We start from the raw sequence: 57,671 nt of genomic DNA, 5'->3' as shown, positions 1-57,671 counted from the left end.
GCGCCGACTTCAGAGCCAGTAATACGGATTGCATCGTTGGCGCGGTCACCGGCATCTGCGTCTGTTTCGGTCGATGCCCGTACATAAGTGCCGATGCCGCCGAACCACAATAGATCGACTTTTGAAACCAAAATGGCTCGCATCAATTCATTCGGGGTCATTTCGTCTTTTTCAAGACCTAGCGCTTCAACGGCCTCGGGAGACAATTTGATCGACTTAGATGAGCGCGGATAAATCGCACCACCTTCAGACAGTAGTGATTGATCATAGTCCTGCCAGCTCGAACGCCCCATATCAAAGATACGTTTGCGTTCTTCCCACGTGGTTGCAGGGTCTGGGTTCGGGTCGATAAAGATATCGCGGTGATCAAACGCGGCCACAAGTTTTGTTGCTTTTGACAAAAGCATGCCGTTGCCGAACACATCGCCTGACATATCACCAACACCGACGGCGGTGAATGGTTCGTTTTGAATGTCTTTATCCAGTTCGCGGAAGTGGCGTTTTACCGCCTCCCAGCCACCGCGCGCGGTGATGCCCATCTTTTTGTGGTCGTAACCAACAGAGCCACCAGAGGCAAATGCATCAGAGAGCCAGAAATTGCGTTCATCTGATATCGCATTCGCAGTATCAGAGAACGTGGCAGTACCTTTGTCGGCGGCAACAACCAAATAGGGGTCATCGCCATCTTGGCGGACGACGTTTTTCGGTGGAATGACCGCATCGCCGTCCAGATTGTCCGTTATGTCGAGCAAAGAGCCAATAAAGATTTTGTAGCTTTCTGTGCCTTCAGCAATGAACTCTTCGCGCGTGGCGCTGGATTTGATTTGCTTTGGCACAAAGCCGCCTTTGGCGCCTACTGGAACGATCACCGCGTTCTTCACCATTTGGGCTTTCACAAGTCCCAAGACCTCGGTGCGGAAATCTTCTGGTCGATCCGACCAACGCAAGCCACCACGAGCGATCATGCCGCCGCGCAAATGTACGCCTTCAACCCGTGGGCTATAGACATGGATTTCGCGGAAAGGACGTGGCTCAGGTAGTCCGTCCACTTTGGACGCATCATATTTGATGGCTAGGGCTGGGCGACGTTTATCGTCAACACGTTGGAAGAAGTTGGTGCGAAGACTTGAATCAACCAGGTTCACATAGCGCCGCACAATTGTGTCGTCATCAAGTGAGGTGATGGCTTCCAATGTGGCCGACACAGTTTCGCGTGCTTTTGCTTCAACGCTGGTGCGATCACCAACAAAATCAGGGGCGTGGCGGACATGGAACAGGTCAACAATTGCCAAGGCAACATCTGGATGTTTGGACAGCGTGTCCCACATATAGCGTTGCGAGTAGGTGATGCCCGTCTGCTTTAGGTAGCGACCGAGCGCGCGGATGATAGACACATCATCCCATTCAAGTGCTGCCCTTACGGTTAGTCTGTTGAAGCCATCATTTTCGACGTCTTTGTACCACACCGCTTTAATCGCGCGTTCTATGACGTTGTCGATTTGCGTCAGGTCTTGTTTGATGCCTGGCGCTTTGATCGTCATATCGTGCATGACGCGATCATCAGTGTTCTTTGGGGTCACCGTGTAGGTGCGCTCATTGACCACTTTAAAGCCAAAGTTTTCAAGCATTGGCACGCGAGCGCTCAATGGAATAGCTGTTGTGCGGTGGTATAGCTTGAGCGAATAAGCCCCTTCGCGGCGTGCATGTTTGCTTAGGCGTACCGCAATTTGCCGATCGTCCATTAAGAGCTGGAATTGTTCAATGTCTCTTAGCGCTTCAGCGTGGTCGTATTTTTCCTGATAAGCGTTGGTGAACGCGTTCGCATAGTCGATGACATCCCGTGGATCTTCGGCGGCTGCCAAAAGACGGTCCCCATAGGAGTATGTCATCTCTGTGATGTACGCTTCTAGCTCGTCGCGGCTTGGGCGTGGGGTGACACCACCATTGCGGCCAAGGATGAAATGCACGGACACCAATTCCCCTTCCGGGAAATTGGGGTAATAAGTGGACACGCGCGCATCATATTCTTGCGCCAAGTATTCGCCGACCTGTTCGCGCAACTGCGAATTGTAGCGATCCCGCGACATGAACATCAAAATCGAAACAAAGTTGTCGAACGGGTCTATCCGGGGCAAAACGCGCACGCGTGGTCGATCAGCGAGCGCTGAAATCGTTGTGGCAAATTCGAAAAGCAACTCCTCATCAATTTGGAAGAGCTCTTCGCGTGGATAATTGTCCAACGCGTTCATCAAAGCTTTGCCAGAGTGCGAGTTCGGATTATGTCCTGACCGGCGCATAACTTCCATCACCTTGCGGCGCAGAAGTGGCACTTCGGTGTGCGGTGTAGCCAGCGACATAGATGTGAAAAGGCCAATGATCCGCAATTCACCGGCAATGGAGCCGTCTTCATTGAATTGCTTGATGCCGATATAGTCCATGTGCGCGCGACGGTGCACCACTGACTTGATATTGGCCTTGGTCACCATAAGCGGTGCAGATTTGGTCAAGAAGTCCGCATGTTGTGCGGTCATTTCCACATAGTCTTCGCCATGACGCAAGAAGAATAGGTTTGGATCGGAAAGGATGCCCAGACCGCTATCTGGAATTGGCTCGAGATGTGGTTCACCATCAACTTCAGAGAATTGATATTCACGCATTCCAAGGAAGGTGAAATTGTGATCGGCCAACCAGCCAAGGAAGTGCATGCTTTCTGACAGTACGGCTTCATCAACTTGGGGCGGATTATTGCGATAATTGCGCACCACATCGCCAAGTTTTTCCAACATCGGGCGCCATCCCACAACAGCGCGACGTACCTGAACAAGCACATTGTTCATTTCAGTTTCTATGGCTTTAACCGCATCTGGGGAAAGGCCGGGGTCAAAATGGACGTGCAGAAGGCTTTCTGTTTCGGCGCCATCTTCAAGTTTTTCAAGCACTTCAATTTTTTCGCCATCGATTTTGATTGGCAAAATCGGGTGGGCAAAAAGGCGAATATCCGCTCCACAAGCGCGGATCGCACCCAAACCCGAATCAACGATAAACGGCATGTCTTCGTTGTAGACGTCGATGATGTGGGTGTTGTTTTTATCGCCCAGTGGCGTGATGGTTATTGAGTGTTCTTTGGACTGCCGCTTGCCCAAATTCTCATATGTCTTACGTGCAATATCTAGAAATTCATCAATATTATAATGACTTAAGTCTGTTTCGTCGATGGAATTTGTAAGATGAACAAGGAAATTTGCGAAACTCTTTTCGCTGGAGCCGAGCTTATGTGCTGCGGCAACCAAATGCGCTTTATTGGAGGTTTGAACCTGCGCCATCGTTGTGACCCCTTTTGGTGATGACATGGGGTGAGCCTAATCCTTGATTGTAAATAAAAGAAGTAGGAAATGGTCTGCACAAAACTAGCCATTGGTCTTATCCACTTTTGTGTGCAGGTGTTGTGGCGAACCGATCTTTAGCCACCAGCCTTGACCGGGTTGGTTCAGGGTCTTAAAAACATGGATCGAAATCCCTTTGACATTAGCCGAACGAGAAAACCGAACGATGACGAGCGCACGCACACTTTACGACAAGATCTGGGACGATCATTTGGTGACCAACAATGAAGACGGCACGAGCCTTCTTTATATTGACCGTCACCTTGTGCACGAAGTGACGAGCCCACAGGCGTTTGAAGGGCTCCGTTTGGCTGGCCGCAAAGTACGTGCACCAAAACGTACTTTGGCGGTTGTGGACCACAATGTGCCAACGACAGATCGCTCAAATGGCATCGATGATCCAGACAGCAAATTGCAAGTCGAGACTTTGGCGAAGAACGCCAAAGATTTCGAAGTTGAGTATTTCGACGAGCTGGATAAGCGCCAAGGGGTTGTGCACATTGTTGGACCTGAGCAAGGCTTTACCTTGCCAGGCATGACCATTGTTTGCGGCGACAGCCACACTTCAACTCATGGCGCGTTTGGCGCATTGGCGCATGGCATTGGTACTTCTGAGGTAGAGCATGTGCTTGCCACTCAGACCTTGATCCAATCAAAAGCCAAGAATATGCGGGTGACGGTGAATGGCAAATTGCCAGAAGGCGTGACCGCAAAAGATATCGTTCTCGCGATTATTGGCGAGATTGGCACAGCTGGTGGTACCGGCCATGTGATCGAATATGCGGGCGAAGCAATTGAAGCTTTGTCGATGGAAGGCCGGATGACGGTTTGTAACATGTCGATTGAAGGCGGCGCGCGCGCTGGTTTGATCGCTCCGGACCAAAAGACATTTGACTATATCCAAGGCAAACCACGCGCGCCGAAAGGCGAGGCGTTCGATATGGCGAAAGCCTATTGGGAAACCTTGAAGACTGACGAAGGCGCGGTGTTTGACAAAGAGATCACTTTGGATGCAGCGAACCTTACCCCGATTGTCACATGGGGTTCCTCACCAGAGGATGTTGTTGCGGTTACTGGTGTTGTGCCAAACCCTGATGATATTGAAAACGAAAACACCCGTTCTTCGAAATGGCGTGCGCTTGATTATATGGGCCTAAAGCCAGGCACCAAGATTACGGATATCACTATTGATCGCGTGTTTATTGGTTCATGCACCAACGGCCGGATCGAAGACTTTCGTGCAGCAGCTGAAGTGCTGAAGGGCAAAAAGATCGCCTCAACCGTAAGCGCAATGATTGTACCCGGTTCAGGGATCGTGAAAGAGCAAGCCGAAGCTGAGGGATTGGATAAGATCTTTATCGAAGCTGGTTGCGAATGGCGCGAGCCTGGTTGTTCAATGTGCTTGGCGATGAATGCTGACAAATTGAAACCAGAAGAGCGGTGTGCTTCCACGTCGAACCGTAACTTTGAGGGCCGCCAAGGCTTTAAGGGCCGCACCCATTTGGTTAGCCCGGCGATGGCTGCGGCGGCAGCCGTTGCTGGCCACTTTGTGGATGTCCGCGATCTGTAGGAGATAGATATGATCAAGGCGAAACTGGTTCTTTCAACTCTTTTCGCCTTGGTTTGCTCCTCGGCTTATGCGGGATCCTGTGTCCCAGACGGTTTAAACCTCTCTGCAAAAGACTTTTCTCGATTGGCGACGATTGACCAATCGCGCATAAAAGGAATGGCCGAGGCCATGCTTGGCGAGGACCCGGCTGAACGTGATACTGTATCAAAACTTTATCACCAAGGCATAGGGGCACCAAAGGTTGTGCCTGCTGGTGACTACCGGTGCCGAACAATAAAGCTTGGCGGCATATCTGCGCTTGTGAGCTATCGGTATTTCGATTGCCGTATCACAAAGGTGGGCTCTCACCTAAAGCTCGAGAAGTTAACCGGTTCACAGCGCTTTACGGGCCACCTCACTATGCAAGAGAGCGGCGTCGCCTTTAAGGGCGCTGGCCATTATGGCTATGAAGAGCCGCGAAACTATGGCGACGATGAAAGCCGCAACAAAGTCGGGTGTTTGTTTGAGTCGCTGGGTCAGCCAGGCTCGCTTTTGCTTGAACTGCCTTCTCCTCAATTTGAATCAACCCATGATGTGATCGAACTGGTATTGCGCTAGTCTGCTTATTTTGTTGACCCAAATCATCACATGATCAACCGCACTGCTGTAACGCTTATTTGCAAAGTGGGAGGGAGTTATGTGGCGTAGCGCGACTGCCATCGGGGTTTATACAATTGTACTGGCGATGCTTGTTGGCCCGGCGTATTCGCCAAACAACTTCAATTGGATTGAACACACGACCTCGCAGCAGGCAGGGCAATTGGTTGCGGGTGCGTGGATAATGCGGTTGGGTTTTGTCGGGTTCGGGTTGGGCATTTTGTTTGATGCAACGTCGCGCTTGCGTGCGGGCGAGTGGCAAAATAGCCTGTTTTGGTTTTTTGGCCTATCGATGGTGCTTGTTGCCGTTTTCTCCCACCGTCCGATTGATGCTAGTTTGGCCTATGACATGAGTGATGATTGGTTGCACTCGCTTTTTGCTACCGCAATGGGTTTTGCTTTTGGTTTCGGTGTTGCATGGCGCATGTATCATATGCGCTCAAGACTTGCCCTCATTCTATCCGCTGTCGCAGCCGCTGCTTCAATTATATTTCCGCTTGCCATGTGGCAACTACCCAACTATGCGGGGCTGCTGCAAAGATTGATGTTTTTGATCAGTTTTATTTGGTTCATGATCTATCTTCCAATGCGCCAAATGGACGGTTGAGCGCTTAACGCACTTGACAATTCACACATTTGATTATGAACATATGCTTTAAATGGCGTCGCAATTGGGCGCGATTTGAAGGGGCTAGTGGATGGTGCAAATCGACCGAAGCTGGAGCCTATTTGGGATATGCATTTGCGTTGTGGCGGCGTTAATTGCACCATTTTTTACGCACCCAGACTATAATTGGGTGCGCCATACAACTGGTGAGCTTGCCGGACAACAAATGCCAAATGCATGGATCATGCGGGTTGGTTTTATCAACCTTGGCTTTGGCGTTTTTTTCGATGCGTTGCAAAAAGTTGCGAAACATCAACGCGAGTATATGCCATTTATCGTGTTTGGCATCTGCATGATCGGCGCGGGCACATTCAATCAACGATCGATAGATACCACTCAGTTTTTTGCAGAACCTTTGGCCCATTGGCACGGTTTTTTGTTTATCATCGCAGCAATTGGCTTAGCAGCCGGCATTGGCCGACATGCCTATGCGAGTGAAGATACCAAGGTAAAAGCCATCAGCTTCATTGCATTCTTGGTTGTTGTCAGCATGGGCCCAGTTATCTACTTTTTGCCCAGCATTGCCGGGGTTTTAGAGCGGTTCGGGCTAGGTGTAGCTCTTTTATGGATGGCCTGCTTTTTTCACAAACGGGCTGTCTAACCTTCTTAACTAGCGCAGTTTTGTTGCCAGTTTGTAGTCGGTCAATTCGTCGTTTGTTAGATAATAGAGTTTGTTGGGTGGGGTCTTTAAGGCGTGTATCCAGATTTTGGTATCTACGCCCATTTCTTCTAAATGGGTTGTGATTTGCGCCGTTGTTGTTTGCGCATCCGACATGGCCTGTGGTGGCGTAATGTCTGGCGTTGCCCCGTAAATCTGGTGCAACCCGATGGTTGCCTTCTTGCTGGCAGTTCTGGTCTTGCCACCGGCAAAGACCAATGGGCATGAGGATGCACAAAAACCGCCGCCATCCACGAGCGTTTCAAACCCCGATGATCGAATAAACTGTGAAATCGCTAGGGCGTCATTCACCGAACCGCCGGGCGAGTTGATTTGAACAGTTTTGATATATTCTTTGGTGCGTTCAAGTTCTTCGATTATTCGCGGGGCAGCACCGGGTTCGATATAGCCAGAAAGCAACATAATCCCATTTTGCGCCAATGTTGCGGTGACCGGCGCAGACAGAATTTCGGGTTGCACGGTGACCCGCTCGTCTGGAGAAAACTCAGGCGCGTTCGGATCAATTTCAGGTCGATCGATAGCCGGTAGAATAGGACGTTCAAGCGGCAAGTCTTGTACGGTGGATGTATTTAGGGCCTGAAAGTCCAAAAACAACAATGTACCAGTACCAATCAGTAAGCCAAAAAATATGGCGCGCATTAGATTGGCGTCATTTGGCCACCCAAATCTTAGTCGATTGCTTTGATCCACGCTGCTCATAGCTATGATGACTTGCTGTCTTGCCGTTTTGCGGCGTCGATTGGTGTGACATTCGGATCGTCACTTTTGGTGCCGGTTTCAGCGTTTGCAGACTTTTCATCATCGACATCTTCAATTGAGGCAGCTGCTGTTTGAGATTTGTGGCCCTCGTTCATTTCGTTGAACAATGACACCGCGCGCATCATTTCGGCGGCGGTGATTTTGTCTGCTGCATCTAGTGTGCGGGCTTCGCGGCGGCTGGCCGAGTAGACCACAGCAAGAATTAGCACCAGCACCATTGGCAGCAGATCGATTGAAATCGCGCCAGCCCAGCTGGGCAGGAAGTCACGTGCATAAAGCAACACCGCTTCTGCTGAAGAGAGCGGCACAAAGCGGCGTGGTTGAACTTGAGGTTCAGCAAGGATTTTGTCGGCAGCGGTTTTTAGCGCCACGGATTGGGCTTGCACCGCGCCCATTACAGATTGCATCACTTCGTCTTGTCGGTCAGCTAGGTCTTGCGTGCCGCCATCAGCCACTGGGGCGATAAAGCCAAGCGACAAGTCGTCCGCAGCGCGGCTAACAGATGAGGCGATAGATGTTTCTTGCAAAGAAGCGATAACTCCCGTGAGGGCGACAGCTTCGGCGGCGAATTTGTCGGCCCTTGGTTGCACCGCGCCTTCACCTGAAACGAGCGCGCGCATATTTGCCAAATGGGTTGAGCCTTTTTCGAACTGTTCAGCAACGGTCGAGCGAGAATTGTCGATGGTGCTGCCCAATTCATCCAATTGGGCGGACATTTGCGTGAGCAACTGCACAACAGAACCTGAACCCGATGTGCCGGTGAGCGCGCCAGATCGTCGCTCATCATCGGCTAGACGAGAAAAGCGAACGGAGGCGCGTTGGACGTCTGGAAGGAGTGACTGTGCAGACAGGGCGTTGCCATGAGCATCATCAAGGTCAGCTACATAGTCTTCCAATGTAACCGCTAGGTGTTGTTCAAGCGCTGCGGAACCAGCAAGCGCGGCAGCGTTGAGCCAAGAAGACATGGCGATGATCATGACGCTGCCCAAAGCCATCACGCCGATCAGCGCGCCTCGTCGGGCATTGTCACGCATCAGTGGTAAGAACTTCATCATATATGTCCAAAAGGCGTAAATACCGACGGAAACGGCGACGGAATATATGATGGCCGCTGCGAACACCATATCGGGCGACCCATCAAGCAAACTGCGCACCCCAAGATAGGTGTAGACACCACTCGCCAATGCCAGAACCGCCAAAGCAAAGCGGGTCATGGTTTCAAGGCTTTTGACCCCTTCGCGCAATCGCGCTGCGTTATTGTTGTCGAGCATGTGAAACTATCCCTAAAATCTGTGTCCTGCATATTAAGCGGTTTAATCGCGGCTGAAAAAGGGCAGGTCGAGGATTGTTCTAGCTTGCTGTTGTTTGATTGTCGTTTGCCAGTTGGAACAGCCATGTCACGAGCCACAGATAGATGATGGTTTCGGCGAGCCGTTGCACAGCGCCGACAATTGGGTTGTCGGGTGTTAGTGCTAAAAGCAGGATCAGCAAAACTGGCGTGAGAAATATTGTGATGCGCTTGAGCAAAGTAGAATTGCTTCTTTTGGTCTGCTGCCAGGACAAAATTGCTAACCCTAATATTGCGGTAAAGTAGGCCAGCAAGCCTGTAATAATATGGATTGTATGAGAGAGCGTTGGATCTTTTGGGCGACATTGAAAATCGCAAGGAGAGAGGGCGGCGATGCCAATCAGAATTGGATAGGCAAGCAGGAATGCAAAGCCGATCAAAGTCGCTGGGTTTTTAGGCAGCAGTTGCCATGCGATTGCCAAGCCTAAGAGCAATAGTATTTCGGTGCCAATGAACCCAAACAAGTTCATATAAGGTCCGATTGGCGAACCTGTAGCGCCGAGTTCACTCATGAATTGAGAGATGTGGCTGTAGTTGGGATAGTTGATGCCGCCCAGCAACACTGAACCTGCCAGCCAAAAATAGCTCGCAATAGCTAGTGCGATCATCAATCGTGATCTTGTCATGTTGCCCCCATATCTTTGCCAAACGGATATGGGGGATCGTTAAGATCATTCAACCGCCGCGCTTAGAAATTATGAATTGGCAAATACTGTTTAAGCAAGCGCCAAAGGTGTGGGCGGCAACGAGATTTTTGCAATTGCTTTTTCAAGTCGTTTGCGTTTCGCCTCTGTCGGCATTTCCTCAAGACGGGAAAAAAGAATGTGCGTGATTTCATCCGACTTAAAGCGCAGCGTCGAGTTTGCCAGCTTTTCTGCATACATTGGCAGTTGGTTTGGCTTGGCGTCTTTTAAGAACTGAGTGATGTGTGGGTGAAGTGCTTCTTGATATGAAGGGTCGTTTGCGACAGCCAACAGAATATCAAAAGTTGCGTCTTTTGCGATGACAGAACCACGCGCCGCTGCATCAAGTATGAGAGACATCTGCTCAGCGGTTGCATCGCGGTCTAAGTGACAGCATTTTGAAAGCAGCGTCAGCGTCCCCCACAAAACCCGGTTGTCTTTGGCCCGCAAAAGGTCAAAGACGAACTCTAACTTGTCTGCAAAGCTGTGTGGTTTTAATGAAGCCAGCTCATAGAGCACTTTGATCGCATCATGTTGCTGGGGCTTGTGACCATGTCTGACGATCCCGAACAATTCCAATATCTCGCTGCTTGTTTCGCTCTGCTTGGCAAGCTTATTGGCCAATTCAATATTGGGTTGTTCATCGCCTCGATTTAACGCTGATGCGAGTTGCTCAGCTAAGCTCATTGTGTCGTCACTCCAGATAAGTTCGGAATGCTAAAAATGCTCACAAACTTGCAGCCAATTCTAGCGACAATTTTGCCATATCGGTGAGCGAGGTTTGACGTTGGTCTGCATCAATTTCATCGCCGGTAATCAAACAATCAGAAATGGTACAAATCGCGAGCGCTTTGCATCCCTTTTGCGCCGCGATTGTATAAAGTGCAGCGGCTTCCATTTCGACGGCCAAGATGTCGTGATCAGTGAGCGGTTTATACGCAGCCAAGCCAAGCGGTTGATAGAAACTATCCGAAGAAACGATGCCGCCGGCGTGCCAAGTCATGTCTTTTTGATCGGCAAGGTCCGCAGCTTTGCGCAAAAGTGAAAAGTCAGCGGTCGGTGCGAAGGTGAATTTGCCGAACAGTTCATGATACATGGTACCTTCGTTCGACGCTGACATGGCGAGAATTACATCACGGACCTTGGCGCGTTTGTTGAGGCCGCCGCATGTGCCGATACGAATAAGATTTTTGACCCCATAAGTGTCGATCAATTCATTCACATAGATGGATAGGGAAGGCTGGCCCATGCCTGTTGCTTGCACCGAGACGGGTTTGCCATTGAACGTGCCGGTATAGCCAAGACAATTGCGCACGCTATTGACTTGTCTAGGGTTCTCGAAAAAGGTTTCTGCCACCCATTTTGCGCGCAAAGGATCACCGGGCAAAAGCACCGTTTCGGCATAGTCACCAAGTTTTGCGTTGTTGTGCGGTGTCATTTTTTACTCCCCGGTCAAATATTTTTGCGCATCTAGGCATTTTTTGAAATTAGATTCAATGTTTCAATTGACGAGATGGCTTGTGTTTGTGGTGTGGGGCTTGACGCCCTTTCACCACTGATGCATTGAAATGGTGAAATTTACTAGGGAAGTCGCAAATGGACAAGTTCACCACATTGACCGGCGTTGCAGCGCCATTGCCATTGATTAATATCGATACAGATATGATCATCCCAAAGCAGTATTTGAAGACCATCAAGCGCACCGGTCTGGGTTCAGCCCTTTTCGCCGAGATGCGCTTTGAAGAAGATGGTGTTACCGAAAAGCCAGAATTTGTGCTGAACAAAGACGCCTATCGCAATGCTTCGATCATCGTTGCAGGCGATAATTTTGGTTGCGGTTCGAGCCGCGAACATGCCCCTTGGGCGCTAAAAGACTTTGGCATTCGTTGCGTCATTTCCACCAGCTTTGCCGACATCTTCTACAATAACTGCTTTAAAAATGGCATTTTGCCTGTGGTTGTGACCGAAGAACAATTGGCAGCGCTAATGGATGATGCAGACCGTGGCTCCAATGCGACCATCACGGTTGATTTGGAAGCACAGACCATTTCTGGGCCAGACGGTGGCACAATCAGCTTTGATATTGATCCATCGCGCAGGAATGCGTTGCTTCAAGGTCTGGATGATGTGGGTCTGACCATGGAAAAAGGTGAGGCGATTTCGGGCTTTGAAAGCAAAATGGAAGCGTCGCGTCCTTGGATTTAGCGCTGACAAACTAAGTACAGTTTTGCAGTAAAAGGCGGGGATTTTCCTCGCCTTTTTTGTTTCGCCAAGATTTAGCTTGTTGCCTTTTGGGCTGATTGCGATGTCATCAAACGCTTGCGCAAAGCGATCGCCACCAAGGAGGCGCCGTTTGAGATGAGTTCGACCGCAAGAATGATGCCCAAAATCGATGCAGCGGATTGTGGGAAGTTGGCAAATACCATAATTGCCAAAACAACTGATAATCCGCCTGACAGCAGCAGGGTCCAATAAGAATTTGTGCCCCGCATTGGCAGTGCCATAAAGATCTTTGAGACGCCTGTGACCAAGAACAAAATCGCCACAATTAGGGTGAGTGACAAGATGCCAGCAAGTGGGTTGGCAAATAGCACGACGCCGATAAGCGCGATACCGATTGCGGCCACAAGACCCCATATCCGATCGTTTTGGATTTCTTCTTGAAAAGCCACATAGCCTGCGATGAGACCGATGACTAGAAATGCCCAACCGGCGAGCTGTTCAACCGCAATGGTTGCCGCTAGGGGGTTGGCTAACGCTACTAAACCTGCAATGACCGACAGGAGGCCGGCCGCAAACCAAATGGTCCAATGTTTCATTACGCCCTCCTTATAGTGTTAACAATAAATTAATAATGACACTGTTTGCGTGATTTGTCATCATTGAAGTATTGGGCTGGGGAATACTCAAATTCTGGATCGAATATTTGGTGTTCTATTTTGATTGCTAGTTGGCTGTTTTAGTTGTCACAAATTGGAACTTTAATCGTCTCAGTTGTGATGAGATAAATGAGGATGAAATGAGCGTTATCAAAATATCGACAGGCTCGCCTTTTGAAAAACAGGCAGGTTATTCGCGTGCCATCAAGGATGGCGATTGGGTGCATGTGGCGGGCACAACTGGTTATGACTATACTGTGATGGAGATGCCTGAAGATGTGGCAGCCCAGGCAGAAAAATGCTTTCAAACGATTGCTGCGGCACTTGAAGAGGCAGGGTCTTCACTCAATGATGTGGTACGCGCACGCTATTATATAACTGATCCATCTTTTGCTGACGACGTGTTTAGGGTGACCGGCAAGTATTTTGGTGAAGTTCGACCCGCAGCGACAATGGTTGTTGCTGGATTGATCAAACCTGAAATGAAAATCGAAATTGAAGTGACCGCTCGTATTGGCGCTGGATCCGCAGCTTAATCGGCGTTGTTACACAAAAACTATGGGGCGACGGATTGCCCCATTTCTTTTGCTTAGATTATAACATACGGTAGCGTATCTTTTTCTTGAGGTGATGATCTATGTTGTATTTACTCGCAGCCCTCGCTGACCTGATTTTGTTTTTGCTGCATGTTGCGGCAATCTTCATTGGTGAACCAGCCTATCTATTTTTACGTGCAGGTCGGGTTATGGCTGAGGCGGACACAAATGGTGAAAGTTGGCCAGCTTTGTTGACGGCCTTTGTTTCAACTGTGTTCTTGATTTGGGCGCTTGTTACCTATTGGGCTGGAACCGGACGGAAGCTGTCGGGGCTTGCGCGGTACTTGGTCATTGCCATTGGTTGCGTCTTCGTGCTGAGAGGCTGTTTGATCTTTTTCCAGCTTGGTGGATACACTTTGGCATCAGACGGCGAGGTGCCACAGCTTCGAGACTTCATTTTCAGCCTTTCTGCGTTGGGGATTGGCGGTTTGCACTTGGCCGCGGCAATTTGGCGTCGTTGACCTTCCAGTTCCCGTAAACATTACAGCTTTGTTGCGAAGGTAAAACGTAACGGAGCAAAATATGCATGAAGACAAGAGATCGTTTACGCTGCAAGGCAACATTGTTGGCGCGGTAACTTTGGCGCTATTGATAACGCTGACCCATCTGCTATTTCCATCGCATAAAATAGAGCTCGCGGCTGCTATTCTTGTTGCGATCGCAACGGTTTATCCTGCCATATTGTTGGCGCAACGCGTTGCTTTGGTGGATGCGTTGTGGGAAGGCGGTGCAGCTGTAATAACGCTTGGACTTGCGTTGTTTGGGCTTGTTTTCGCTCCATGGTTGATTGGCGTAGGATTAATTGTTCACGCAGTTTGGGACTGGATTAAACATCGAACCGACGTCGGCGTGAAGGTGGTGGCATGGTATCCACCCATGTGCGCCATAGTTGATAGTTTGGCGGCCCTCTACATCTTTTGGATCATATATATCTAGACGTTTTTGACGCTCAAAGCCTTGTCAGCTCAGGTTTGAACGCGTAGCAAAGCGACAAATTGAATTGTTATAGATAGGCACCAACATGGCACAGCAAAATCTACTCTTGTTGCCCGGCGACGGGATCGGCACTGAAATCATGGCGGAAGTTGAAAAGCTGATTGCGCATCTCAATGCATCTGGTCAGTCCGACTTTGCTACCGACACAGGACTTGTTGGTGGGTCTGCATATGATGCGCATGGTGTTGCTATTTCCGAAGAAGACATGGCCAAAGCACTTGCCGCCGATGCTGTTTTATTTGGTGCGGTTGGCGGCCCAAAATGGGATGATGTGCCTTACGAAGTTCGCCCTGAAGCGGGCTTGTTGCGCTTGCGCAAAGATATGGGTTTGTTTGCCAATCTTCGCCCTGCGATTTGCTATCCAGCATTGGCCGACGGTTCTTCGCTGAAACGCGAAGTCGTTGAAGGCTTGGACATTTTGATTGTGCGTGAGCTTACCGGTGGCGTTTATTTTGGTGAACCAAAGGAAATTCACGACCTAGGAAATGGCCAAAAGCGCGCAATCGATACACAAGTCTACGAGACTTATGAGATTGAGCGGATTGCGCGTGTAGCGTTTGACCTGGCCAAAACCCGCGATAATCGTGTGCATTCTTCAGAAAAACGCAATGTGATGAAATCCGGCGTTTTGTGGCATGAAGTGGTGAGTGCAATTCACGCCAATGAATATAAGGATGTTCAGCTTGATCACATTCTTGCGGACAATTGCGCGATGCAATTGGTGCGCAATCCAAAGCAATTTGACGTGATTGTGACTGACAACTTGTTCGGCGATATTTTGTCCGACGCCGCAGCGATGCTGACCGGTTCTTTGGGTATGTTGCCGTCGGCTTCTTTGGGTGCACCTGATGCGACAACTGGCAAGCGCAAAGCGTTGTACGAACCGGTGCATGGTTCTGCGCCTGACATTTCTGGCCAAGGCATGGCCAACCCAATTGCGATGATCGCCAGTTTTGCCATGGCCTTGCGTTATTCGTTTGAGATGGTCGAGCTAGCGGACAAAGTTGAAGGTGCCATTGCATCAGTTTTGGATGAAGGATTGCGCACAGGCGACATCATGCAGGACGGTTGCAAGAAGGTATCTACTTCAGAAATGGGCGACGCGATTATCGCCAAGCTCTAAGTCTTGCACCGAGTTCATTTCCGGTTCTTAATAAGGGCATCATTTATTGGTGCCCTTTTTTATGACGAAAACAGTAGATTTTGATGCGCCTCTGACTGAAGGCGATTTGGACCAATTATACCGTGAAGGCAAACTGCCGCGCGCGGGAATGCAACATTTGCTTCAATTGATTGCGCCGCGCAATCTATGGGGGCTGTGGGCCGATAAACTCAGCTTAGTTGTCGGCGTCATACTCGTCCTTGCCGGAATTGTCTTTTTCTTTGCTTTTAACTGGCGCGAAATGCCGGGCTGGCAAAAGCTTGGGTTGATCAATCTTGGGCTCGTCACCTGCCTTGTCGCTGCATTGGTGCGTGGGTTGGACAGTGTTGCGGGTCAAGCGCTGGCGATTGGCGCTAGTCTTTTTGTTGGCGTCTTCATGGCCGTATTTGGCCAGATTTATCAAACGGGGGCCGACGCCTATCAATTGTTCATGATGTGGGCGATCCTGATATTGCCCTGGGCGATCTTGTCGAAATCGCTTGCGCATTGGACCTTGTGGCTGGTGATCGCCCATATCTTTATGGTCGCAATTTGGGTTCAAACCGTAGGGGATGGGTTTGAAATTGATGTGCCGCTCGCCATTGTCGGATTGCTTGCTTTTGGGGTGCAGTCATTTCACGCTCAAAAACATCCCAAGGGCTGGACAGCACATAAATGGTTCTCTTGGATTTGGCTGTTCTATTCCCTTACGCTCACCGCATTTCTAGTTGGCGCTTGGATATTCAAACTGCGTTATGGACTTAATATATATAGCGATCCATTTGATGGACGTTTGCAGGATATTGCAGGCCTAATTGGCATAGTGCTTCACGCTTTGGGCTATTATTTTGCGTTCCGTTTGTTCCGCAATCTTGTTTCGGCGCAAATTTGGACGCTCATCAGTTCAATTTTGACTTCAACCATTTTCTTAATCTTGTTTGCTGAATGGATCTTTGATTGGGGTGATGGCGGACTGCTGTTTGGTGGCCTGTTCATGGCGGCTGTTGTGGCCGGCATTTTCTGGGGCGGGATCAAGTTTTTGAACTTGCACGAGTTTGTCGGAATACCTGCAAAGGAGAACGAGAATGCTTAGCCGGGAGCAAGCCATAACCCGCCTTGGCAAATATGGCGTGCCGTTTTCCGAAGAAGTTTGGCAAAGTCCGTCGAAGCGAAAAGATGGTGAGTTTGGTATCTTTGCAATCATTATTCGGGTGATCGCAGGGCTTTTCATTCTGGGCATGGTTATCGTTTCGATTGCCGGGTTTATCGCCATTCTAGGATTGAGCGATAATTGGGAACATGTGGTGGGCACGATTGGGGTGCTGGCCACAGCTTTCTCGGCGTGGAAATTTCGGTACGGCTACAAGGCACTAGAAAAGCAATATAGTTTTAGAGGGCTTTTGTATCTATCGCTCTTGCTGGTGGGTAAGGCGTGCTTGCTTTTGGCACTATTTGGCTGGTTTGAGACGTGGCCGTTTGATAGGGCGGATGCATGGATTGTTGCGATAATATTCAGCGGAATAACCATTGTGTCGTGCGTCTATTACCGCATGTATTTGGAAGCGTTTTTAGCGGTGTTGGTCTCACTGTTTTTGGTGGATGCTGCATTCGGCATCCAAATGATGAAATTTTTGATGCCAGAAGGCAGTTCTTGGCCCGCTTATAATGCATCTGATGCTTTTAGACTTGAGTTTTGGCGCGCAAGTGAGCTCGTTGTAACAATGGCGGTCGCGACGCTCATTGTGATTGCTGCGATATTGGTTCTTTGGCAGAGGCGCCGCTATTTGTCTTCAGTCTACTTATATGCGGTCGTGTTGTTTTTGGCGTACAAACTGTTGCCCGCTGACAACCAGATATTCAGGTTTTTCATTCCCAAGAAGGAGGTAGACCTCCCTTTCAACTGGGGATTGGCTCTGATTTTATTTGCCGCTTCGTTGGCCATCTATGCTTTCCTTATCGGTGGCTGGCAAAAGCTGAAATCGCTTGAGCATGTGATTGTGATTTGTTGCATCGTCATACTAGCCGTTTTGGGTATGCATGGCGTGCTGTTTGCGATTGCGTTGATGGCGCTGGGGCATATGCGGCATGACAAGGTTCTGTGGGTCGTTGGCTTGATCTATTTGCCGGTCTATTTGTTCCTTTTCTACTTTTCGCTCGACGTCATTTTGTTGACCAAAAGCTACATGCTTTTGGGTTCAGGCATCTTCATTTTGGCAGCTCGATTTGTACTGACGCGTTTCTTTAACCCCAGCTTGGAGGTTGAAAATGCGTAATTGGTTGATGCTTGGTTTTGGCGTTTTGATTGTTGGGCTGCTCAATTTTGGGGTGGTGCAAAAAGAGCAGGTTATCGCTGAGGGGACATCTATTTACCTTGAACTGCGCCCAGTTGATCCGCGTTCTTTGCTACAAGGCGACTTTATGCGGCTAGGGTTTGAGGTTGAAAACGATCTCAGGTCTTCAATTGAAGGCAAGAAAATCAGATCCGGGTTTGCGATTGTGAAGCAGGATGCGAACGGGGTTGCACAATTTGTGCGCCTTGATGATGAGTCTAAACTGGCCGATGATGAGTTTGCGGTGCATTTTACAAAAACGTCTTCACGTCCGACATTGGTCCCCAACAGTTTTCTATTCCAAGAAGGTGAGGGGGGCGATTTTGAAAACGCAAAATACGCAGTGTTGATTTACGGTGCGGATCGACGTGACTATGTATTGCGCGGACTTGCGGATGAGGGAAAAGAGTTGATCAATCCACGCGACACAATTGGGTGGAACTGATCAGTCCCCGCGATGTTTTCCAGCTCATATTTGCCGCAATTGCGCGCCAATATGGCGATTGGCGGAACTGATAAGGGTAAAAGTGTTATTGACTCTTCATCTTTTGCCGCTAGAAAAGGCAAAGTTATTTTTTGACCAATGTGTGAGCATTTGATGCGCGGTTTGCAAAAGACAGCGATGAAGATGAAGACCATGCCAACCTTCGGTGGCGTGGCGATTGCACTTGCAACAACAAAAAAGACCACCACCAAAACCGTTTAACCGTCTTCCCTGGGCTTTCCCCCGACAGGGAGGAGGGTCAAAGCGACGGCCGCAACAACAAATGTTGCGCGGGGGGTGAGACAAGGATCAACGAACTATGGGTTACAAAGTAGCGGTTGTCGGCGCGACAGGTAATGTCGGTCGCGAAATGCTTTCAATCTTGGCTGAACGTGGCTTTCCTGCCGATGAAGTTTACGCACTAGCGTCTTCACGTTCTGTGGGCAGAGAAGTGTCTTTTGGCGACAAGACGCTCAAATGCAAAGATTTGCAGCACTTTGATTTTACCGGCGTTGATTTTGCGTTGATGTCTGCAGGCGGATCAATTTCTGAAAAATGGGCGCCAAAAATCGGCGCGCAAGGTTGCCTTGTGATCGATAACTCCTCAGCTTGGCGTTATCACCAAGATGTGCCGTTGATCGTGCCAGAAGTAAATGCGCATGTTTTGGATGCCTATATGGCGAAAAATGAACGTATGAACATCATTGCCAACCCAAACTGTTCGACAGCTCAGTTGGTTGTGGCGCTTAAGCCGTTGCATGATAAAGCAAAGATCAAGCGTGCTGTAATTTCCACATATCAATCTGTTTCTGGCTCGGGCAAAGAAGCATCTGATGAACTGTGGAACCAAACTAAAGGCATCTATGTAACAGATATGCCGGAGCCGCAGGTTTACACAAAACAGATCGCTTTTAACGTGATCCCACATATCGATGTGTTCATGGAAGATGGATACACCAAAGAAGAGTGGAAGGTTTTGGCTGAGACCAAGAAAATGCTCGATCCAAAAATCAAAGTGACATGCACAGCGGTTCGCGTGCCGGTGTTTGTTGGTCACTCTGAAGCGGTCAATCTTGAGTTTGAAAATGAAATCACAGCTGATGAGGCGCGTGACATTCTGCGTGAAGCACCAGGCGTGATGGTTGTCGATAGTCGTGAAGATGGCGGCTATATCACTCCGATTGACGCGGCAGGTGAAGACGCTACTTATGTGAGCCGAATCCGCGAGGATACAACGGTAGAGAATGGTTTGAACCTCTGGGTTGTTTCAGACAATTTACGCAAAGGCGCGGCGTTGAACACTATTCAGATCGCCGAAAGCATTATCAATCGCGGCTTGCTAACTAAGGCTGCGTAAGCGCTTTAAAAAAGAATCTAACGAAATTAGGTCGGGCATTGTGCCCGGCCTTTTTCTTTGATCAACTGAAACGTAAACGCTGAGGGAAGAGGCGATTTTGGTTCAACTGCGCATCGCTACTTCGGACGATATTGAAGCGATTGCGCAGTTGTTTTTGCGCTCGCGGCAAGTTGCATTGCCATTTTTGCCAATAGTTCATTCGCCAGAAGAAGACCGTAAGCACATGCGTGAAATGCACGTACGCGGTCGCATCACCTTGGCAGAAGAAGCTGAGCAGGTTGTTGGGTTTATTGTGGATTTGGATGGTTGGATTGCCCACCTTTATCTTGATCCGGATAGGCGACAGCAGGGGATTGGGCAAAGGCTGATTGATGATGCCAAAGCGCGTCATGACGCACTTGAATTATGGTGTTTTCAGCAAAACTGGGCGGCGCGCGCCTTTTATGAAAAGAATGGTTTCGTTGCGATAAAAGAGACCGACGGGGAGAATGAAGAAAAGCTCCCCGATCGGCTATATCGTTGGCGCAAAGGTGCGAACTAGTCGTTTTCTGGACGCACAAAGTCGCCCGTTTCGTGGTCCATAATCCAAAGTTCAGCGGTTGAAATGTCGAACCAAGCGCCGTGAAGCGACAATTCACCCTTTTCAACCAGATCGTTGACATATGGGAAGGTTTTGAGGTGATTGACCGATTGACGCACACCGACACGCTCAAGGGCTGTTTGGCGTTCGCCATCTGTCATCACGCCAGCTGATGCGACTTTTTCGGCAACCGGGGCAAGTTGGCTCATCCATTTGCCAATGAAATCGCCTTCGTCGAGTTTGACTTCACCACCGGAAAGTGCGGCTTTGATGCCGCCGCAGCGTCCGTGGCCCATCACGACGATATTGGAAACGCCAAGTCCATTTACCGCAAACTCAATAGCTGCAGAGGTGGAGTGGTGTCGACCATCGGGCGCGTATTCTGGCACCAAGTTGGCCACATTGCGGACCACGAAAAGTTCGCCCGGATGTGCGTCGAATATCATCTCCGGCGCAGCGCGGCTATCACAGCACGCGATGATCATTGTGGATGGGGTTTGGCCTTTGTCAGCCAATTCCCGGATTCTGTTTCGCTGTTGTTTGTAAGTGCCGTCCATAAAGGCGCGGTACCCAGCGAGCAATTCATTTGGAAAGCTGTTCATATCGGTCAAATATCCTGATTGTTTGTGTTTTGCAACTCGACAAAGGGCGAATGCGTTCGGTGATAAATGATTGACTTGCCAAATCATTGATTCCAGTCAAAAACTAGTCCTTACAAGGGGACATAATATGCATATCTATCGATTTATCACCAATGATGATGACAGCCAATTCTGTAAACGTGTGAGCAAAGCGCTGAGTGAAGGTTGGACGCTCTATGGTGAGCCCAAATACACTTTCGATGCAGCTGAAAACAAGATGCGTTGCGGCCAGGCCGTGACAAAAGAGGTGCCAGATCAACCGTTCGATATGGAAAAAGCCTTGACAGATTACTAGTTGCGGATGCAATTGGCTTCAAGTGCGTAGCGGTTTCCGTATAGGTAAAGTTGCCGCTTCGACTTAAGAACAAGGCCCGTTTCTTTGACGAATCTTCGTTTGACGGGTAGATGTCTTTATAAAAGGCTTGTGTCGAATTTGGGGGCATAGGCATAACGCAATTGATCAAGAGGCCCTGTCGCAATGGCTGAACCTAATCGTCCTCTCTCGCCGCACCTGCAGATCTACAAGTTTGAAATCACAATGGCGATGTCCATTGTGCACCGCATTACGGGTGTTGGTCTTTATCTTGGCACGGCATTGCTCGCGTGGTGGTTTGCTGCCGCTGCAATTGGCGACGGTGCATTTGATATTGCACAAGGCTTCTTCAATCACTGGTTCGGCCGGCTCATTCTGATCGGATACACATGGGCATTGTTCCACCACATGCTTGGTGGCTTGCGCCACTTTGTTTGGGACATGGGCAAAGGTTATGGACCAGAGCGGTACACCTACGGTTGGCTGACGCTAATTGGTGGCGTGGTTTTGACAGCTCTGTTGTGGCTGTTGGTTCTTATTTAATTCCTTGGGAGGCTGATGATGAGTTATCGTACCCCTTATTCTCGGGTCACGGGCCTTGGTTCTGCCAAGGAAGGCACTGGACATTTTTGGACCCAGCGCATGACCGCAGTGGCCAATGTGCCGCTTATGTTGTTTCTGGTTTGGCTGATCGTATCGCTAGTCGGTGCTGATCGCGCACAAATGCTTGCAACCTTTGCAAATCCGTTTGTAACCGCTTTGACCATTCTTACTGTTTTGAGCGCATGCATTCACATGAAGCTTGGCTTGCAGGTGGTGATTGAAGACTATGTGCAGGCAGAGGGCAGCAAAATTGTTCTGATTTTGCTCAATACATTCTTTTCCTATGGCGTCGCTGCGGTTGCAGTTGTTTCGCTTCTTAAACTGAGTTTTGGGGGCTAAGACCTGATGGCACGCAAAGGTTCTTACGAAATTATCGATCACGCATTTGATGTGGTTGTTGTTGGCGCTGGTGGCGCTGGATTGCGCGCAACGCTTGGCATGGCTGAGCAGGGTTTGCGCACCGCTTGTATCTCTAAAGTTTTCCCAACGCGCTCGCACACAGTTGCAGCGCAGGGTGGCATTGCCGCTTCTTTGTCCAATATGGGCCCCGATAGCTGGCAGTGGCACATGTATGACACGGTCAAAGGCTCAGATTGGCTCGGCGACAACGATGCGATGGAATATCTTGCGCGTGAAGCGCCCGCAGCAGTGTATGAGCTTGAGCACTATGGTGTGCCATTCTCGCGGACAGAAGAGGGTAAGATTTACCAGCGTCCGTTTGGTGGGCACATGCAAAACTTTGGCGAAGGTCCGCCAGTACAGCGCACTTGTGCCGCGGCTGATAGAACCGGTCACGCGATTTTGCACACGCTTTATGGACAGTCATTGCGCAACAATGCTGAGTTTTTCATCGAATATTTCGCAACAGATTTGCTGATGAGCGAAGACGGCGAATGTATCGGCGTGATTGCTTGGAAATTGGATGATGGCACCATCCACCGTTTCCGCGCCAAACAAACAGTGTTGGCGACAGGCGGCTATGGACGCGCCTACTTCTCAGCGACATCTGCGCACACCTGTACTGGTGATGGCGGTGGCATGGTCGCGCGCGCTGGTCTTCCTTTGCAGGATATGGAGTTTGTTCAGTTCCACCCAACCGGCATTTACGGCGCGGGTGTGTTGATTACTGAAGGCGCACGCGGCGAAGGTGGCTATGTCACCAACTCTGAGGGCGAGCGCTTTATGGAGCGCTATGCGCCAAACGCGAAAGACCTGGCGTCACGCGATGTGGTATCACGTTGCATGACGATGGAAATTCGCGAAGGCCGTGGCGTTGGTCCAAACAAAGACCACATCTATTTGCACCTCGATCACCTTGATCCTGCGGTGTTGGCTGAGCGTTTGCCGGGCATTACGGAAAGCGCGAAAGTATTTGCTGGCGTTGATCTGACCAAAGAGCCAATTCCGGTTATTCCAACGGTTCACTACAATATGGGCGGTATTCCGACCAACTATTGGGGTGAGGTGCTCAATCCAACAGCTGACGATGAAGATGCGATCGTTCCTGGTCTTATGGCTGTGGGCGAGGCTGGTTGTGCGTCTGTTCACGGTGCCAACCGTTTGGGTTCAAACTCATTGATTGACTTGGTCGTATTTGGTCGCGCTGCTGCCATTAAGGCAGGCAAGGTTGTTGATCCTTCAACACCCGTTCCAAGCGTGAACCCTGCAAGCGAAGAAAAGGCGTTGGATCGTTTGGATCGCTTGCGTTATGCGGATGGTGGAACACCAACTGCTGCATTGCGCGACAAGATGCAACGCACCATGCAAGAAGATGCAGCTGTGTTCCGGACTGAAGAAACATTGCAGTCTGGCGTGAAACGTATGAGCGCTATTTTTGGTGAGATGTCAGACGTTAAAGTCCACGATCATTCAATGATCTGGAATACGGATTTGGTTGAAACATTAGAGCTTGAAAACTTGATGGCTAACGCGGTGACCACTGTAGTTTCTGCTGAAGCACGTCAAGAAAGCCGCGGTGCGCATGCGCGGGAAGACTATCCAGATCGTGATGATAAGAAATGGCGCAAGCACACCATTTCTCGCCTTGATGAGAACGGTAAGGTGGAGCTGAGCTATCGTGGTGTACACGTTGATCCGCTTACCGAAGAAGTTGATTTGAAAAAGATCGCGCCGAAAGCGCGTGTCTACTAAGAACGGGAAGCAAGGAGCAAAGGCGGTCAAATTTGGCAGCGCAACACGGATATTCCGGTACACCATTGCCCAAAAAATTGGGATTGAAAGATGGTCAGCGGGTTTTGTTTGTGGAGTTGCCCAAAACGCAGGCTGCCTTGCTTGAATGTTGCGAGTATCGAGACCACTCAGTGAGTGAATGGTCGGGACTTGCGACACAAGAGGCGGGGTTTGATGTGATCCATGGGTTCACAAAATCCCACCAAGAGTTGAAAGACCATTTGGAGCGTTTGCAAAGCCTTATTGTTCCAGAGGGCATGATATGGATTTCGTGGCCAAAAAAGGCGGCGAAAATTGAAACAGATGTCACTGAAGATGTGGTGCGCGCTGAAGCGTTGGCCCTTGATTTGGTGGATGTGAAAGTTTGCGCGGTGGACGCGGTGTGGTCAGGATTGAAGCTGGTCATTCGCAAAGAGAAACGCCACCGCTATGGATTGAATTTGGGAGCTCCAGCTGATGGTACAACTGACCCTGCCTAAAAACTCGCAGCCGACTAAGGGCAAAACGTGGCCAAAGCCGTCCGGCGATAATGTGCGCGAGTTCCACATTTATCGGTTCGATCCTGACAGTGGCGACAATCCACGTATCGATACGTTCTTTGTCGATTTGGACGATTGCGGTCCGATGGTGCTGGATGCGCTGTTGTACATCAAAGATAAGATCGATCCCACATTGACGCTACGTCGTTCTTGCCGCGAAGGGATTTGCGGATCATGCGCGATGAATGTTGGCGGCATGAATACACTGGCTTGTACCAAAGGCATGGACGAGTTTGATGGTCCGATTGCAGTATATCCTTTGCCGCACATGCCGGTGGTCAAAGACTTGGTGCCAGATCTTACCAATTTCTACGCACAACACCGTTCCATTGAGCCATGGTTGAAAACCAAATCTCCAGAGCCACAGGCTGAATGGTTGCAGGCGCGCGAAGACCGCGAAAAGCTTGATGGCCTTTACGAGTGTATTCTTTGCGCTTGTTGCTCAACATCTTGCCCAAGCTATTGGTGGAATGGTGATCGGTATTTGGGCCCGGCAGTTTTGCTGCAAGCTTATCGCTGGTTGATTGATAGCCGGGACGAAGCGACAGGCGAGCGTTTGGACGATTTGGAAGATCCGTTCCGTCTCTATCGCTGCCATACCATTATGAACTGTGCCAACACGTGCCCTAAAGGGTTGAACCCAGCCAAGGCAATTGGTGAGATCAAGAAAATGATGGTTGAACGCCGGGTTTAGCTTGATCGCTCAACATGATTTGATAGTTTGAAAAAGTCGCCGCAGTTGGCGGCTTTTTCTTTTTCAAGGATATGTTTTATGAGAATTTTGGGTTTTGTACTGATTTTACTTCTGTCTTTTGGCGCCGCACATGCTGACGATAGTGTGCGCCAAGAATTAGCCATAGAAATTGTCGAACTGACCACCACAGGTGCGATGGTTGATCAGATGGTGGATGCGGTGTGGCCGACGTTGGAAGCGAGCATTGTTGCGAAAAACGAAAACCCTAGTGACGATGCGTTGGATGCCATGAAGGCAGAATATGGCCGTTTGGTTGAAGCTTTGATTGGCTCGATTATTGGCGATGTGGTTGATTTTTACGCCGACAATTACACCGAGCAAGAATTGCGCGATTTGATGGCATTCTACCAATCGGACTTGGGTCAAAAGACGCTTGCTACGGCGCCAAAACTCATGGGTGAAATCATGCCGGGGATGATGCAGAAAATGCAGCAGGAACTCCCAAGCATGATGCAGAAATTCAATGAGCTGGCCAAGCAAAAGGGTTTGGTTATAAGCTAGCATTATGAAGATCAAAACAATCATCAAAGTTGAGGATGTGGCGCAAGCCCGCATCCTCATTCCAGCCCTAAAGGGGCATGGCTTTCACCCTATTGAAGGCACCGATATTGGCGTTTCTGGCATGGGCGGCATGGCTGGCCCGGGCGGTATTTCCATTCAAGTGCCCGAAGATGAGGCGGAGGACGCGCAGTTGCTCGCCGAAGCCTTGTTGGCGGATATTGTCGCTAAGTAGGGCTTTATTTTTCCCCTTGCATCAATTAAGCACCATCGCGTGCGGCCATCGCCGCATGTTCGCCACATTCGTTGGGGCATGAAGACACAATTGAAATGCTCAATGCAGGTTGAAACGGTTTTAAGGTTTTGCCGCTAAGGTTGGGCACTCGCGCGGGGGCGCAAAGGAGCTAAATGATGAATTTTGATGTTAAGCTGTTGGCAATGGGCGCAAGCTTGTCTGCGCTGTTGGTCCTTTCTGCTTGCACGTCAACCTCCTCTCCCTTCGCCTCACGTTCCACTTCCAGTCAACCACCTGAGCAATTGACGCCGGTTGATAATGGGTCCGTGAATAAGTCTTCTTTGCCGCCGGTGGGCCAGGAGCCAACGGGCAATGGTGAAATTTCAACGACGGCGAATGCAGACGCGACATTTTCCGATGACCAGTTTGCAAATGATACAGAGAACCTGTTCGGGGATACGGATCCTTCATTCGTTTCTCTAGATGATCTGAATGAAAACACAAATGTGGCGGGTCGTGACCTTACTGGGCCTTTGACCATTTTGAAGTTGCTTGGCGTTTGGACAGTTCAATCGGGCGAAGAAACCTGTCGTTTGAACCTGACGCAATCTGCAAAAGGCGCAACAGGTCGTTATCGCGCCTCGTCACCGGGCTGTGCTGTTCCAGCGATTGCAGCGGTGAGTTCATGGCAGCTAACGGGTAATCAAGTGCAGTTGTTTAACGAAGCGGGTCAGTTGATCGGCGCCTTGCTGCAAAATGGTGATCGTTTTGTTGGCACAATGGTTGGCGGCCAAGGCATCTCGATGGTTGGCTAATGAGCAATAGCGCCGACATTGTTCATCTCAATAGCGAAGAGGGCAGCGTTGGCGCTGCCTATCAGGCGCTAATAGCAGATGGCGTGTTACAGCCTGATCATCAGCAAGCCAAGTGTGTTGCCGCTTTGGACCATGTGCGCGCAGGCGTGGATGCACCAAAACAAAAAGCCTCGCTATTTTCCAAACTTGCGGGTCGCGACAAAGGTGCGCCTTTCACCAAAGGGCTTTATGTCTGGGGGGATGTGGGGCGCGGTAAAACCCTTTTAATGGATATGTTTTTTGATGCGGTCAAAGAGCCGCGCAAACAACGGGTGCATTTCCACGAGTTTATGGATGAAGTGCATAATCGCATTTCGGCCTTTCGCAAAAGTGATAACAAAGAGAAATCGGGTGATCCAATCCCTTACGTGGTTGCGCCGATAATCGAAAAGGTTCGGCTTTTGTGTTTTGACGAGTTTCACGTCAATGACATTACCGATGCGATGCTTTTAAAGCGCCTATTTGAAAAGCTGTTTGACGCGGGCATCACCGTTGTTGCGACGTCGAATGTGGTCCCGGACCAGCTTTATAAGAATGGGCTTAATCGGCAATTGTTCTTGCCTTTTATTGACCTGCTGCTTGAACATGCTGACGTGCTCAATTTGGCATCGCAAACCGACTATCGTCGCCAAAAACTTGAAACACAGCCGGTGTTTTTCTTCGGGCCAGAAAATGAAACGCGTTCTGGCATCGATCAAGCTTGGCATACCCTAACTGGCGGTATGGAAGCGGATCCGCATCATATTGATCTGATGGGCCGTGACTTTGTTGTGCAGCGGCACTTTATGGGGGCGGCGCGATTCGGCTTTAAGGAGCTTTGCGAGGCACCGCTGGGCGCACGAGACTATTTGCGCCTTTCCCACCATTTCCATACTTTTGTCCTTGAAAATATCCCTCGTTTTGACCGCGCGCGCTCCGATGCGGCGAAGCGGTTCATTTTGTTGATCGATACACTTTATGATCGTGGGGACAAATTGGTGGCCTCTTTCGAGATGGATTTGGACGCTTTAAGTCTTGATGATAAAACGGCTTTTGAGTTCCAGCGGACGATCTCCCGGCTGATCGAAATGCAGTCTAAAGACTATTTGGCGGCACCACGAAAAGATGCTGCGGAATAATGGCTTTGGCCGAATTCGCCCTGTAATCCCCCATTAGTATGAATTGTTAGACGAACGGGTCACTTGCGCACCTGTAACTATGGGGGTAAGGAGGGTCAGGAAAAACTCAACTTTACCTATAGGGAAACTTCACAAATGGCTCGCAAAAAAATTGCGCTGATCGGTGCAGGTCAGATCGGTGGCACGCTCGCACATCTCGCGGCATCAAAGGAACTTGGTGACGTTGTATTGTTCGACATCGTTGATGGTGTACCACAAGGCAAAGCGCTCGATCTTGCACAGACATCTGCCGTTGATGGTTTTGACAGCAATCTAAAAGGCACTTCTGAGTATAAAGATATTGCCGGTGCTGACGTCGTTATCGTAACCGCTGGTGTGCCGCGCAAGCCTGGCATGAGCCGCGATGATTTGCTTGAGATCAACCTTAAAGTGATGGAGCAAGTTGGTGCAGGTATCGCCAAATATGCACCAGACGCATTTGTGATCTGTATCACTAATCCGCTTGATGCGATGGTTTGGGCGCTGCAGCGTTTCTCTGGTCTTCCAGCAAATAAAGTTGTGGGCATGGCGGGCGTTTTGGATAGCTCACGTTTCCAACATTTCATTGCTGACGAGTTCAATGTTTCGATTAAAGACGTAACGGCATTTGTGATGGGCGGACACGGCGACACCATGGTGCCGTTGACACGCTACTCAAATGTTGCTGGTGTGCCTTTGACTGATTTGGTCAAAATGGGCTGGATCACTAAAGAGCGTTTGGAAGAAATCGTTCAGCGCACACGTGATGGCGGTGCTGAAATTGTTGGTTTGCTGAAGACAGGTTCTGCTTTTTACGCGCCTGCTGCATCTGCGATTGCAATGGCTGAAAGCTACCTAAAAGACCAAAAACGCGTACTTCCATGTGCAGCTTACCTAAAAGGTGAGTTCGGCGTTAAGGGAATGTATGTGGGTGTTCCTGTAGTACTTGGTGCCGATGGTGTTGAGCGCGTCGTTGAAGTGACATTGAACAAGTCTGAACAAGCAATGTTCGACAAGTCAGTGGGCGCGGTTGATGGCCTTGTTGAAGCTTGTAAGAAGATTGCGCCTAAACTGGCGTAATTGGACGCATCATAGAACAAAATCGCTAACCAAAGCGGAGTGACGCGATGAATATTCATGAATATCAGGCCAAGAAACTATTGGCCTCCTTTGGTGCGCCAATCGCCAAAGGGATTCCGATCTTCTCGAAAGAAGAAGCCAAAGCGGCAGCGGAAGAACTTGGTGGCCCATTGTGGGTGGTGAAAAGCCAAATCCACGCAGGTGGTCGCGGCAAAGGTAAATTCAAAGAATTGCCAGAAGATGCAAAAGGCGGCGTTCGCTTGGCATTTTCTATGGACGAAATGCAAGCCCATGTTGATGAGATGTTGGGCAACACATTGGTGACCAAGCAAACTGGCCCAGCCGGCAAGCAAGTCAACCAGCTTTATATTGAAGATGGTGCTGACATTGAGCGCGAGCTTTATTTGTCAATCTTGGTTGATCGCACAACTGGCCGCGTGGCTTTTGTTGCATCAACTGAAGGCGGCATGGACATTGAAGCTGTTGCTGAAGAAACACCTGAAAAGATCCACACGCTTCCAATTGATCCAGACGCTGGCGTTACGGCTGATGATGCAGAAAAAATCTGTGCGTCATTGGAACTTGACGGCGTTGCAAAAGAAGATGGGATGAACCTTTTCCCAATTCTTTATAAGGCGTTTGTTGAAACGGATATGGCGCTTTTGGAGATCAACCCGTTGATCGTGATGAAAGATGGCCGTTTGCGGGTTTTGGATGCAAAAGTATCCTTCGACAATAATGCAATGTTCCGTCATCCAGATATTGCTGAATTGCGTGATCTGACCGAAGAAGACGAAAAAGAGATTGAAGCAAGTAAATATGATCTTGCTTACATCGCTTTGGACGGCACGATCGGTTGTATGGTGAACGGCGCTGGTTTGGCAATGTCTACAATGGACATCATCAAATTGTACGGTGAAGAGCCTGCAAACTTCCTCGACGTTGGCGGTGGCGCGAACGCAGAGAAAGTAACAGCAGCGTTTAAGATCATTACAGCTGACCCGAGCGTTAAGGGCATTTTGGTGAACATTTTCGGCGGCATTATGCGCTGTGATGTGATCGCTGAAGGTGTGTTGACCGCGGTGAAAGAAGTTGGCTTGCAAGTGCCACTTGTGGTGCGTTTGGAAGGCACAAAGGTTGCGGAAGGCAAAAAGCTCATTGAAGAGAGCGGCCTGAACGTGATCCCAGCGGATGATCTGGATGATGCAGCGCAGAAAATTGTTGCTGCAGTGAAGGGGGCATAACCAATGTCTATTTTGATCGATAAAGACACAAAAGTATTGGTTCAAGGCCTTACAGGTAAAACCGGTACATTCCACACTGAGCAAGCACTTGCCTATTATGGCACACAGATGGTTGGCGGCACGCACCCTAAAAAGGGTGGCGAAAAGTGGACATCTGGCGTTGATGGATCTGAGTTGCCAATCTTTGCAACCGTTGCAGAAGGCAAAGAGCAAACAGGTGCAAACGCATCTGTTATCTATGTGCCACCTGCTGGTGCAGCTGCTGCGATTTTGGAGGCGATTGAAGCTGAAGTTGAGTTGATCGTATGTATCACTGAAGGCGTGCCCGTTATGGACATGGTGAAAGTGAAACGTGCGCTTGAGAAATCTAATTCACGCTTGATCGGCCCGAACTGCCCAGGTGTTTTGACACCTGAAGAGTGCAAAATCGGCATTATGCCCGGTAACATCTTCCAAAAAGGCTCTGTGGGAATTGTGTCTCGTTCAGGCACTTTGACTTATGAAGCGGTGTTCCAAACAACCAATGCTGGCCTTGGTCAAACAACGGCTGTTGGTATTGGTGGTGACCCGGTTAAGGGCACTGAGTTTATCGACATGCTAGAGATGTTCCTGGCTGATGATGCCACTGAAAGCATCATCATGATTGGTGAAATTGGCGGTTCTGCAGAAGAAGAAGCTGCGCAATTCATCATGGATGAAGCCAAGAAAGGCCGCTCTAAGCCAATGGCTGGCTTTATAGCGGGTCTAACGGCGCCTCCAGGCCGCACAATGGGTCACGCTGGTGCGGTGATTTCTGGCGGCAAAGGCGGCGCAGAAGATAAGATTGCGGCAATGGAAGCAGCGGGCATTAAAGTTTCGCGCTCACCAGCCAAAATTGGTGAAACCCTTTTGGAAGTTCTCAAGGGTTAGCAAGAGTAATATCGCGCGCGATTTAGCGTTAATCGAAACCTAACGCATCGCGCGCGATACTAAATGACTATCATCGGTAATTTTAGCCGATCTGTTTATGCCCTTGATAGTTGAGGGTATTTGGATAAGGGGACGACGAGGCCACTCCTCGCCAGGCAAGTCATGACACGACAAGAACAGAACTCTGCGTTTCTGCTCACTTCCTTCCTTGATGGAGGCAATGCGGGCTATATCGAAGAGCTATATGCGAAATTTCAAGAAAACCCCGCCAATGTTGATGAAACGTGGCGGTCTTTTTTTGGCTCACTGGATGATGATGCACTAGACGTCATCAAAAGCGCAAAGGGTCCATCTTGGGCGCGCAAGGATTGGCCAAAGGCTGAAAGCGGCGAACTGGTTTCTGCGCTTGATGGTGACTGGGGCGAGTTGGAAGCCAAGTCAACCAAGGCGGTTGCCACAAAGGCAAAGGCAGAAGGGCGCGATCTTACATCTGCAGATGTTCAGCAAGCGACACGCGATTCCATCCATGCGATTATGATGATCCGCGCATACCGGATGCGGGGACACCTACATGCCGATCTTGATCCGCTTGGATTGGCGGTTTTGGAAGAAGCACCAGAACTTGATCCGGCAAGCTATGGCTTTACGCCCGCCGATTATGAGCGCAAGATTTTCATCGATAATTATCTAGGGTTGGAATATGCAACAATCCCAGAAATGATCGACATTTTGAAGCGGACTTATTGTTCGACTTTTGCCATCGAATTTATGCACATTTCTGACCCTGACGAAAAGGGTTGGTTGCAAGAGCGTATCGAAGGTCCAGACAAAGAGATCGCCTTCACGAAAGAAGGTCGAATTGCCATTTTGAAGAAACTAATCGAAGCGGAAGGCTTTGAGAAGTTTTTGGATGTGAAATATACCGGCACCAAGCGTTTTGGTCTTGATGGTGGCGAAAGCTTGATCCCAGCCCTTGAGCAGATCATCAAGCGCGGCGGCGCAATGGGCGTCAAAGACATTGTTCTGGGCATGGCACACCGTGGTCGTTTGAACGTGTTGACGCAAGTGATGGGCAAACAGCATCGTGCCTTGTTCAACGAGTTCAAGGGCGGCTCTGCCGTTCCTGATGATGTTGAAGGTTCAGGCGATGTGAAATATCACCTTGGCGCTTCATCAGACCGCGAGTTTGATGACAACAAGGTTCACTTGTCTCTGACCGCTAACCCATCACACCTTGAAATTGTGAACCCAGTTGTTTTGGGCAAAGCGCGTGCCAAGCAAGATCAGCATAATGCGGAAAATGGCATTTTCATCCCGCCAAAGAAAGTTGATCGCTCATCTGTTTTGCCATTGTTGTTGCACGGTGATGCGGCATTTGCAGGACAAGGCGTTGTCGCTGAATGTTTTGGTTTGTCGGGCCTTAAAGGTCACCGGACAGGTGGTTCGATTCACTTTGTGATCAACAACCAAATCGGCTTTACAACTGCACCAAAGAATTCGCGTTCTTCGCCATATCCAACCGACGTGGCGAAAATGATCGAAGCGCCTGTATTGCACGTAAATGGCGATGATCCAGAAGCGGTTGTGTTTGCAGCGAAAGTGGCGATCGAATTTAGGCAGAAATTCCACAAGCCTGTGGTCATTGATATGTTCTGCTACCGTCGTTTTGGGCACAATGAAGGCGACGAACCTTCATTTACACAGCCTGAAATGTACAAACGCATTCGTGCGCATCGTTCAACCTTGCAGATTTATGCGGATCGTTTGGTTGCAGAAGGTGTTTTGACCGCTGACGAAGTCGATCGCATGATCGAGGATTGGCGCAATCACCTACAAGGCGAATTTGATGCCGGCGATGAGTACAAACCAAACAAAGCCGATTGGTTGGATGGGGCATGGAAAAACCTGTCTTTGGCTGAGGATGGTGCACGGCGTGGCAACTCTGGTGTGGATGTTGATAAGCTCCGCTCAGTTGGTAAAAAGATTACTGAAGTGCCCGAGGGTTTCAGCGCACATAAAACCATCAAACGTTTTATGAACAATCGCCGTAAGGCCATTGACGCGGAAGCGGGCATTGATTGGGCATTGGCAGAAGCTTTGGCGTTTGGATCTTTGGTGACCGAAGGGCATCCGGTTCGTTTGTCAGGTCAAGATTGTGAGCGGGGCACATTCTCGCAACGCCACACGGTGATCCATGACCAGGAAACAGGTGCGCAGTTTACCCCGCTGAACAATATTGACCCAGGGCAAGCACGCTATGAAGTGATCAACTCAATGTTGTCCGAAGAAGCGGTGCTTGGATTTGAGTATGGCTATTCGCTCACAGAGCCAAACGCGTTGACCATTTGGGAAGCGCAATTTGGTGACTTTGTGAACGGCGCGCAGGTGTTGATTGATCAGTTTATTTCATCGGGCGAACGCAAGTGGTTGCGGATGTCAGGTTTGGTGGTGATGCTTCCTCATGGTTATGAAGGGCAGGGCCCAGAACACTCATCAGCTCGTCTGGAACGTTATTTGCAGCTTTGTGCGGAAGACAATATGCAAGTGGCCAACTGTACGACACCAGCGAACTACTTCCATATTTTGCGCCGCCAACTAAAGCGTGATTTCCGCAAGCCGTTGTTGTTGATGACACCAAAGAGTTTGCTGCGCCACAAGCGTTGTGTATCCACTTTGGAAGAGTTGGGACCAAACAGCACATTCCACCGTTTGCTGTGGGATGACGCAGAGGCGCCGAACGGCCACACAGACATCAAGCTGCAATCAGACGATAAAATCCGTCGTGTGATCCTATGTTCGGGCAAGGTCTATTTTGACCTGCTTGAGGACCGGGAAAAACGCGGCATTGACGATGTCTATTTGATGCGTCTTGAGCAGCTTTATCCGTTCCCAGCTAAAGCGTTGCATGACGAATTATCTCGTTTCAAAAACGCTGAAGTTGTCTGGTGCCAAGAAGAGCCGAAAAATATGGGTGCTTGGTTCTTTATCCAGCCATATGTGGAATGGGTGCTTGAGCAAATGGATCGTGCAGGCGAACGTCCACGTTATGTGGGTCGTGCAGCTTCTGCATCGACAGCAACAGGTTTGATGCGAACACACTTGGCGCAGTTGCAAGCCTTCTTGGATGAGGCATTTGCTGAATAATTGACAACAGAGTTTAGATAGGAAATTCGAACAAAATGTCTGTTGAAATTCGAGTGCCCACTCTTGGCGAGAGCGTGACAGAAGCCACGATTGGGCAATGGTTCAAAAAACCGGGCGATGCCGTAAAAGCAGACGAACCGGTGGTTGAACTGGAAACGGATAAGGTGACAATTGAGGTGCCTGCACCTGCCGGTGGCGTTTTGGAAGCGATTAGCTTTCAAGAAGGCGAAACGGTAGAAGTAGGCGCACTAATTGGTGCCATTGCTGATGGTGAAGAAGCACCAGCGGCAGAACAAAGTCAAAACGAGCAAGAAACAAGCGAGGCCAACATGGCGAGCGATGATAAAAATGATGCAGCGCCAGTAGATATTGTGGTGCCAGTAGCGGGCGAATCTGTTGTTGAGGCAGATGTTGGTGAGTGGTTCAAAAAGGTCGGCGATCGCGTCGAGCTTGATGAAGCAATTGTGGAGCTTGAAACCGATAAAGCCGCGATGGATGTGTCTTCTCCTGTTGCAGGTACGGTGATCGAGATTTTGGCCGAAAGCGGCGAAACTGTTGAAGTGGGCGCTTTGCTTGCTCGTGTGCAGCCTGGTGAAGGCGGCGCGGTTGCGGCAGCCGCTCCTGCGCCAGCGACCAAGGAAGAAGCACCAGCTGCAGCGCCCGCATCGAGCGGCACTGAAATGCCACCTGCGCCTTCCGCTTCAAAAATGATGGCTGAGAAAAACATCGACCCAGCAAGCCTGACCGGTTCTGGCAAACGTGGTCAGGTCTTGAAAGAAGATGTGATTGCTGCGGCGGCAAGTATTGGATCAACGGCTGTTGCGACAACTTCGAGCGCGCCAGCACCAGTGCGCGCACCGTCAAATGCTGATGATGCACCGCGTGAAGAGCGGGTGAAGATGACCCGCTTGCGCAAGACTATTGCGACGCGCTTGAAAGAAGCTCAGAACACCGCAGCGATGTTGACCACCTTTAACGAAGTGGACATGAAGCCGGTGATGGACCTGCGCAAATCCTACAAGGATTTGTTTGAGAAAAAGCACGGCGTCAAGCTTGGCTTTATGGGCTTTTTCGCCAAAGCGGTGTGCCACGCGCTTAAAGAAATCCCAGCCGTGAACGCTGAGATTGATGGCAGTGACCTGATCTATAAAAACTACGCACATATTGGTGTGGCAGTTGGCACAGATAAGGGGCTTGTGGTGCCGGTTGTGCGTGATGCGGACCAGATGTCAATTGCTGAGATTGAGCAAGAAATTGGTCGTTTGGGTCGTGCAGCGCGTGATGGCGAACTCTCCATGGCGGACATGCAGGGTGGTACATTCACCATTTCAAATGGTGGTGTTTACGGCTCTTTGATGTCGACCCCAATTCTTAATGCGCCACAATCTGGTATCTTGGGCATGCATAAAATCCAAGAGCGTCCTGTTGTTGTGAATGGTGAAGTGGTTGTGCGTCCAATGATGTATTTGGCGCTTTCTTATGACCACCGCATTGTTGATGGCAAGGAAGCGGTGACGTTTCTTGTACGCATCAAAGAGAGCTTGGAAGATCCGCAGCGTCTGGTTTTGGATCTGTAAGTCATTCAAACGCGCTGCCTGTGGGTAGGCAGCGCGTTTGCTCCTCTACACCAACCAAAAATAAGGCGAAATCAATTCGCCAATTCATCGGGTTTATATTCTTTACGAGGCAATTATGTCGGACAAATTTGATCTCACCATTATTGGTACTGGCCCTGGCGGCTATGTTGGCGCAATCCGCGCAGCACAATTGGGCATGAAGGTGGCCGTTGTTGAAAAGCGCGCGACACATGGCGGCACCTGCTTGAACATTGGCTGTATTCCATCAAAAGCGTTGCTGCATGCCTCCGAGCTGTTTGAAGAAGCAAACCACACATTTGCAAAATTGGGCATTCAGGTTGAGCCAGAGTTGAACCTTGGCGATATGCTCAAGCACAAGGACGACACGGTCAAATCAAACACTACCGGCATTGAGTTCTTGCTCAAGAAAAACAAAATTACTGCGTTTCTCGGTCTTGGCACCATTGAAGCACCGGGCAAAGTGAAAGTCACTGCGGATGATGGTTCAACACAGACCATTGAGACCACAAATATCGTGATCGCAACGGGTTCAGATTCAGCCAACTTGCCGGGCATTGAAATTGACGAAGAGCGGGTTGTGACCTCAACCGGTGCTTTGGAGCTTAAAGAGGTGCCAAAGAAACTGCTCGTTGTGGGTGCAGGTGTAATTGGATTGGAGCTTGGCTCGGTTTGGTCGCGCTTGGGCGCAGAGGTCACAGTTGTTGAATATCTTGATCGCATCCTTCCGGGTATGGACAGCGAGATTGCCAAAAACTTCCAACGCACTTTGAAAAAGCAGGGCTTCAAATTCAAGCTTGGCACAAAGGTAACCGGTGTAGACAAGTCTGGCGATGTTCTCAAAGCAACTGTTGAGCCAGCCGCTGGCGGCGACGCCGAAGAAATCGAAGCAGATGTGATTTTGGTGGCGATTGGTCGTACACCATATACGCAGGGCTTGGGTCTTGAAGCTGTTGGCGTTGAACTTGATGAGCGCGGTCGGGTGAAAACAGACGCGCATTATAAGTCAAATGTTGATGGCATTTATGCCATTGGCGACGTGATTGTTGGACCGATGCTTGCGCACAAAGCAGAAGATGAAGGCGTAGCAATTGCTGAGATTTTGGCAGGTCAAGCCGGTCACGTGAATTATGGTGTGATCCCAGGTGTTGTTTACACCAACCCAGAAGTGGCTTCCGTTGGTCAAACCGAAGATGACGTTAAAGAAGCTGGCATCGATTATAAAATCGGCAAATTCAACTTCACCGCCAACGGTCGTGCAAAAGCCATGCTTTCAACCGACGGCTTTGTGAAGATCATCGCGGACAAAAACACTGATCGAGTGCTCGGCGCACATATTATCGGTAAAGGCGCTGGCGAAATGATCCATGAGCTAGCGGTGTTGATGGAGTTTGGCGGTTCGGCTGAAGATTTGGCCCGAACATGTCATGCGCATCCAACCATGTCCGAAGCGGTTCGCGAAGCTGCGCTTGGTTGTGGCGATGGGACAATTCACATGTAGACATTGAGCTTCAGCTCAATTGGTGTTTAAAAAGAAGTGCCGGGGTTCTCCGGCACTTTTCTTTTTTGGAGGTGAATATGGTTCAGCTGCCAACGCTTGCTCAGATAGAAGCCCGCTATCGTGACTTGGAGGGCCAAGTGTTGCACACGCCTACAGTGCAAGCAGCGTCTGCCAAACTGGCGAACATTTTGGGACCGGGTCTCTTCCTTAAGCAAGAGCTTTTTCAATATACGGGCACGTTTAAAGCGCGTGGCGCACTATCAGTTGTCAGCACCTTGGATGAAGCGCAACGGGCCAATGGCATTACGGCGGTAAGCGCTGGCAATCATGCCATTGCGGCCAGTTGGGCGGCGCGCAAAGCAGGCATCAGCGCAAAAGTTGTGATGACCAAAACCGCCAACCCGCTGCGCATTGAACGCTCAAAAGCAGAAGGCGCAGAAGTCATTTTGTGCGATGATATTGCCGCCGCCTTTGCAGAAGTGCAGCGCTTAGAAAAAGAAGAAGGGCGCACCTTTGTGCATCCATTTGAAGGGCCGCACACAACATTGGGTGCAGCAGGCGTTGGCCTTGAATTGATGCGGGATGTGAAAGACCTTGAAGCTGTGATCGTTTCAATTGGCGGAGGCGGTTTGATTTCAGGCGTTGCAGCGGCAGTGAAATTAATCAATCCAGATTGCAAGGTCTATGGGGTAGAGCCAGAGGGCGCAGCGTCCATGAGTGCGTCGCGCAAAGCAAATGAACCGGTGAAGATGGATGAGATTAACACCATCGCCGATAGTCTCGCGCCACCATATTCGTTGCCTTACAGTTTTGCACTCAATCAGGCGTTTGTGGACGAAGTGATCACGATATCGGACGATCAGATTTGTGCCGGGCAAGCGCTCTACCAAGAAGAGTTGAAATTGGCGGTTGAACCTGCCGCCGGCGCCACGTTGGCTGCAGCGCTTGGGCCACTACGCATTAAGGTGGCTGGCAAACGCCATGCGCTTATTGTGTGCGGTGCCAATATTGATAGCCAAACCTACGCAGAACAAATCTTGCGTGGGCAAGCGAATATGACCGAACTGCTAGGTTAGCAATTTTAACGTTGCAATTGCCACAAATCTAAGGATGATAATGCGCTTTGATTTGAATACTTTTTAAAGTGAGAATCTATGCGATTGAAAGCGAATGTCCGCGCCCTACGGATTGTTGGGAATATTCTTGCAATACTATCCTTGCTGACCGTTTCCTCTAACGTTTTTGCAACATTTAAGATTATGGATGGAGTTCACGATTACTTGCTGCAACCTGGTGGTGAAGCGATTAGAAATAGTCTTTTTGTAAGCTTTTACAGCACAGCTCTTGCTCCCATTTTCCTCAATATTTTAGGGATATTCCTTGCTTGGAAGCTTTTTCACATGTTCCTCGACATGTACGAGGCTATGGCGCAGATGCAGGCGAAACTGATTTGCGAAGATCGCTAAAAGTAAAAATCCCGGCGATTGGCCGGGATTTCTTATTCATCAATTTTGAAAATCCAAAACTAACGCTGCAACTCCACGCGCTCAACCGCGTAACCGGCATTGCGGAAGCCTTCGACTAGTCCGGTTTCACCGATCAGGTGCAATGCGCCAACCGCAATGAAGCTTGGGCCCTCTTCGTGCAGGGCAACAGCTTTTTCCACCATGCCTTCATTGCGGATATCGAGTAGCTCGCGTTGGAAGCTGAGCAAATCGGCTTCGCCATCTTTTAGGGTGTGTGAATAGTGCATCATCAATGGTAGCATCGCGCCGATTTCTTCTGACACGTAAAGCTCTGATGCTGTTTGAAGCACATCATCAAAGATACCTTGTTCGTGCTGTATTGCGGCGTCTTCCAAAGACTTGAGGAAGAAGGTTTCATCAATGGCGTTGATGGCGCGGAATTGCTGTTCAACAGTTTCCAGCCCGACAACTTTAAGGTCAGCTTCGCGGGCTTTAATCTCAAGTACACGGTCTAAGAAGGAAAACTCAGACACACCATTTTCAATGTCACACAGGCTGTTGGCCAATAGTGAAGCAGAGAGCCAAGGTTGCATTGGGTCGATCTGGTCAAAATCAGAACCGCGCTGATTGAGTAGCTGATCCACCACTTCAACCGTATGCGGATCAAGTTGATCGCTCAGCTTCTCGCCATTTTGCTGGAACATCATTTCAGGGTTCTTACCCATGATGAGACCCATCTCATAGGCGGTTGTTTCCCAGTCCAATTCTCCGGCATAGGTTTTGGATGACAGCAGCGCAGTTTCTACATTTTTTGCCAAAGTAGTGATGCGTGGGTCGGACTTGTGCATGGTGCCGAAAATGTATGAGACGTGTGCGTCGTCTTCGTGGCTCACACGCCAAAAAATGCCTTCGCCATTTACGGTCGCATCTGCTTGCGCTTTGATTTTGGCGTAGCTTGAGGGGTCAGCTTGCTGCATCTCTTGATAAAGATTTGTGTAAGTGCAGGCTGAGCTGGCCAGTGCCGTTTGGCTGGTCAGCGTTGCGGTAAGTGCGAGGGCGGTGCCTAGGATTGTTTTGAGCATATGTATTTCCAAAAAAATTGCGAATCGACCTTTGAACCCATGTTGGGGCTGCAAGATGGCAATGCAATGGCGTTAATGACGGTTAGGACGGAAATTGAACTTTTCGTGCGGCGGCTTCCTTGGCGCGTCGATCCATTTGGGTGAAACTGATCACCCCGATCAACACCATTGCCGCGCCTGCTGCATGCCAGAGCGTAAAGGGTTCGCCCAAAATCGAAACCGCCAAACCAATGGTCACCAATGTTGAGATGTTGCCAATGACCGCCGTTGGTTCGGGTCCCACCATGCCGATGCTTATCGAAATTAGATAGGCTGGGATCACCGTTGAGATGGTGGCGACCGCAAACATGAGCATCATCGCACGCGGTGGCAGTATAAGGTCGGACAAATCATTGACCAAGAAGAAGTGAATGATCACCACCACGCCCGCCGCCGTCATGGCAATTGAGGTAAACAGCCGTGCGCCGATCCGATCTATGTGCGGTTTGGCCAGAATTTGATAGATCGCGTAGGAGAGCGCAGCACCAAGCACCAAAAGCGAGCCGATAATGGTTGAGCGTCCGTCGATCTGTAGATCGCGGGCAAAGATCAATGCCAAGCCGCCATAAGAAATGAAAAGCGCCGCTAGCATTTTTGCATTAAGTGGTCGGCCCTGAAAAATCGCGCCGATCAGCACTACAAAAATTGGATAGGTGAGCAAGATCAAACGATCAAACTGCGCCGAAATGTAGGTTAGCCCTGCAAAGTCGAGATATGAGGCTAGGTAGTATCCCAGCGCGCCAATGGCCCCAACAGTAACTAGCGCTTTGCCAGTAAGCAATTTGCCCTCTGTTTCGGCGACGCGGCGGCGATAGCCGAAATAGCCGATCAGAATAAAAAATGGCAGCGCGATAATCATGCGCCATGTCAGGGTCGTGATCGCGTCCACATCTTCAATGAGCGCCAGCTTGATCAGAATGCCTTTGGTTGCAAAAAAGCTCGCGCCCAATGCGCCGATTAAATAGCCAAGGATGATCTTGTTGCTCGAGGTGGTGGACATAAATTGCCTATTTGGATTGGTGGATGATCAAATCGCGCACAAATTGTGTGCCCAATTCTACTTGCGATAATTCGATAAATTCGTCTGGCTTGTGCGCTTGGTCAATGGAACCGGGGCCACAGACGATGGTGGAAAATCCGCCATCATTCTGGAACTGTCCAGCCTCTGTGCCATAGGGTACGCCAATAGTTTGGTTTTTGCCTGCAACACGCATGGCCAAGCTTTTGGCTTCATCATCTTCTGGTGCGGCGAAGCCTGGCGTCCACACCACTTTTTGCGTGATAGAACAGTCTTTATGTTTGGCTTTCATCTCGGCTTCAAGCTCACCAATTAGCGCATCAATGCGGCCAACGATGCTTGCGTGGTCTTCTTGCGGCAGCACGCGATAATCATAAGTGAAGATACAATCGCGGGCGACGATATTGTCGGCGATGCCACCATTCACTTTGCCCACATTGAGCGTTGAGTGATTGGGTGACAGTGGCAGACCCGGATAGGGGTTGGCTAGAAGTTCATCGTGCAGATCATTGATGAAATTGATGATCTTTGCCGCATAGCGGGTAGCGCTGACGCCCAGATGGGTTTGGCTTGAATGGGCTTCAAGCCCACGTACATGGATGGTTGAGGCGTAGACGCCCTTGTGCATTTCGGCCACTTGCATGTCAGTGGGTTCGCCAACGATCACCGCATCGATGCGTGGCAGCTTGGCCGCCATTTCCTTGATCATAAAAGGCGCGCCCAAACAGCCCAATTCTTCATCATAGGAAAGGGCAATATGGATTGGGCGTTTAAGGTTGGCTGCAAGCATTTCGGGGACGAGGGCAAGGGCGATGGCGCAAAAGCCTTTCATGTCGCAGGTGCCGCGGCCGTAAAGTCGGTTGTCTTTCTCGACCACTTCAAACGGGTTAGTTGACCAGTCTTGATCGTCAACCGGGACCACATCGGTGTGCCCGCTCAGGATAATGCCGCCTGCAACATTGGGGCCGATGGTGGCGTAAAGGTTGGCCTTTGCCCCATCCTCGTTTGGCACCAGGTGGCTTTCAATACCATGATCTGCCAAATAGGCGCGTACATCTTCGATTAGACCAAGGTTTGATTTTGAAGAAACCGTATCGTGCGCCACAAGGCGCGCAATCATGGCTTTGACATGTTCCATTGTTCAACTCCGATGCGAAGGGTTTGGTGACAACACCAAAAGGACAGAGCACCAGACTAGCGCCAAAGAATACGAACTGCCAATGGCATTTTTGTTGAATTCGTTCGCTGGTTCACGAACTAAGCGCCCATCCGGCACACATACCGACAACGATGAGCATTAAGCCTGCGAAAATGAATGTATTGCCGCCGCGTTGCGCTTGCTTGAGTGAGCGCATGCCAATTTGAGGGGCGAGAACGGATATTGTGCATTTGATGGTTAGGGCGATGCCATAAAGGGTAAGCACTATGCCGGGTCCTGACCATACCTGATGCAGGGTCACGATAAGCAGGGCCGGCCAGAGTTCGAGCGTGAATGTGCGGGTAATGATGGCGGTTTCACCCTTAGCGTGAAGGCGAGTGAAATACTCCTCCCACATGCGCGGTTGCAAGATATGCGATAACCCCATCAGGATGCATGACAAGAACATGATGAACTGAATGGCTGATGTGGCGTCACTTACGAATGGGGCATACATTTCGGTTTCTCCAACCCTTTAGCTGACTAAGCAACAGTAGCTAAAACCCACGCTACTTGCAAATGATTTGCATTTGCGACTATGAAAGCTACGCTGATAGGTTTTTAGGAGACTTTTCGTTCCTGATCCGCAAACACGCTCAGGCCAATCCATTGCTCAATTGTTGATGCGAGTGTTGGATGACCATCAAGAGCAAGCCGCCCAGCTTTGAGTTCTGATTGAATATCAGCATGTCCCATCCAAATGGCAGTCATATCGCGCAAAGACGTTGTGACAATCAGATCAATTTCATATCCGGGGTCAAAGCCGCATAAATCAACCTTAGATTTTTCCACGATCATCCACCAATGGCGTGTTGCATTTGGCAATTCAGGATAGGTGAATTGAATGGTGCAACGGCTTGGCGGCATGGGTTCTGGCCGAAGGTTCCGCCGCATGTCCCACATCAAAAGTGAGGGATCAAGATTGCGCATGGAGAGTTCTGACTGAACCCAGCGTTGGCCCCAATTTCCCATACCAATTATCAGCGGTCGCAGCTCTTCGCCTGCCTCGGATAGATGATACTCAACGATATTGGCGTCGTTTCGTTTGGTTTTTACGATGCCCGCTTTTTCCAACTGTTTCAGTCGTTTTGAAAGAAGCGACGGTGACATGCGCGGTAAGCCACGGCGCAAATCATTAAAGCGGGTTGAACCACACAGCAGCTCACGCACAACCAATGTGGTCCAACGGTTGCACAAAATTTCAGAGGTCATGGAAACCGGGCAGAATTGGCCGTAGCCAATTGGATCGCTCATCTTAGTTCCGATCTGTTTGTTGCTCGGCCACTTGGTTGCGGCACTTCTGTGCGAGCAAAAGAGGGGTAGTACAATTGGTGGACTATCCGTCTTTTCAACATTGCATGAAACTGCCCCAGAACGAAATTTTGCAAGGGGAGAATGCAAATGAACATCAAAATAGCGATCTCGCAAAAGCCACCAAAACTGCTTGATTTAGACGGCACGATTGATCTTTGCGTCGAGATTATCGCCGAAGCGGCGCATGAAGGGGCGAAGCTCACAGTATTTCCAGAATGTTTTTTGCCTGGCTATCCAACATGGATTTGGCGATTGAGGCCTGGCGGCGATATGGGGGTGGGCAATGAAATCCACGCGTTGCTGCGCGAAAATGCTGTTGATGTTGGTCGCGGTGGCCTTGGGCGTATTCAAGATGCGGCAGCGGAGTACGATATGGTTGTAGTTGTCGGCATGAATGAAATTGACAGCGCCTATAGCGGCTCGACGCTTTTTAATTCGGTGGCGATTATTGATGCCAATGGCGAGTTGCTGAACGTGCATCGAAAACTGATGCCAACGAACCCTGAACGCATGGTTTGGGGGGCAGGTGATGCAAACGGATTGCGGGTTGTGGACACCGCCGTTGGGCGTGTGGGTTCTTTGATTTGCTGGGAGAGCTATATGCCTTTGGCGCGCTATGCTTTGTATTCCCAAGATATTGACATCTATGTGGCGCCAACCTGGGACAATGGTGATATTGCCGCCGCGACGGCCAGCCATATTGCACGCGAAGGCGGGTGCTGGGTGTTGCAAACCGCCACGGCCTTAAAGGGCAGCGATGTGCCTGCAGATCTGCCGGGGCGGGAAAATCTGTTTACTGATGACGAGTGGATCAATGCCGGTGATGCGCTGGTGGCCAAACCGGGTGGTGGCATTATTGCTGGGCCAATGCATCAGCAACAGGATATCTTGTACGCCGATATTGATCCCGCGACTGCAAAGAAAAGCCGGAAGGCGCTGGATGTTGCAGGGCATTATGGACGGCATGATTTGTTTAGTCTTGAAATTGACCGCACGCGCAAGGTGCCGGTGAAGTTTAAGGACTAGCTGCGCGGGTGGGCTTTTAGGTAAGCGTCCATAAGTTGGGCCGTGTCGACCTTGGTATAGATCTGGGTGGTGGAAAGTGAAGCGTGGCCGAGCAGTTCTTGGATTGCGCGCAAATCGCCACCGCCTGCCAAAAGGTGGGTGGCAAAGCTGTGGCGCAAGGCATGGGGCGTTGCAGAATTTGGCAAGCCAAAAGCGGAACGCAGTTTTTGCATCTTTAATTGGATCAATCTTGGGTTCAGCGGGCCGCCACGCACACCCCGAAAGATCGGATCATTGTCGCCGGGGTTAAAGGGGCAAAGGCGTTTATACTCATTGATGGCATCATTTATGGCCGCCAAGATCGGCACCATACGGGTTTTGCCGCCTTTACCGAGAATGCGAAGGCCATTTTGCTCTTTTAGATCGTTCTTTGTGAGCGCCAATGCTTCAGATATACGCAAGCCCGCGCCATAACATAATGCCAGTACGGCCACATCGCGTGCTGCGACCCAGGGTTCATCATCCAAAGTCCCCCCTTGATCGATCAGTTTCTTTGCATCAATTGCCGGGAGCGCTTTGGGCAGAGTTTGCTTTTTCTTTGGTGCTTTTATCGCTGCCAAGCTATCGGCCGTGGCGTGACCCTCTTTCTCCAAAAACGAAAAGAAACTTTTGATGCCGGAAAGGCTTCTGGCCATGGTGGCGTTGCCGGCACCATTTTGTCTGCGGGTTGCCATAAAGGCGCGCCAGTCGGACGGGGTAAGCTCTTGCAGGTGCTTGTGCGATACGGGTTCACCCAGATGCGAGGTAAAAAAGGTCAGCATCTGCTCCACATCCCGATCATAGGCCAGCAAAGTCTTGTCGCTGAGTCTGCGCAAAGATGACAATTCATCCTGCCACTGCTCCAGCCAATTGGCGATTTTTTTGGTCTTGTTGATCAAAGGCGTGTTCATGCGCATCAGTTTAGTTGCTTGAGCTTACCAAAATTGAAATCGCCCTCGTTTTTTCGTCGGTCACGAATTAGGCTCTATGACACAAACGATTCTTAGAAAGCATCTGATGGGCCGAATTTCTGCCGACATTGTATCCGTCATGGTCAGCGTTGCTGTTGATAAGCCCTATTCTTATCGGGTCCCTGACGGCATGGATGTGTGCCGTGGGTCCGTGGTGCAGGTGCCATTGGGGCCGCGCAAGGTCATGGGAGTTGTTTGGGGTGAGCCAAAGGATCAAGTGGCGCACAACAGACTAAAAGACATTGATTTGGCGTTTGATACACCTCCTTTGACCGATGAGTTGATGGCGCTGGTTGATTGGATCGCCAAATATACGCTTGCGCAACCGGGAATGGTTTTGCGCGGCGTGTTGCGTTCACCCGAAGCATTTGGCGAAGACAAACCCATTGCGGTGTTCCGGTTCACAGGTGAACTGCCCGATCGCATGACGTCAGCGCGCCAAAGGGTCATTGATGTGATGCAAGATGGGTTCGCCTGGCAAAAGCGCGCTTTGGTCGGTGAGACCGGCGTTAGCCCATCAGTGATTGAAGGCATGGTGAAACTTGGCGTCTTGGAGCAAAGCTTTGTGCCGCCGCCGCCAATTGTTCAACCACCCAACCCAGATCATGCGCCGTTGCAGCTTAATGACGAGCAAAAAGCAGCGCTTGAATTGCTGCGCGAACATAAGCCTGATGAGTTTGGTGTATCGCTTTTGGATGGGGTGACGGGCTCAGGCAAGACTGAAGTGTTCTTTGAGGCCGTGGCGGATTGTTTGCGCGCTGGTCGACAAGCGGTGATCTTGCTGCCTGAAATTGCGCTAACCCATACGTTCTTAAAACGGTTTGAAGATCGTTTTGGCGCACGACCTGGCGAATGGCACTCGGATATGACGCCAGTACAGCGAGCGCGCATGTGGCGGTCAGTTGCGCGGGGCAAAGTTCAAGCGGTGGTTGGCGCACGTTCAGCTTTGTTCTTGCCTTACCCTGATCTTGGGTTGATCGTGATTGATGAAGAACATGATACAGCGTTCAAGCAGGCGGATCGTGTGAATTACCATGCGCGGGATATGGCGGTGGTGCGCGCGCACTTGGCAAAAGCGCGGGTAATCCTATCCTCAGCAACGCCATCAGTTGAAAGTCGCAATAATGCGGATCAAGGTCGCTATGCCCATGTGAAAATGCTGGGGCGCTTTGCCGATGCGAAAATGCCCGACATTACCGCTATCGATATGAAAGAAGATGGGCCAGAAAAGGGTGAGTGGATCGCACCAAAACTGGCGCGAGAGATTTTCTCGGCGCTGGACAAGAAGGAACAGGTTCTGTTGTTCCTTAATCGGCGTGGCTATGCGCCGCTGACCCTTTGTCGGGATTGTGGATACCAATATCAATGCCCTGATTGCTCTGCTTGGCTGGTGGATCATCGCTTCCGTGGCGTTCTGCAGTGTCACCATTGTGGGCATGAAGTGCAAAAGCCGAAAACCTGTAAAGAATGCGGAGCAGAAGATTCTCTCATTCCGATTGGCCCTGGTATCGAGCGTATTGCGGAAGAAGCAGCGCGACGTTTTCCAGAGGCGCGTCGGGTGATCCTTTCCTCGGATATGGGCGGCATTGTTGCGGCGCGAGAGCGGTTCGAAGAAATTGCCCGAGGCGATTATGATCTGATTATTGGCACGCAATTGGTGGCTAAGGGGCACCATTTTCCAAAGTTGAATTTGGTCGGTGTGCTTGATGCAGATTTGGGACTGGCGCATGGTGATCCACGTGCTGCGGAAAAAACATTTCAGATTCTCACCCAAGTGACTGGTCGCGCAGGACGGACCGGAAAAGCGGGGCGCGCTTTTTTGCAAACATATGTGCCAGAACATGCTGTGATGCAGGCAATGGTGTGCGGCGACCGCGAGGCGTTTTACACCCACGAGTTGCGGGCTAGAGAAGCTGCGGGTTTACCGCCATTTGGTCGGTTGGCGGCTTTAATCATTTCAGCGACCGAGCACGATGTGGCGTTTGGGCACGCGCGCGGTCTGGCGGTAATGGCACCAAAAGCGCCGGATGAAGCAAAGTTGAAATTGTTCGGTCCGGCGGACGCGCCAGTTGCAATGGTGCGCGGGCGGCACCGGGTGCGGTTGCTGGTTCAGGCGGATAAACAATTCGATCTGTCGGGATATGTCCGCTATTGGCTCAATGAAGGGCCAAAAGTGACGGGCAATTTGCGCGTTCAGGTCGATATCGATCCGATGAGTTTTTATTGAGCATCTCAGCGTTGGTGAGTTGTTTTGACGCAGTTTTGCATATCGGTTTATCGCCAAAAGCGACGATGGCGGCAAATGGGCAGAAAAGCCCAGTTCAGGTTTGATTTTGTCAAAAAAGCGCGCATTCTTGTGAAATCTTCACAAAATCCCGCATAGGACAAAAGACTCGGGCAATTTCGACATCGAATCTATTGCGCGGCCTAAATGCTTATGGTAGACGGTGCGCGATATCTGAGGAGGGCGGTACCGTCAGCCTCCAAACACCATGAAAATTCGCGCCGGTTTTGCGGGCTATCGCTCGACGGGATTGGTAAAGCGAATTTTTGCAATTGATTGGGGTATAGAGGCTTTGAGCGCACAAAACTCGGTTCTCGTAACTATCGCCCGTCCGTATGCGTCGGCGCTATTTGATTTAGCGTCCGAAGCAAAAGACATTGCGGGTGTTGAAAAGGCCCTTGATGGCCTTTTGAAGCTGATCAATGACAGCCAAGATTTTTCTGACTTTTTGAAGAGCCCAGTGGTTTCTGGTGAAGCAAAAAGCGCTGTCGTTGAGGCGTTGATCAAAAAGGCCAAGCTTAAAGGCCTAACAGCAAATTTCTTAAATCTAGTGGCAAAGAACCAACGTCTGTTCGCGTTGCCACAAATGATTTCACAGTTCAAAGCGTTTGCGGCAAAGGATCGGGGTGAAGTTCACGCCGAGGTAACTTCTGCTCAACCGCTTTCGAAAGCACACCAAGACAGCCTTGCTAAGGCTCTCAAAGAGAAGATTGGTAAGGATGTCACGCTTGAGCAGCATGTGGATGCTGATCTGATTGGCGGACTAATCGTTAAGGTTGGTTCCCAGATGATCGACTCTTCGCTCAAGACGAAATTGACAGCCATGAAGATCGCCATGAAAGAGGTCGGCTAATGGATATTAAAGCTGCAGAAATTTCTGCCATTCTCAAAGATCAAATCAAAGAATTTGGGAAAGAGGCGCAAGTCTCAGAAGTTGGGCAAGTTCTCTCCGTCGGTGACGGTATTGCTCGTGTTTACGGTCTTGACAATGTTCAGGCTGGTGAGCTCGTTGAGTTCCCAGGTGGCATTAAAGGGATGGCATTGAACCTTGAAGCTGACAACGTAGGTGTTGTTATTTTCGGTTCTGACCGTTCTATTAAAGAGGGCGACACAGTTAAGCGTACAGGCGCTATTGTGGACGTTCCAGTTGGTCCAGAGCTTTTGGGTCGTGTTGTTGATGGTTTGGGTAACCCAATTGATGGTAAAGGCCCAATCAAATCAAAGAAACGCGCATTGGTTGACGTTAAGGCGCCTGGCATTTTGCCACGTAAGTCTGTGCACGAGCCAATGTCTACTGGTTTGAAATCAGTGGATGCGATGATCCCAGTTGGTCGTGGCCAGCGTGAATTGATCATTGGTGACCGTCAAACTGGTAAAACAGCGATTGTTCTTGATACTTTCTTGAACCAGAAGCCAGCGCACGATGCAGGCGACGAGAACGAGAAGCTTTACTGTATCTACGTTGCGGTTGGCCAAAAGCGTTCAACTGTTGCGCAGTTCGTGAAGCAGTTGGAAGACGCCGGCGCACTTGAGTACTCAATCGTTGTTGCAGCGACTGCTTCTGATCCTGCGCCTATGCAGTTCTTGGCACCGTTCACCGGTTGTACAATGGGCGAATATTTCCGCGATAACGGTATGCACGCTGTGATTGGTTATGATGACCTTTCAAAGCAAGCTGTAGCTTATCGTCAGATGTCACTTCTTCTTCGTCGTCCACCTGGACGTGAAGCTTATCCTGGTGACGTGTTCTATCTACACTCCCGTTTGCTTGAGCGTTCAGCGAAGTTGAACGAAGATCACGGTTCAGGCTCATTGACTGCGCTGCCGATCATTGAAACACAAGCGAACGACGTTTCTGCTTACATTCCAACAAACGTGATTTCGATCACTGATGGTCAGATCTTCTTGGAAACAGACTTGTTCTTCCAAGGTATCCGTCCTGCTGTGAACGTTGGTTTGTCAGTGTCTCGCGTGGGTTCATCAGCTCAGATCAAAGCGATGAAGCAAGTTGCAGGCTCGATTAAGGGTGAATTGGCCCAGTATCGTGAAATGGCAGCGTTTGCTCAGTTTGGTTCAGACCTTGATGCGGCAACGCAGAAGCTATTGAACCGCGGCGCGCGTCTTGTTGAATTGCTGAAACAGCCTCAGTTCTCACCTTTGAAAACTGAAGAGCAGGTTGCTGTGATTTTCGCCGGTGTTGAAGGCTACATCGATGCTGTTGGCGTACGTGACGTTCAAAAGTTTGAGCAGGGCTTGCTTGGCGCATTGCGCTCTAAGCACAAAGATTTGCTCGGCACGATTGCAAAAGAGAAAGCAATCTCTGACGATACTCGTGAGAAATTGCATGCAGCGATTGGCGGTTACGCCAAGACTTTTGCAGCGTAACTTTTGGTTTTGACAAGGAGCTGAGGTGCTATGCCCTCATTGAAGGACCTTAAAAACCGGATATCTTCGGTCAAGTCGACCCAGAAGATCACTAAAGCAATGCAAATGGTTGCAGCTGCAAAGCTGCGCCGTGCGCAAGAAAATGCTGAAAGTGCCCGGCCATACGCAGAGCGCATGAATGATGTGCTTGCTGGTTTGGCCGCGGCCTATAAGGGCCGTGAAGGTGCACCGCAGCTGCTTGGTGGAAACGGTAAAGACCAGACACAATTGCTTATCGTTGCATCCGCTGAACGCGGATTGTGCGGTGGCTTCAACTCTTCAATTGCGCGTCTTGCACGTGACCATGCGAATAAGTTGATTGCTGAAGGCAAAACAGTGAAAATTCTTTGCGTTGGCAAAAAAGGACATGACGTGTTGAAGCGTTTGTTCGCCGACCAAATGGAAGATCTGATCACTTTGCGTGAAGTGAAGCAAATTGGGTATTCGAATGCTAAGGAAATTGGCGATCGCGTGCTTGAAATGTTTGACGCTGGTGAGTTTGATGTCGCTACATTGTTCTATTCAAAGTTTAAATCAGTGATCAGCCAGGTGCCAACTGCGCACCAATTGATCCCTGCCTCATTTGATGAGGATGCGGTTTCTGGTGAAGCCACAAACTACGAATATGAGCCAAGCGAAGAAGCTATTTTGGAAGATTTGTTGCCACGTAACGTGTCAGTGCAGATTTTCCACGCATTGCTTGAAAATGCGGCTGGTGAGATGGGTGCCAAAATGTCTGCGATGGACAATGCGACCCGTAACGCTGGCGACATGATCAACAAGCTTGAAATTAGCTACAACCGTCAGCGCCAAGCTCAGATCACTAAAGAATTGATTGAAATTATCTCAGGCGCGGAAGCGCTCTAAGGCAAACGAGGACAGACCATGGCAGCAAAAGCGACAAAGGTCGGACGCATTGCGCAAGTAATTGGCGCGGTGGTGGACGTTGAGTTTGACGATCACCTCCCAGCTATTCTTGATGCGCTGGAAACAGACAATAACGGCAACCGCTTGGTACTTGAAGTGGCTCAGCACTTGGGTGAAAACACCGTACGGACCATCGCGATGGATACATCGGAAGGTTTGGTACGTGGACAAGAAGTTCGTGATACTGGTATCGCGATTTCTATCCCAGTGGGTGAAGAAACTCTTGGCCGGATTATGAACGTTATCGGCGAGCCGATTGACGAAGCTGGTCCGATTAAAACAAAAGAAAAGCGTGCTATCCACCAAGATGCACCTGAATTTGTTGAGCAATCACCAGAAGCTGAAATCCTTGTAACCGGTATTAAGGTTGTGGATTTGCTAGCGCCATATGCGAAGGGCGGTAAAATCGGCCTATTCGGTGGTGCTGGTGTTGGTAAAACAGTTCTTATTCAAGAGTTGATCAACAACGTTGCGAACAATCACGGTGGTTACTCTGTGTTTGCCGGCGTTGGCGAGCGTACACGTGAAGGTAACGACCTTTACTGGGAAATGATTGAATCAGGCGTGAACAAAGAAAAAGGCGGCGCAGGTTCGAAATGTGCCCTTGTGTTCGGTCAGATGAACGAACCCCCAGGAGCGCGTGCTCGTGTGGCTTTGACAGGTTTGACTATTGCGGAACAGTTCCGTGATGAAGGTCAGGACGTATTGTTCTTCGTTGATAACATCTTCCGCTTTACACAAGCTGGTTCAGAAGTGTCAGCCTTGTTGGGTCGTATTCCTTCAGCTGTGGGTTACCAACCTACATTGGCGACCGACATGGGTGCCATGCAGGAACGTATTACGACAACTTCAAAAGGTTCTGTTACTTCAGTGCAAGCCGTTTACGTGCCTGCCGATGACTTGACCGATCCGGCGCCTGCAGCAACATTTGCTCACTTGGACGCGACAACCGTTTTGAACCGTGCGATCTCTGAAAAGGGTATCTACCCTGCGGTGGATCCATTGGATTCAAACTCACGTCTTCTTGATCCACAAGTTGTGGGTGAAGAGCACTATCAAGTTGCTCGTGATGTTCAAGAGATTCTTCAGCGCTACAAATCTTTGCAAGACATCATCGCCATCTTGGGTATGGATGAATTGTCAGAAGAAGATAAGTTGACTGTGGCACGTGCTCGTAAGATTGAGCGTTTCATGTCTCAGCCGTTCCACGTGGCGGAAATCTTTACAGGTACTCCTGGTATCTTTGTGGCGCTTGAAGACACAATTAAAGCGTTCAAAGGCTTGGTTGCTGGTGAATATGACCACCTTCCAGAAGCTGCATTCTACATGGTTGGCACAATTGATGACGCCGTGAAGAAAGCACAAAAACTTGCAGCGGAAGCTGCGTAAGGAAACGAGGGTTTAATGGCCGACGGCATTAAAATCGAGATCGTTTCACCAGAAAACCTGGTGCTAAGTGAACAGGCTTCGTCTGTAACTGTGCCAGGTGCTGATGGTTATTTCACCGTGATGGGCGACCATGCGGCGTTGATGACCACACTCAAAGCCGGCTTTGTGACGGTGACTTCTGGTGGTGCGGAGCGTACCTATTATGTACAGGGCGGCTTTGCTGATGTTTCTGATGCAGGCCTAACTATTCTGGCAGAGCAGGCGAAGACCGGCGCTGACTTTGATCGTTCTGAATTGGATGCAGCAATTGTTAAAGCACAGGCAGCTTTGAGTGCAGCAACAACAGATCAAGCAAAGCAAGATGCACAGACAGCGCTTGATGGTTGGAAAAACCTATTGTTGGAAATCGATGCGGTAGGTTTGCCGAACTAGATCGGTTTCAAAGCCTTTCAAGATTATTAAGACCCGTACAATCATTGTGCGGGTCTTTTTTATTGTTCATTTTTCAAAAACACCATGTTCAACCGTGGGGGTAAGATGATGTTAATACCCCTTTGCGCATTGTGGAATTATTGCAAATGCCACTTTCCAACTATTAGTACTTAGTTAATTGCCAATACCAAATGTTAACCATTTGGTTTCTGTTGGCTGGCATTTTGTATCCATAGGATACGCGCGTGGGGGATTCGTGCGTTGTCGAAGAGGTGAAGAGAGATGAGTGTTCTATCTCAACTAAAAATTGCGCACAAATTGCCCGCACTTGTAATCGGTGGCGTGGTGGCTGTGGGCCTAGGCCTTGGTATTTCAGGCGTTATGATCGGTTCTTCGGTCATTTCTCAATCTGAAACAAAAAAACTTGAAACGCTTGCGGATGGCCGCGCGCACGAAATGAAAGCCTATCTGGAAGATATTCAAACAGACTTGGTTCTAACGGCCGATAACCCATATACCGTGTCCGCTTTGAAGGCGTTTGATGCGGCATGGGATACGCTGGTCGGTGATCAGGCGAAGCTTTTGCAGGATGCCTATATTGACAAAAACCCAAATGAGCTGGGTTCCAAACATTTGTTGGATGCTGCACCTGGCGGTACAGAATATGACAAAGTGCATGGCCAATTTCACGCAACGTTCCGCGAACAGCTAAATCAACGTGGTTATTACGACATTTTCCTATTCGATGATCAGGGCGACCTTGTCTACACCGTATTCAAAGAACTCGATTATGCCACAAACTTTAAAACCGGCGGTGGTGAATGGGCGGATACTGATCTTGGTAACGCGTTTAGAGCCGGCATTTCGCTGAATAAGGGCGAAAGCTATTTCCTCGACTTCAAGCCCTATAAGCCGAGCTATGACGCACCAGCGAGCTTTATTTCGACGCCAATTTTTGAGGGCAATAAGCGCATTGGCGTTCTTGTTTTCCAAATGCCGATTGATCGCATTAATGCGATTATGGGCGCTAAGGTTGGACTGGGTGAAACTGGCGAGACCGTGGTTGTTGGTGCCGATCATCTGATGCGCAACGATTCAACGTTCAGCGAAGAAAATGATATTTTGCAAACCACATTTGAGGCGCACGAGATTGATGCAGCCATCAACGGCAATGCCGTACAAGGTGAGTTTTCTGAATATCGCAATACCACCATGCTGTTTGCAGCGTCGCCTATGGAGTTCAAAGGCACCACATGGGCCGTACTTGCGGTGCAAGACAAATCAGAGGCATTGGCCAGCGTCGGCGTGATGCGCATGACTATGCTGGCAATCGGTGGCGTCTTGCTCGTCATTATGGCGGCAATAGGCTGGTTCTTCTCGCGTACCATTACACGCCCAATGTCAAACATCACCGAGACCATGCGGTCGTTGTCGAGTGACGATCTGGACGTTACTGTCGACGGACTAGAGCGGCACGATGAGCTAGGTTCGATGGCGCGCGCGGTAGAAGTATTCCGCGAAAACGCTGTCAAAGTCGCTGAGTTGGGTGTTGAAGAGGCAGCGCGTCAGAAAGCGCTGGCTGAACGCCAAGAGATGATGGAAGAGTTACAACAGAGCTTTGGTATTGTTGTGGGCGCTGCCGCTGCAGGGGATTTCTCTCAGCGGGTAAGCGAAGACATATCTGATGAAGAGATGGTCAAACTTTCGCGCAGCGTGAACTCATTGATCGATACTGTTGATCGCGGCATTAAAGAGACCGGCGAAGTGCTTGCGGCCTTGGCCAATACTGATTTGACCAAGCGCATGGAAGGCAACTATGACGGTGCGTTCCTCCAGCTTAAAAACGACACAAACCGTGTGGCGGATCGGTTGACTGATGTGGTGGGCCAGCTGCGCTCCACTTCGACAGCGTTGAAAAACGCGACCAGCGAGATTTTGGCTGGCGCCAACGATTTGTCAGAACGTACTACTCGTCAAGCGGCAACTATTGAAGAGACCTCAGCGGCAATGGAGCAATTGGCAGATACCGTTCTTGAAAATGCCAAAGAAGCTGACAATGCCAGCGAGATCGCGGATAAGGTTCGGATTACGGCCGAAGAAGGTGGTGATGTGATGCGCCAGGCCAATGAGGCTATGGAGCGGATCACCGAAAGTTCCAACAAAATCTCAAACATCATTGGCATGATCGATGATATTGCGTTCCAAACCAACTTGCTTGCGTTGAACGCCTCGGTTGAGGCTGCACGGGCTGGTGAAGCGGGTAAAGGCTTTGCGGTTGTTGCTGTTGAAGTGCGTCGATTGGCGCAATCAGCAGCAACTGCGTCTTCGGATGTGAAGGTGCTTATTGAGCAATCGGTGTCTGAAGTGGATGGCGGCACCAAGCTCGTGTCCCAAGCATCTGAAAATCTTGGCACAATGCTTGAAGCGGCGCGGGCCAACAATGAATTGATGGTGTCGATTGCCGATAAGAGCAAGTCTCAGGCCTCCTCCATTGAGCAGATCAATACCGCTGTGCGTGAGATGGATGAAACAACTCAGCACAATGCGGCACTGGTTGAAGAAACCAATGCAGCGATTGAGCAGACTGAGAGCCAAGCTGCCGAACTTGACCGGATTGTTGATGTGTTTGTCACTCAAAATGGTGGTCAACGTCGTTTGCCAGTTGGTGCAAACAACGAGGTGCCAAAAGAGCTGCCACCTGAAAATGGCATCAAAGACATTCAAAAGCGTGCAGCAACCGCCGCTAAATCGTACCTTAGCCATGGCAATGCTGCGGTCGATGTGAGTGCGGATGATGAATGGCAGCAGTTTTAAGCCAAATCAATTTGGTTCTATTGAATGAAAAGCGCCCCAATTTTGGGGCGCTTTTTTGTGTTCGCTTTGTAAATCTTTGTAAAAGAAAACGGCCTGATTTGCCTAGTTTTTAGGCATCGGCGCCGAATTGTTGTTAACCTACAGTTACTTACTTCATTAAAGTTGAATTTACTAAGCTGCACTACACTCTTTGACAAAAGAGTAGCGACAAGGGGTGTGCACAAGACGTTATGAGTATTGCGTTGGCGCACAGCATATAATGCAGAACAAATTCAAGCTTCGAATTGGTCAACCAAAGCTGACAACAAGCATTGCGCTGTTTGTTGTGGTGAGTATTGCCCTCTCAATTGCAGCGGTTGCCACTGCAATCTATTTCCAAATATCGGCCAATGTGATGGCGCAAGCACGAGATTCGCAGTTGGCGAATATGCGCACGACCATTGCCATTCTTGAAACGCAGATGCCTGGGTCCGATATGGGACGGGATGAGAATGGCGAAGTTAAAACGATCACAACATTCCGGATGCCGAAACTGCGCACCGACGATATGGTGAATTCAATCGGCGCTGTAACGCGTGGTCCTGTGTCGCTGTTGCGGTTTAACCCGGAAGTTGAAGGGTTTGAACAATTCACCACAACAGTTGAAATCGAAGAGGGTGTGCGCGATAAAGAATATGTGCTGGACGCCACAAATCCCGCTTATGAAAAACTGTTGTTGAACGAACAATTTGCCGGCGAGGTTTCGATCCGCGGCGTGAAGTTCTTCGCAGTATACCAACCAATTCAGAACAAAAAAGACGAGGTCATCGGTGCTGTCTATGTGGGCGCGCCAATCTCGGCCTTCATTGGCCAAGTGATGGAAACTCTGCAGCTGATCGTATTGGTGTCGCTTGCGGTACTTGGTGTGATGGCGATTGCGGCCTTCTTTGTCTCTCGCGTGATGATGCGACCAATTCCGCGTATTTCTGAAGCGATGACAGAGATTGCGAATGGCGACTATGATTATGAAGTGCCATATACGCAAAAAACCAACGAGCTTGGCGAGATGGCGCGTGCTGTTGAGGTGTTCAGAGCGAACGGTCTTCGGGTGAACGAAATGACCGAAGAAGAGAAGATGGCCGCCAAGCAGCGCACCGCAGAGCGTGCAGACATGATGCAAGAGTTGCAGCGTGCCTTTGGTGAAGTGGTGGATGCAGCGGTTAGTGGTGACTTTACCCGCCGGGTGGAAGCCGAGTTCCCTGATGAAGAGCTGAACCGTTTGGCCCATGGGGTGAACGAGTTGGTGGAAACCGTGGACCGCGGGGTAACAGAAACCGGTGAAGTGCTGGCAGCTTTGGCCAATACTGACCTGACCAAGCGCATGGAAGGCGACTATCAAGGCTCGTTCCTGCAGCTAAAGAACGACACCAACCGGGTAGGCGATAAGCTGACCGAGGTGATCTCTAGCCTGCGTGAAACGTCAAAGTCTTTGAAGAACGCGACAGGGGAGATCTTGTCGGGTGCCAATGATCTGTCTGAGCGTACAACCCGTCAGGCCGCTTCGATTGAAGAAACTTCTGCGGCGACGGAGCAATTGGCAGAAACGGTGCGGGACAACACAGAGCGGGCCAAGCGCGCGCAAGTGTCGGCCGGAGAAGCCAGCCAGGTGGCTGAGCGTGGCGGTGAAGTGATGGCGCAAGCCAATGAGGCGATGCAGCGCATCACAGCGTCTTCCAATAAGATCTCAGACATTATCGGCATGATTGATGATATCGCGTTCCAAACCAACTTGCTGGCGCTTAACGCCTCTGTCGAAGCGGCACGAGCTGGTGAAGCAGGTAAAGGCTTTGCGGTTGTGGCGGTTGAGGTGCGACGCCTTGCCCAATCAGCGGCACAAGCTTCATCTGAGGTGAAGGTGTTGATCGAGCAATCAGGTGCTGAAGTTGATGGGGGCACCAAGCTTGTA

Annotated in this window: 55 protein-coding genes (1 of these 55 cut by a window edge); 41 read left to right on the top strand and 14 right to left on the bottom strand. The window is 50.0% G+C overall.

All coding sequences use genetic code 11. The annotated features are described in order from the left end of the window. Positions 1-3,350, bottom strand: the 5' portion of a protein-coding gene (locus tag QQL65_RS04650) for an NAD-glutamate dehydrogenase (protein ID WP_284362380.1). Its footprint begins 1,432 nt before the window's first position; the window shows 3,350 of its 4,782 coding nt (coding positions 1-3,350); its start codon is at positions 3,348-3,350; its stop codon lies beyond the left edge, outside the window. 199 nt (positions 3,351-3,549) lie between these two features. Here QQL65_RS04650 and leuC point away from each other — a divergent pair, with 199 nt between their 5' ends. The 4 genes from leuC (at position 3,550) to QQL65_RS04630 (ending at position 6,857) form a co-directional block, all read left to right on the top strand. Further along, a complete protein-coding gene (leuC, locus tag QQL65_RS04645; protein WP_284362379.1) occupies positions 3,550-4,953 on the top strand; it encodes a 3-isopropylmalate dehydratase large subunit in 1,404 nt (467 codons plus the stop codon). 9 nt (positions 4,954-4,962) lie between these two features. Beyond that, positions 4,963-5,550: a DUF4893 domain-containing protein gene (locus QQL65_RS04640; RefSeq protein WP_284362377.1), complete on the top strand. Its 588-nt coding sequence runs from the start codon at positions 4,963-4,965 to the stop codon at positions 5,548-5,550. A 79-nt stretch (positions 5,551-5,629) separates the two neighbouring features. Next, entirely contained in the window at positions 5,630-6,196 is a 567-nt protein-coding gene (locus tag QQL65_RS04635) for a DUF998 domain-containing protein (protein ID WP_284362376.1), read from the top strand. A 91-nt stretch (positions 6,197-6,287) separates the two neighbouring features. Beyond that, positions 6,288-6,857, top strand: a complete 570-nt coding sequence (locus tag QQL65_RS04630) for a DUF998 domain-containing protein (protein WP_284362374.1) — start codon at positions 6,288-6,290, stop codon at positions 6,855-6,857. Between the two features lie 9 nt (positions 6,858-6,866). Here the strand turns inward: QQL65_RS04630 and QQL65_RS04625 are convergent, their stop codons facing one another. The 5 genes from QQL65_RS04625 to deoD all read right to left on the bottom strand — a co-directional run bounded on the left by QQL65_RS04625 (position 6,867) and on the right by deoD (position 11,163). Continuing rightward, positions 6,867-7,574, bottom strand: coding sequence for a COG3904 family protein (locus tag QQL65_RS04625; protein ID WP_284362373.1), 708 nt, complete (start codon positions 7,572-7,574; stop codon positions 6,867-6,869). A gap of 62 nt (positions 7,575-7,636) precedes the next feature. Next, entirely contained in the window at positions 7,637-8,965 is a 1,329-nt protein-coding gene (locus QQL65_RS04620) for a hypothetical protein (protein ID WP_284362372.1), read from the bottom strand. Positions 8,966-9,044: 79 nt separating this feature from the next. Further along, positions 9,045-9,668: a DUF998 domain-containing protein gene (locus QQL65_RS04615; RefSeq protein ID WP_284362371.1), complete on the bottom strand. Its 624-nt coding sequence runs from the start codon at positions 9,666-9,668 to the stop codon at positions 9,045-9,047. Between the two features lie 90 nt (positions 9,669-9,758). Continuing rightward, entirely contained in the window at positions 9,759-10,412 is a 654-nt protein-coding gene (locus QQL65_RS04610; RefSeq protein WP_284362368.1) for a hypothetical protein, read from the bottom strand. Positions 10,413-10,452: 40 nt separating this feature from the next. Then, positions 10,453-11,163 (bottom strand): purine-nucleoside phosphorylase, encoded by a 711-nt coding sequence (gene deoD, locus QQL65_RS04605; protein ID WP_284362366.1) that lies wholly within the window; start codon positions 11,161-11,163, stop codon positions 10,453-10,455. Positions 11,164-11,321: 158 nt separating this feature from the next. On the opposite strand from deoD, the gene leuD reads away from it, so the two are divergent. Next, the gene (leuD, locus tag QQL65_RS04600; protein ID WP_284362365.1) at positions 11,322-11,930 is read left to right on the top strand and encodes a 3-isopropylmalate dehydratase small subunit; all 609 of its coding nucleotides are present in this window, start codon (positions 11,322-11,324) and stop codon (positions 11,928-11,930) included. A gap of 71 nt (positions 11,931-12,001) precedes the next feature. Here leuD and QQL65_RS04595 read toward each other — a convergent pair whose 3' ends face one another. Further along, positions 12,002-12,544 (bottom strand): HdeD family acid-resistance protein, encoded by a 543-nt coding sequence (locus QQL65_RS04595; RefSeq protein ID WP_284362364.1) that lies wholly within the window; start codon positions 12,542-12,544, stop codon positions 12,002-12,004. Positions 12,545-12,744: 200 nt separating this feature from the next. Here QQL65_RS04595 and QQL65_RS04590 point away from each other — a divergent pair, with 200 nt between their 5' ends. The 9 genes from QQL65_RS04590 to QQL65_RS04550 all read left to right on the top strand — a co-directional run bounded on the left by QQL65_RS04590 (position 12,745) and on the right by QQL65_RS04550 (position 20,049). Then, positions 12,745-13,140, top strand: a complete 396-nt coding sequence (locus tag QQL65_RS04590; RefSeq protein WP_284362363.1) for a RidA family protein — start codon at positions 12,745-12,747, stop codon at positions 13,138-13,140. 101 nt (positions 13,141-13,241) lie between these two features. Next, on the top strand, positions 13,242-13,661 hold the full coding sequence (locus QQL65_RS04585; protein WP_284362361.1) for a hypothetical protein: 420 nt from the start codon (positions 13,242-13,244) through the stop codon (positions 13,659-13,661). Between the two features lie 61 nt (positions 13,662-13,722). After that, on the top strand, positions 13,723-14,136 hold the full coding sequence (locus QQL65_RS04580) for a DUF6010 family protein (RefSeq protein WP_284362359.1): 414 nt from the start codon (positions 13,723-13,725) through the stop codon (positions 14,134-14,136). 85 nt (positions 14,137-14,221) lie between these two features. Beyond that, a complete protein-coding gene (leuB, locus tag QQL65_RS04575; RefSeq protein WP_284362357.1) occupies positions 14,222-15,319 on the top strand; it encodes a 3-isopropylmalate dehydrogenase in 1,098 nt (365 codons plus the stop codon). A gap of 61 nt (positions 15,320-15,380) precedes the next feature. Beyond that, a complete protein-coding gene (locus tag QQL65_RS04570; protein ID WP_284362355.1) occupies positions 15,381-16,430 on the top strand; it encodes a DUF2157 domain-containing protein in 1,050 nt (349 codons plus the stop codon). Continuing rightward, positions 16,423-17,610: a DUF4401 domain-containing protein gene (locus QQL65_RS04565; protein ID WP_284362353.1), complete on the top strand. Its 1,188-nt coding sequence runs from the start codon at positions 16,423-16,425 to the stop codon at positions 17,608-17,610. The genes QQL65_RS04570 and QQL65_RS04565 overlap by 8 nt, the downstream gene beginning before the upstream one ends. Beyond that, the gene (locus tag QQL65_RS04560) at positions 17,603-18,112 is read left to right on the top strand and encodes a GDYXXLXY domain-containing protein (RefSeq protein ID WP_284362351.1); all 510 of its coding nucleotides are present in this window, start codon (positions 17,603-17,605) and stop codon (positions 18,110-18,112) included. Before QQL65_RS04565 ends, QQL65_RS04560 begins: the two co-directional genes overlap by 8 nt. Positions 18,113-18,470: 358 nt before the next feature. Continuing rightward, complete coding sequence (locus QQL65_RS04555; RefSeq protein WP_284362349.1) at positions 18,471-19,508, top strand: aspartate-semialdehyde dehydrogenase; 1,038 nt, start codon at positions 18,471-18,473, stop codon at positions 19,506-19,508. A 97-nt stretch (positions 19,509-19,605) separates the two neighbouring features. Then, positions 19,606-20,049, top strand: coding sequence for a GNAT family N-acetyltransferase (locus tag QQL65_RS04550; protein WP_284362347.1), 444 nt, complete (start codon positions 19,606-19,608; stop codon positions 20,047-20,049). Here the strand turns inward: QQL65_RS04550 and QQL65_RS04545 are convergent. Next, entirely contained in the window at positions 20,046-20,690 is a 645-nt protein-coding gene (locus QQL65_RS04545) for a carbonic anhydrase (protein WP_284362345.1), read from the bottom strand. The two genes, QQL65_RS04550 and QQL65_RS04545, sit on opposite strands and share 4 nt — an antisense overlap. Positions 20,691-20,817: 127 nt before the next feature. Here QQL65_RS04545 and QQL65_RS04540 point away from each other — a divergent pair, with 127 nt between their 5' ends. From QQL65_RS04540 to QQL65_RS04455, 18 genes are all read left to right on the top strand, one after another. Continuing rightward, positions 20,818-21,024: a DUF1737 domain-containing protein gene (locus tag QQL65_RS04540; protein ID WP_284362343.1), complete on the top strand. Its 207-nt coding sequence runs from the start codon at positions 20,818-20,820 to the stop codon at positions 21,022-21,024. Positions 21,025-21,207: 183 nt separating this feature from the next. Beyond that, the gene (sdhC, locus tag QQL65_RS04535; protein ID WP_284362341.1) at positions 21,208-21,585 is read left to right on the top strand and encodes a succinate dehydrogenase, cytochrome b556 subunit; all 378 of its coding nucleotides are present in this window, start codon (positions 21,208-21,210) and stop codon (positions 21,583-21,585) included. A gap of 18 nt (positions 21,586-21,603) precedes the next feature. Further along, positions 21,604-21,984, top strand: a complete 381-nt coding sequence (gene sdhD, locus QQL65_RS04530; protein ID WP_284362340.1) for a succinate dehydrogenase, hydrophobic membrane anchor protein — start codon at positions 21,604-21,606, stop codon at positions 21,982-21,984. Between the two features lie 6 nt (positions 21,985-21,990). Further along, positions 21,991-23,796 carry a succinate dehydrogenase flavoprotein subunit gene (gene sdhA, locus QQL65_RS04525; RefSeq protein ID WP_284362339.1) on the top strand — a complete coding sequence of 602 codons (1,806 nt, stop codon included), beginning with the start codon at positions 21,991-21,993 and terminating at the stop codon, positions 23,794-23,796. 32 nt (positions 23,797-23,828) lie between these two features. Then, the gene (locus QQL65_RS04520) at positions 23,829-24,314 is read left to right on the top strand and encodes a DUF3052 domain-containing protein (protein ID WP_284362337.1); all 486 of its coding nucleotides are present in this window, start codon (positions 23,829-23,831) and stop codon (positions 24,312-24,314) included. Beyond that, complete coding sequence (locus QQL65_RS04515; RefSeq protein ID WP_284362336.1) at positions 24,292-25,068, top strand: succinate dehydrogenase iron-sulfur subunit; 777 nt, start codon at positions 24,292-24,294, stop codon at positions 25,066-25,068. Before QQL65_RS04520 ends, QQL65_RS04515 begins: the two co-directional genes overlap by 23 nt. Before the next feature lie 78 nt (positions 25,069-25,146). Then, the gene (locus tag QQL65_RS04510) at positions 25,147-25,629 is read left to right on the top strand and encodes a DUF2059 domain-containing protein (RefSeq protein ID WP_284362335.1); all 483 of its coding nucleotides are present in this window, start codon (positions 25,147-25,149) and stop codon (positions 25,627-25,629) included. 4 nt (positions 25,630-25,633) lie between these two features. Next, positions 25,634-25,861, top strand: a complete 228-nt coding sequence (locus QQL65_RS04505) for a hypothetical protein (protein WP_284362334.1) — start codon at positions 25,634-25,636, stop codon at positions 25,859-25,861. A 173-nt stretch (positions 25,862-26,034) separates the two neighbouring features. After that, entirely contained in the window at positions 26,035-26,676 is a 642-nt protein-coding gene (locus QQL65_RS04500) for an AprI/Inh family metalloprotease inhibitor (protein ID WP_284362332.1), read from the top strand. After that, the gene (gene zapE, locus QQL65_RS04495; protein WP_284362331.1) at positions 26,676-27,833 is read left to right on the top strand and encodes a cell division protein ZapE; all 1,158 of its coding nucleotides are present in this window, start codon (positions 26,676-26,678) and stop codon (positions 27,831-27,833) included. The genes QQL65_RS04500 and zapE overlap by 1 nt, the downstream gene beginning before the upstream one ends. A 135-nt stretch (positions 27,834-27,968) precedes the next feature. After that, positions 27,969-28,931, top strand: coding sequence for a malate dehydrogenase (gene mdh / locus QQL65_RS04490; protein WP_284362329.1), 963 nt, complete (start codon positions 27,969-27,971; stop codon positions 28,929-28,931). Between the two features lie 47 nt (positions 28,932-28,978). Further along, positions 28,979-30,175, top strand: a complete 1,197-nt coding sequence (gene sucC / locus QQL65_RS04485) for an ADP-forming succinate--CoA ligase subunit beta (protein WP_284362328.1) — start codon at positions 28,979-28,981, stop codon at positions 30,173-30,175. A 3-nt stretch (positions 30,176-30,178) separates the two neighbouring features. Next, positions 30,179-31,084 (top strand): succinate--CoA ligase subunit alpha, encoded by a 906-nt coding sequence (gene sucD / locus QQL65_RS04480; RefSeq protein ID WP_284362327.1) that lies wholly within the window; start codon positions 30,179-30,181, stop codon positions 31,082-31,084. A gap of 162 nt (positions 31,085-31,246) precedes the next feature. Next, positions 31,247-34,228, top strand: coding sequence for a 2-oxoglutarate dehydrogenase E1 component (locus tag QQL65_RS04475; protein ID WP_284362326.1), 2,982 nt, complete (start codon positions 31,247-31,249; stop codon positions 34,226-34,228). A 35-nt stretch (positions 34,229-34,263) separates the two neighbouring features. Beyond that, positions 34,264-35,805 carry a 2-oxoglutarate dehydrogenase complex dihydrolipoyllysine-residue succinyltransferase gene (gene odhB, locus QQL65_RS04470; protein WP_284362325.1) on the top strand — a complete coding sequence of 514 codons (1,542 nt, stop codon included), beginning with the start codon at positions 34,264-34,266 and terminating at the stop codon, positions 35,803-35,805. A 115-nt stretch (positions 35,806-35,920) separates the two neighbouring features. Next, positions 35,921-37,324, top strand: coding sequence for a dihydrolipoyl dehydrogenase (gene lpdA, locus QQL65_RS04465; RefSeq protein ID WP_284362324.1), 1,404 nt, complete (start codon positions 35,921-35,923; stop codon positions 37,322-37,324). Positions 37,325-37,401: 77 nt separating this feature from the next. After that, positions 37,402-38,400: a threonine/serine dehydratase family protein gene (locus QQL65_RS04460; RefSeq protein WP_284362322.1), complete on the top strand. Its 999-nt coding sequence runs from the start codon at positions 37,402-37,404 to the stop codon at positions 38,398-38,400. A gap of 78 nt (positions 38,401-38,478) precedes the next feature. Continuing rightward, positions 38,479-38,790, top strand: coding sequence for a hypothetical protein (locus QQL65_RS04455; protein ID WP_284362321.1), 312 nt, complete (start codon positions 38,479-38,481; stop codon positions 38,788-38,790). Between the two features lie 59 nt (positions 38,791-38,849). On the opposite strand, the gene QQL65_RS04450 is transcribed toward QQL65_RS04455, so the two are convergent. From QQL65_RS04450 to QQL65_RS04430, 5 genes are all read right to left on the bottom strand, one after another. Further along, positions 38,850-39,872, bottom strand: coding sequence for a TraB/GumN family protein (locus QQL65_RS04450; protein ID WP_284362319.1), 1,023 nt, complete (start codon positions 39,870-39,872; stop codon positions 38,850-38,852). Between the two features lie 82 nt (positions 39,873-39,954). Next, on the bottom strand, positions 39,955-40,911 hold the full coding sequence (locus QQL65_RS04445; protein ID WP_284362318.1) for a DMT family transporter: 957 nt from the start codon (positions 40,909-40,911) through the stop codon (positions 39,955-39,957). A gap of 7 nt (positions 40,912-40,918) precedes the next feature. Next, complete coding sequence (gene argE, locus QQL65_RS04440) at positions 40,919-42,067, bottom strand: acetylornithine deacetylase (RefSeq protein ID WP_284362317.1); 1,149 nt, start codon at positions 42,065-42,067, stop codon at positions 40,919-40,921. A 112-nt stretch (positions 42,068-42,179) separates the two neighbouring features. Continuing rightward, positions 42,180-42,584: a hypothetical protein gene (locus tag QQL65_RS04435; RefSeq protein WP_284362316.1), complete on the bottom strand. Its 405-nt coding sequence runs from the start codon at positions 42,582-42,584 to the stop codon at positions 42,180-42,182. A 104-nt stretch (positions 42,585-42,688) separates the two neighbouring features. Next, on the bottom strand, positions 42,689-43,381 hold the full coding sequence (locus tag QQL65_RS04430) for a winged helix-turn-helix transcriptional regulator (protein WP_284362315.1): 693 nt from the start codon (positions 43,379-43,381) through the stop codon (positions 42,689-42,691). Between the two features lie 147 nt (positions 43,382-43,528). Between QQL65_RS04430 and QQL65_RS04425 the strand changes: the two genes are divergently transcribed. Further along, positions 43,529-44,467 (top strand): carbon-nitrogen hydrolase family protein, encoded by a 939-nt coding sequence (locus QQL65_RS04425; protein ID WP_284362314.1) that lies wholly within the window; start codon positions 43,529-43,531, stop codon positions 44,465-44,467. Here QQL65_RS04425 and QQL65_RS04420 read toward each other — a convergent pair. Next, positions 44,464-45,396 carry a tyrosine recombinase XerC gene (locus tag QQL65_RS04420; RefSeq protein ID WP_379863744.1) on the bottom strand — a complete coding sequence of 311 codons (933 nt, stop codon included), beginning with the start codon at positions 45,394-45,396 and terminating at the stop codon, positions 44,464-44,466. The genes QQL65_RS04425 and QQL65_RS04420 overlap by 4 nt on opposite strands. Before the next feature lie 76 nt (positions 45,397-45,472). Between QQL65_RS04420 and QQL65_RS04415 the strand changes: the two genes are divergently transcribed. The 8 genes from QQL65_RS04415 to QQL65_RS04380 form a co-directional block, all read left to right on the top strand. Continuing rightward, positions 45,473-47,683 carry a primosomal protein N' gene (locus tag QQL65_RS04415; protein WP_284362312.1) on the top strand — a complete coding sequence of 737 codons (2,211 nt, stop codon included), beginning with the start codon at positions 45,473-45,475 and terminating at the stop codon, positions 47,681-47,683. A gap of 265 nt (positions 47,684-47,948) precedes the next feature. Then, positions 47,949-48,593: a F0F1 ATP synthase subunit delta gene (locus QQL65_RS04410; protein WP_284362311.1), complete on the top strand. Its 645-nt coding sequence runs from the start codon at positions 47,949-47,951 to the stop codon at positions 48,591-48,593. After that, positions 48,593-50,125, top strand: coding sequence for a F0F1 ATP synthase subunit alpha (atpA, locus tag QQL65_RS04405; RefSeq protein WP_284362310.1), 1,533 nt, complete (start codon positions 48,593-48,595; stop codon positions 50,123-50,125). Before QQL65_RS04410 ends, atpA begins: the two co-directional genes overlap by 1 nt. A gap of 30 nt (positions 50,126-50,155) precedes the next feature. After that, a complete protein-coding gene (locus QQL65_RS04400) occupies positions 50,156-51,031 on the top strand; it encodes a F0F1 ATP synthase subunit gamma (protein WP_284362309.1) in 876 nt (291 codons plus the stop codon). 18 nt (positions 51,032-51,049) lie between these two features. Next, positions 51,050-52,480: a F0F1 ATP synthase subunit beta gene (gene atpD, locus QQL65_RS04395; protein WP_284362308.1), complete on the top strand. Its 1,431-nt coding sequence runs from the start codon at positions 51,050-51,052 to the stop codon at positions 52,478-52,480. Positions 52,481-52,495: 15 nt separating this feature from the next. Further along, a complete protein-coding gene (locus tag QQL65_RS04390) occupies positions 52,496-52,912 on the top strand; it encodes a F0F1 ATP synthase subunit epsilon (RefSeq protein ID WP_284362307.1) in 417 nt (138 codons plus the stop codon). 282 nt (positions 52,913-53,194) lie between these two features. Further along, the gene (locus QQL65_RS04385) at positions 53,195-55,726 is read left to right on the top strand and encodes a methyl-accepting chemotaxis protein (protein WP_284362306.1); all 2,532 of its coding nucleotides are present in this window, start codon (positions 53,195-53,197) and stop codon (positions 55,724-55,726) included. Between the two features lie 259 nt (positions 55,727-55,985). Beyond that, the coding region (locus QQL65_RS04380; protein WP_284362305.1) for a methyl-accepting chemotaxis protein at positions 55,986-57,671 on the top strand (1,686 nt) is incomplete at its 3' end.

The sequence above is a fragment of the Maritalea porphyrae genome, from assembly GCF_030159895.1.
In the GTDB taxonomy this organism is placed as follows: Bacteria; Pseudomonadota; Alphaproteobacteria; order Rhizobiales; family Devosiaceae; genus Maritalea; species Maritalea porphyrae.
Note: the sequence above shows the minus strand (reverse complement) of the source record. Positions and strands in the feature narration are given on the sequence as shown.

What these genes read in the sequence shown, in the direction of transcription:
- QQL65_RS04640 (WP_284362377.1), top strand. Translation starts at nt 4,963, where the DNA reads ATGATCAAGGCGAAACTGGTTCTTTCAACTCTTTTCGCCTTGGTTTGC.
- argE (WP_284362317.1), bottom strand. Translation starts at nt 42,067, where the DNA reads ATGGAACATGTCAAAGCCATGATTGCGCGCCTTGTGGCGCACGATACG.
- QQL65_RS04590 (WP_284362363.1), top strand. Translation starts at nt 12,745, where the DNA reads ATGAGCGTTATCAAAATATCGACAGGCTCGCCTTTTGAAAAACAGGCA.
- QQL65_RS04425 (WP_284362314.1), top strand. Translation starts at nt 43,529, where the DNA reads ATGAACATCAAAATAGCGATCTCGCAAAAGCCACCAAAACTGCTTGAT.
- QQL65_RS04615 (WP_284362371.1), bottom strand. Translation starts at nt 9,668, where the DNA reads ATGACAAGATCACGATTGATGATCGCACTAGCTATTGCGAGCTATTTT.
- lpdA (WP_284362324.1), top strand. Translation starts at nt 35,921, where the DNA reads ATGTCGGACAAATTTGATCTCACCATTATTGGTACTGGCCCTGGCGGC.
- sucD (WP_284362327.1), top strand. Translation starts at nt 30,179, where the DNA reads ATGTCTATTTTGATCGATAAAGACACAAAAGTATTGGTTCAAGGCCTT.
- QQL65_RS04415 (WP_284362312.1), top strand. Translation starts at nt 45,473, where the DNA reads ATGACACAAACGATTCTTAGAAAGCATCTGATGGGCCGAATTTCTGCC.
- sdhD (WP_284362340.1), top strand. Translation starts at nt 21,604, where the DNA reads ATGAGTTATCGTACCCCTTATTCTCGGGTCACGGGCCTTGGTTCTGCC.
- QQL65_RS04570 (WP_284362355.1), top strand. Translation starts at nt 15,381, where the DNA reads ATGACGAAAACAGTAGATTTTGATGCGCCTCTGACTGAAGGCGATTTG.
- QQL65_RS04410 (WP_284362311.1), top strand. Translation starts at nt 47,949, where the DNA reads ATGAAAATTCGCGCCGGTTTTGCGGGCTATCGCTCGACGGGATTGGTA.
- QQL65_RS04515 (WP_284362336.1), top strand. Translation starts at nt 24,292, where the DNA reads ATGGTACAACTGACCCTGCCTAAAAACTCGCAGCCGACTAAGGGCAAA.
- QQL65_RS04610 (WP_284362368.1), bottom strand. Translation starts at nt 10,412, where the DNA reads ATGAGCTTAGCTGAGCAACTCGCATCAGCGTTAAATCGAGGCGATGAA.
- QQL65_RS04450 (WP_284362319.1), bottom strand. Translation starts at nt 39,872, where the DNA reads ATGCTCAAAACAATCCTAGGCACCGCCCTCGCACTTACCGCAACGCTG.
- leuD (WP_284362365.1), top strand. Translation starts at nt 11,322, where the DNA reads ATGGACAAGTTCACCACATTGACCGGCGTTGCAGCGCCATTGCCATTG.
- QQL65_RS04430 (WP_284362315.1), bottom strand. Translation starts at nt 43,381, where the DNA reads ATGAGCGATCCAATTGGCTACGGCCAATTCTGCCCGGTTTCCATGACC.
- sdhC (WP_284362341.1), top strand. Translation starts at nt 21,208, where the DNA reads ATGGCTGAACCTAATCGTCCTCTCTCGCCGCACCTGCAGATCTACAAG.
- mdh (WP_284362329.1), top strand. Translation starts at nt 27,969, where the DNA reads ATGGCTCGCAAAAAAATTGCGCTGATCGGTGCAGGTCAGATCGGTGGC.
- QQL65_RS04445 (WP_284362318.1), bottom strand. Translation starts at nt 40,911, where the DNA reads ATGTCCACCACCTCGAGCAACAAGATCATCCTTGGCTATTTAATCGGC.
- QQL65_RS04630 (WP_284362374.1), top strand. Translation starts at nt 6,288, where the DNA reads ATGGTGCAAATCGACCGAAGCTGGAGCCTATTTGGGATATGCATTTGC.
- QQL65_RS04545 (WP_284362345.1), bottom strand. Translation starts at nt 20,690, where the DNA reads ATGAACAGCTTTCCAAATGAATTGCTCGCTGGGTACCGCGCCTTTATG.
- QQL65_RS04390 (WP_284362307.1), top strand. Translation starts at nt 52,496, where the DNA reads ATGGCCGACGGCATTAAAATCGAGATCGTTTCACCAGAAAACCTGGTG.
- QQL65_RS04400 (WP_284362309.1), top strand. Translation starts at nt 50,156, where the DNA reads ATGCCCTCATTGAAGGACCTTAAAAACCGGATATCTTCGGTCAAGTCG.
- QQL65_RS04435 (WP_284362316.1), bottom strand. Translation starts at nt 42,584, where the DNA reads ATGTATGCCCCATTCGTAAGTGACGCCACATCAGCCATTCAGTTCATC.
- QQL65_RS04455 (WP_284362321.1), top strand. Translation starts at nt 38,479, where the DNA reads ATGCGATTGAAAGCGAATGTCCGCGCCCTACGGATTGTTGGGAATATT.
- atpD (WP_284362308.1), top strand. Translation starts at nt 51,050, where the DNA reads ATGGCAGCAAAAGCGACAAAGGTCGGACGCATTGCGCAAGTAATTGGC.
- leuC (WP_284362379.1), top strand. Translation starts at nt 3,550, where the DNA reads ATGACGAGCGCACGCACACTTTACGACAAGATCTGGGACGATCATTTG.
- QQL65_RS04420 (WP_379863744.1), bottom strand. Translation starts at nt 45,396, where the DNA reads ATGAACACGCCTTTGATCAACAAGACCAAAAAAATCGCCAATTGGCTG.
- QQL65_RS04625 (WP_284362373.1), bottom strand. Translation starts at nt 7,574, where the DNA reads ATGCGCGCCATATTTTTTGGCTTACTGATTGGTACTGGTACATTGTTG.
- deoD (WP_284362366.1), bottom strand. Translation starts at nt 11,163, where the DNA reads ATGACACCGCACAACAACGCAAAACTTGGTGACTATGCCGAAACGGTG.
- odhB (WP_284362325.1), top strand. Translation starts at nt 34,264, where the DNA reads ATGTCTGTTGAAATTCGAGTGCCCACTCTTGGCGAGAGCGTGACAGAA.
- QQL65_RS04585 (WP_284362361.1), top strand. Translation starts at nt 13,242, where the DNA reads ATGTTGTATTTACTCGCAGCCCTCGCTGACCTGATTTTGTTTTTGCTG.
- QQL65_RS04505 (WP_284362334.1), top strand. Translation starts at nt 25,634, where the DNA reads ATGAAGATCAAAACAATCATCAAAGTTGAGGATGTGGCGCAAGCCCGC.
- zapE (WP_284362331.1), top strand. Translation starts at nt 26,676, where the DNA reads ATGAGCAATAGCGCCGACATTGTTCATCTCAATAGCGAAGAGGGCAGC.
- QQL65_RS04475 (WP_284362326.1), top strand. Translation starts at nt 31,247, where the DNA reads ATGACACGACAAGAACAGAACTCTGCGTTTCTGCTCACTTCCTTCCTT.
- QQL65_RS04560 (WP_284362351.1), top strand. Translation starts at nt 17,603, where the DNA reads ATGCGTAATTGGTTGATGCTTGGTTTTGGCGTTTTGATTGTTGGGCTG.
- QQL65_RS04500 (WP_284362332.1), top strand. Translation starts at nt 26,035, where the DNA reads ATGATGAATTTTGATGTTAAGCTGTTGGCAATGGGCGCAAGCTTGTCT.
- QQL65_RS04540 (WP_284362343.1), top strand. Translation starts at nt 20,818, where the DNA reads ATGCATATCTATCGATTTATCACCAATGATGATGACAGCCAATTCTGT.
- QQL65_RS04510 (WP_284362335.1), top strand. Translation starts at nt 25,147, where the DNA reads ATGAGAATTTTGGGTTTTGTACTGATTTTACTTCTGTCTTTTGGCGCC.
- QQL65_RS04580 (WP_284362359.1), top strand. Translation starts at nt 13,723, where the DNA reads ATGCATGAAGACAAGAGATCGTTTACGCTGCAAGGCAACATTGTTGGC.
- QQL65_RS04555 (WP_284362349.1), top strand. Translation starts at nt 18,471, where the DNA reads ATGGGTTACAAAGTAGCGGTTGTCGGCGCGACAGGTAATGTCGGTCGC.
- QQL65_RS04620 (WP_284362372.1), bottom strand. Translation starts at nt 8,965, where the DNA reads ATGCTCGACAACAATAACGCAGCGCGATTGCGCGAAGGGGTCAAAAGC.
- QQL65_RS04565 (WP_284362353.1), top strand. Translation starts at nt 16,423, where the DNA reads ATGCTTAGCCGGGAGCAAGCCATAACCCGCCTTGGCAAATATGGCGTG.
- QQL65_RS04635 (WP_284362376.1), top strand. Translation starts at nt 5,630, where the DNA reads ATGTGGCGTAGCGCGACTGCCATCGGGGTTTATACAATTGTACTGGCG.
- QQL65_RS04460 (WP_284362322.1), top strand. Translation starts at nt 37,402, where the DNA reads ATGGTTCAGCTGCCAACGCTTGCTCAGATAGAAGCCCGCTATCGTGAC.
- QQL65_RS04595 (WP_284362364.1), bottom strand. Translation starts at nt 12,544, where the DNA reads ATGAAACATTGGACCATTTGGTTTGCGGCCGGCCTCCTGTCGGTCATT.
- atpA (WP_284362310.1), top strand. Translation starts at nt 48,593, where the DNA reads ATGGATATTAAAGCTGCAGAAATTTCTGCCATTCTCAAAGATCAAATC.
- sdhA (WP_284362339.1), top strand. Translation starts at nt 21,991, where the DNA reads ATGGCACGCAAAGGTTCTTACGAAATTATCGATCACGCATTTGATGTG.
- leuB (WP_284362357.1), top strand. Translation starts at nt 14,222, where the DNA reads ATGGCACAGCAAAATCTACTCTTGTTGCCCGGCGACGGGATCGGCACT.
- sucC (WP_284362328.1), top strand. Translation starts at nt 28,979, where the DNA reads ATGAATATTCATGAATATCAGGCCAAGAAACTATTGGCCTCCTTTGGT.
- QQL65_RS04385 (WP_284362306.1), top strand. Translation starts at nt 53,195, where the DNA reads ATGAGTGTTCTATCTCAACTAAAAATTGCGCACAAATTGCCCGCACTT.